We start from the raw sequence: 57,671 nt of genomic DNA, 5'->3' as shown, positions 1-57,671 counted from the left end.
TGGGCCAGAGTAAATCAACAAATTGACGATCACGATTACAATACTACTGTTAATCAGCTGAAAACCTTTTCTTCTGAAATTCCAGAATCTTCTTTTGAAAATTTCAAAACTAGTATCAGGTATGCATTGTCTGGTAAGGCAAGTGATATCCTTTCAAAAATTCCTGAAAGTTTTGCATTTCACCTTTCTCAGTCTCTGGTAGTTAAAGAAAATAACTCTGTCACTTTAAGAAGTTACTACCAATATAGAAATGTTGTTAGAGATATGGCACTCCAACATAAGAATGTATTACAAAAGTTGAATGGAAAAGTTACAACTGTTGGTTACCAATTTTCATTGTTTTACAACACTCTTTCTGATATTCTTGAAAAATTTATTCTTTCAAGAAGATATCTAGAAATTGTTAATGCTGGAAGTGATTTATCTCATTTCATAGAAGATTATTCCTTAAATCAACTTGATTTCATTGCAAAAAAACTTGAGTTGTTTAATGTCTCAACTTTTGCCTCTTCAAATCAAAATGGATTTGTTGCGAGCGCCAAAGATTTGTCTCGCCTCTCCAAGGGAATGATTAATTACGTAAAACATCTTCATTCGAAAGGGCAATTAGATTCTTTTGATAATGAATTAGTCAATCAAATTCAAAGTTCTGCAGATTCAGTAATTTCTTTTAATCATCAAAATTTTGATGTTGACTTCGATACTTATTCCAGTCTTTTTATTCAAACAAACAATGCTTTCTCGGGAACCATTAGAATTTTGCAGTCAATTAAGTTAAGAGAAAAAGATATAGAAAAAGAGGTTTCTGGGGTCAATCAAGGTCAAATTGAGGCAGCTATAAACAGTTTATTTAGCAGAATATTTGACAAAGAAAAGAAGAGAGAAGTGTTGGGAAAAATATTCTTTGAAGCTCCAGAGATGGAAAATATGATTTACAGATTGGCACAACAAATTAATAATGAATATAGGGATTCAAAAAATCCTGTTTGTTGTGTAGGTTTTACCGAAGGAGCAATTGTACTTCTTGGAAAAATTATCCCCTTATTCAATTTCCCTCTTTATTTGGTGACATATAAGATCTCCCTTTATGGTTCTGAAGTTAGCGGAGATGCAACAAAGGAAATAGATGTTAATTTCGATAACTATAAATACGATGGAAACAGAGTTTTGGTTTTTGATGACATCTTGAATATAGGATTAACAGTTACGAAGTTTATTGAGCAGGCTAGAAAGAAGACTAAGGCCATTGACTTTAAAGTTTGTGTGTTATTTAAGAAACCAAATGAAAAAAATATTTATGGAGATGCTGACTTTTCAGGAAGTTCGGTTTCAGATGAATGGTTGGTAGGTTTTGGATTAGATAGCAACTTTCAACACAGAAATATAGATGCTACGGGGACCTTAAAGGAATCACCCAAAGATAATTAATTATTTTTTAATTAGAGAGTTAAATTTTTCATTCATATTTAGGACTATCTATAAATTAACAAATACAAAATCGAACTTTATTTGTTTCTTTAGCGCCGTATTAAATAAATTAATAAGCGCAATTAAACAGTTAGATGTTTACATTTGCTAAATTAGTAAATGTCGCTTTAGGAACTTTAGCTGTTGGTAGCATAGGCGGAATTGTTGTTCCAGTAGTTTTGGGGATAAATGATTTTTTATTAGAAGGAGATACTTCTAATTGAAGTATTAATCTAGGAGAGCTTGAGAAAACTGAACAAGAAATTAGTACAAAACTATCCAAATCAAAAGTTAAATATATCGAAGCTTTAAAGTGACTAGATTATTTAAAAAAAATTAATTTTCAAAAAATTATTGAACTCTTCAATAATTTATTCAAAACTGAAACAACAATAGAAAGTAAATATAAGGAGCTGAAAGAACAATTGGAGAACTTGACTAAATTAACAAAAGAAGAGGGAGAGACTATTTCTAAATCTCTAGAAGTTCAAAAAGAATTGAAACTCTTAACTCATTACAGTAGTATCATTAGTCAATTGAATATAGGATTGCATAATTGAGATAAGGAATTCCAAAAGATTATTTGCCTTTTGGAAGATGAAAAAGGTCAAGAGATTGATAATTGTAATACTAAAGGGTGACTTCGGCCTCTATTAAATTTGATAAGTCTTAAGGGGATAGGAGGACCGCAAGTGGAAGCTGTATCTCAAGAAGCTTCATCATCAGGCTCTTCGGGGGGGGCGAAGCCGTGAAAGAACAACTTAAGCAGATTAAAGAAGAGTTAGAGAAATTGAGTGAATCTGTTGCCAGCTTTTCTAGAAATAAGTTATTGGAACAGGCAAAATTTGCTGGTCAAAAAGCTATTAATTGGGGAAAAAGAGTTGCTCTAGAATTGACTTTGGCAAGTATTTTATCTAAAAAAGAATTTGTAAATAGTTCTGTGCAAGCTATTCAAAAGGCTATACAAGAATCAACTAATCAACTTAATAAATTAGTTTCAGATATACACGCAAAAAATAAAAAATTAGAAGAATTAAAAAATAATATAGTTCTGGTAAAAAAATATGAGGGGTTATTCCTTAATAGCTTATGTAATTTACATACAGTTGAGAAATCAGAATGTGGAAAGAGCTCAATTAAATAATCTTTAATTAGAGAGAAAGGAGTCTATCTAAGTTGTCTGATTTAAGTTGATTAGCTTATACGAGTTTCGTAATAGTTTTACTAGTTATTGCTGTAGCTTGTTATTATCTTTTCTTAAGACTTAGAAAAGATATTATTCAAGACATCTTAGACTCAAAAAAGAAGTGTTTTGATCTTTTCAAAGAAGTCTATCACTTGTCTCTCGAAAAGGCTATTCATGATGAAAAAATTAGTAACTTTATAGCAGGACTAAAAAGTTTACCAGACGATAATCTTTCTTCCGTTCAGTTAAGTGACAACTTAACTTCTCAAGAAGTTAAATTCAAGAGTTTGTTGGCTAGAGAAGATTTTTTTAATCTTTGCAAGGAAAGAATTTATGAATTAGTCAATATATTATTGGCCAAACATACAAAATTAACAGAAATAATTATGAAAATGGCAAATCTAGATGGAGATCATGAGGATTCTTCTGTTAAAAAGAAGAAAAACTTAATTAATATTCTGTTCTCAAAGACTCCAACTAAGTGATCTGTGCTACTTGGAGAACTAAAAGAAAAAGTAAATGATCTGAAGGGAAATAAGAATTTGTTAATTCATAGCTTTACTTCTTGGGAACAAGAAATAAGAGAAAAGATGTTATCTCTAAAGGCTGCAGGAAATTAGATGTCTTCATTTGTTTCCAAAGTTAAAGGGACTACTAGTAGGTTATTCCCCAAGAAACCAAAGGAAGATATTTCAGAGTCAATATATAAAAACTCTTTAGATAGTCAATTATTTTTTAAATTTCAAAGATCTTCCCTTCAATTTAAGTCTCCTAATTCCAAAATAAATTCTTCCTCTCACATCACATTTAAAGAGGAACTAGAACTTAACAAATTTAGGGAATTAATAGTTGAGAATAGGAAGAATTTAGATGCCAGCTGAACTTATTTAGATCCCCTTAAAGAGCCTGATTATGAAGAGATTCTAAGAATAAGGGAAGAAAGAATAGCTAAAGCCAAAGAAAATAACCAAAATTTAGTAGAAAAACCAAGTCTTGAAATTAAGAAAAAAAAGAAAAAAGATAAAAGAAAAATACCTTTGTTAAATAACTGAGAAGTTAGCGACGATGCTTTAGAAAGATCTTTACTTCCCAAACTAAAGAAAGCGAAGATTAATAATCTGATAGTTCTATCAGATGATGCCTACACTAGACAATTAGTTGGTTACAGAAAACTAATAGTAATACTAGAAGATAACAAGATTCCGTTTCTAGAATACACCAATATTCAACCTACACTGACTAGAGAATCGGCTAACAAGCTAATTAGTTTCTGTAATCAACATAAAACCAACTCTCTTTTAGTAGTAGGTTCTAACTCACTTATAGACTTCTCTAAGTTAATCATGAGAAGACTTATCAAACCAAAGAGTCTAAGAATGCAATCTAATACTTCTAGACCTGTGGTTTCTTCTTATTACTCTATGTTTTCTCTTCCAACTTTGATTATTCCCTCTACTAAGTCACTTGAGCAACCAATACTAGAGAACAAGCCAATATTAAAGAACAAAAATTATTTTGATAACTCTATTTTTCTGTTTAATCCAATAGATAGTTCTGATTTTGTTGCTTATCTTCCTAGTTTTATTTTGGAGTACAAGAAAACTAAGCAACAAGAATTATTACATTTGTTATTTTTCAGACTCATCTTCAGTTATTTTGACAGTGAATTAACTACTGAAGATAGGATGAGATTAATTCGTGAACTTAAGTCTATAGAGTGATACCTGAACTATTTGATCGAGAGCCCCTCCTTGTCTTTAATAGATGCAAAGATTATTATGGGTATTGCCGCCAAATGTTTTGATGGAAGGTATTTTATGACTAAATCAAGTTACTGAACTTGATTTAAATTAGCGGCTAATTTAACTAAGTTAACTCAAATAGAGTTTTATAAGTCTTTGGCTTTGTTCTTTCCATCATTTTTGGAATATATTTCCATAAATGATAAGGAAGGTCACGATAGAGCCTTGGAATTAAGTTACCTTATGTTTGGTTTAGCTTCTACTGAAGGATTAGTACTTCAAATTATTAAGCATATCAAGAAATTTGGATTACCACAGAAATTCTATGATATCCCTACTCTTAAGAATCTAAATAGTAAGTTTATGAATCAACTAGTTAAACAATCTTCTCCTTTTTTAACCTCTTACAAAATGACTAAAACAATAATTCAGAATCTAGCAGTTTGGTAGTTGGGCTGTGTGTGGATGTTCTGAACCTTTATAAATTTTTAATTTATTCATTAAAGCTCTAGATAAATATCTATTTTTAGGTAACATCCCCTTAACGGCTAACATAATCATTTTGTCAGAGTAATTTTCTAGCATTTCTTTCCCATTTCTCTTTTTAAGTCCCCCAGGATAACCAGAATGTCTGTATCAAAATTTATCTGTTAATTTATGACCAGACAATCTCACTTTGTCACTGTTAATGACTACTACAAATTCTCCACAGTCATAAGATGGAGTGAAATCAACTTTACCTTTTCCCCTTAGAAGATTAGCTATTTGAACAGCTAATCTACCTAAGTAAACATTTTTTGCATCTAACAATACTCACTTTCTCTTGGATAAAGCTTCTTCTCTAGTAAGTAAAGTAGTTTTTCCTAAATTTATTTCCATAATCTATTAATTAATCTACTCTAAATTAATTTAAAGTAATTTGGCTTTTTCAAAAGTTTTAAAGTGTGTTTTGCAAATCTCCTCAGGTTTGAATCCTTTCTTTTTCTGCAATTCTTTAAATGCTTCTATAACAGCACTAGAGGCCCCTAAGGGGAGATTGTAGCGAAACTTTTTAGATAATTCAGATATTTCTTCTAAAAAGTTAAATCTACTAATTATTGAGGATATTGCACAAGATAAGTGATTAATTTCAGCTTTGGTCTCGAAATTAGTTATCTCTTCCCCCACAATTCCCAAACTCTCTAAGTGTGCATAATATTTTTTCCTGTCACAGAATTGATCAATTACTCTCTTTTGAGGAAGGGGCTCTCCCCTTTCCTCTAGTTTCTTCTTGAGTTGTTTTCACAATGCATCATGTGCATAACTAAATAGAACATTAACATTCTTTAGTTTTGCATAAATTCTGTTATATTCCTTGATTCTAAAGGAGACAGTGAATATTTCATTAGTTAATAATGCTTGTAATTTTGGAGCTAGGCAGTAAACAACAGAATCAGAAAGTAACTTAGAATCATTAATTCTAGATAGTAAATTAGAATCCTTAAGTTTTAAATAACTTTCTGTATCCAAGAAAGTTAAGCTTACATGGACTCCTCCAAAGAAATCTCCCTTACCACTTTCGTCTGAACCAGCTTCGCTTCCCTGAAAACTATATCTTTGTTTAATTATGGGTTTAACTTAACTTTCTAGGTTGAATTCTGAATATAGGTAATAATTCTGAAAAGATTCTATGAACTAATTTAACTAGAGTAAATCTAGATAATTTAGTTTCCAAATTTGAATCATTTCGAATTGAAAAGGCTTCATAAAAAGCGTGAAATTTCTGAGCTAAATTAATTAAATAAGAGGCAATTATGCTAGTCTTTAGATTATCTACAGCTTTTTTGAAATGTAACTCTATGGAAAGAATAGCATAAATTAAATCTAATTCCTTAGGACTATTCAAAATTTTGAAATTTAAGTTGCTTTTCCTTGGTTCCAGATTAATTAACTCAACTAAACTGGAAGCTCTTGAAAAGGCATAAAGAATATAAAAAATAGGATTGTTATAGTTTCTCTCTTTTAACTTACTGATATCTATATCCAACTCACTTTCTTCATCTCTAGAACTTAAAAGTCATCTAATTTCATCTAAACTGAGATGCTCTTTAAGTTCTGCTAAGTTCAGATATACATTATCTCTTTTAGATAACACTACTTTTTTTCCCTCTATCAACAATCTAGATAGCTGAGTTGTTTTATACTGTACCATTTCCTCCGGCACGCCTATAGATTTAAAAAAAGCTTTCATTCTAGTTATATGTGAACTATGATCCTGAGCTAAAACATTGACTATTTTCCCATTAGAACCTAAAAAATCTAACTTTTTTAGGTGATAGATTAAGTCTTGACCGAAATAAGTGATGGAACCATCTTTTTTAACTATTACATCATCCTTATTTAGATCATTACTGAATTTACTTGTATTGAACCACAAGGCTTTCTCATTTATGTATATGTGTTCTTTTAATTTATTTATTAAAAAAGAAAGAGCTGATTCAGTGCAAATTTGTGACTCATGATCTCAACTATCAACTTGAATACTAAGCTCTTTTAACTCTTTTTTAATAGATCCCAAGAGATATTCAATTGAGAAATTTCTTATTTCTTTAGTTAGTTCTTTGTTATCTAAGTCTCATTGACTTCCAAATTTGTTACATATTTCTCTTACGCAATTTTCAATAATTTCTGAGTAGTATTTTGGAATCTCTGTCATTATAGTTCCATTTGACATATGTTTGTGAATTAAGTGTAGCGATTCTACTAATTCTTTAATTTGTGTTCCAGAATCATTAACTAAATAGGCTCTGTATACTGAATTACCGTTGTACTCTAGTAAATTAGATAGGGAGTCAGTAATGACTCCGTTTCTAATGTGACCTATATGTAATTCACCAGTTGGGTTTGCCGAAATAATTTCAACAAAATATTTTTGTAATTCATTGACGCTGTTATTAGCGTCAAATATTATTTTTTTATTTTTTGAGGAGTTAATGTAAAAATCCCTAATTAGATCTGCAGAAGGATAGAAGTTTAAGTATCCTCTATTAAGTTCTACTCTTTCTATTTCAGATAAATCATTAACTTCTTTTCAACTAGAAATTAATCTTTCTTCAAGATCTTCTAAAGACTTTTTATAGACTGAAGATATTAGATAAGGTAGATTAGTATTTAGAAATCCAAATTTAGAATTGTTTGTCCCCTCAACAACTACCTTATCTAAAAGTAATATTCAATCATTATTTTTTAGTATTTTTGTTAAATTTTCTCCTATTTTTTCACTTAATTTAGGTATCAAAGGATTAAGTTAAGTAGATTACAGATAAAACCCTCACTAGAATAAAGGATAAAAGATTATAAGGCATAAAATCAATAGAAGAGAGTGACCTGTCAGTTCACTCTTAGAACTACTGGTTGCGTAGTTTAAGGGTAAAACTATGGTCTCCAAAACCATTGACTGAGGGTTCGAGTCCTTCCGCATCCGCCAATGTATTTTTTAACTGATCATGTGAAACAATTTATTAGATTACTGAAAGAGTTTCTCTTTCCTCGGAGCTATTAGTTTACCTTTATTAGGAGTTTTCTTTTTAGGCACTAAACTAATCAATTGGTCTAGTCCATACGGATATTACACAAGACTAAAGTTATTTATTAAAACAAGTAATTCAACTAGATCTGTAGATCTTGTAGCAGAGTATCCAACAACAAATTTAGATAAGGTAAGTCATTGAAAATATTGCTTACCTAAAAATTCTCAATTAAAGAAAGAATCCACTGTAACTACTACAAACTCTACATCTTCAGAAGAAGATTGTCAATTAGATTGAAGTAGATCATCTAATTCTGACTTAGTTAATTATCTTTTAAAGTTGGGTGTTAAGTTTTTGAAACTTAGACACCAAATTAATTTACTTCTGATCTATTCTTTTTATGACAAAGTTAGTGAGGATAATTATCTCAGAGATGAGATGATAAAAAAATGTGGATTGAAAGGCAAGAATAATCAGGAATATCTAAAAGATTTCTTTATTTCAGAAACTCCTATCTCTAAAAACTGTTTGCTTGTTCCTGAAGAAGTTACATTGAATTTAACAGTCGGCGAAGGAACGCAACAGCAAGCGAGCTCTCAACAAACAGAGATAAAGTTAGAGGAATTGCAAAAGGGAAAAGTGAGCGGAAATATTAGATATAGTCTTTCTGACTGGTGAGGTAAATTACATGAATTTTCTGAATCTGGAAATAACGGGAATGGAACTAAGAGCTCTATTCTTATAAAAGTTCTTAGCAAGCCTTTTGATTTGGAATTAGAAAATCCCCCTTCACAGGGAGCCAATGGAAAGTTGAATTTTGATGACTTGTTTAAAAAATATGAAAGAAAAGAATTAAACATGTGTGATTTTTGCAAAGATTGCCAATATTCGGGGGGGGCAGAACAGGCGTGCAAATCAGTTGCAAAATAAGTAAAGATACTCTCAAGTAATAATTTAGGCTGGTTAATTACTTTAATCAGCTCTTCTGTCTTTACCCTTCCCCTTTTAGGTTTTGTTAAAGCGAGCAATTGAACTTATCAGAATATACACGGTTTATATACCAGAGTAAGACTTTTTATAAAAGGCTTAGAGGGAACAAAACCAGTTTCAAGTACACCACAAAACCCAAAAGAATTGGCTTTAATAACTGAAGTTACACTTTCAAAGCTGGGACAAATCAATCACTATAAATACTGTATTCCCGAAAATTCTGTATTTATGGAAACAAGTTTGAAGGCAACTACAGTTTCACAGACAAAAGACTGTAAATTAAATTATTTGAGATATGGAGATAATGAGGTTGAAAAAACTAAAAAAGAGGAAATTTCCTCCTTATTTCAATTAATAACTAAATTTATTGAGACTCAACATGTTGCAAATATACTGATGTTTTATAGCCCAAGTACCTCTTATGAACCACCTACAAGAAATGGAGGAAGATCCCAAGATATGCTCAAATCAATAGCTTCTGCATGTAACTTAAAAGATAGTTCCTTTAAAGAAATAATTAAAGAACTATTTTTCTCTCCAAAAAATTGTTTTCTTTCTCCATCTTTCTCAAGTATTGAGTTGGATGTATCCAAATCCCGCAGTCTAACAACAACTGGTTCCGACTTACAGAGATTTTTAGAAGGCAAAATTAAGGGAACATTGAGATATGGAATATTTAGTTATTCCGCCAAATTAAAAAACATTACTTTTCAAGATAAAAAAGATAAACATTTTTACTTGAATGTAAGTTGACCTTTAACTTTTTATTTGGGAGAAGAGAGAAGTAATGCTTGTTCTTTGGATTATCTTTGAAAGCGAGTCAAATCTAGAGAATTAGGTTTTGACACAATTAAAAATATTTGTTTAACTTTTATTTAGAATTTCACTTGCTTGATTAATACCAATTAATCTCGATGTTTATTGTTTTGTCAGGAAATGAAGTTATTGGTTGGAGTGTAGGTTTAGTTTGTATTTTCTTTTTTGGAATTTTTTTGGGTTATAAGGTAACAGCTAAGTGATTCTCTAAGAAAGTGTCGAAGCAGAATTTAATTTCTGCTTCACAAGTTAGAGAGTTGTACAGACAAATGGGAAGAACTCCAACGGAGAAGCAAATTAAACAGATGTTATCTGCAGTAAATAACAAATAATTATTTGCTTCTAATAAATATTTATTAAAAGGAAAGTTTAAAAGTGGGTTTTCACTCACTTTTACTTCCACCTCCAAATCTCACAGGAGCTCTTCACCTAGGTCATCTTTGGAATATTATTCTTCAAGATTTCAGATTTAAGTGAGAAGAAATAAGAAAACACTACAACTATTGAGCAGTTGGGGTGGATCACGCGGGACTCTCCTTTCAATCTAAGTTTGACTCTCTTTATGGGAAAAGTCTTTCTAAAGATAACAAGGAAGAATATCTTCAAGAAATGAAGAAATATGCTGAGAAGTTAAAGCAACAAATCTTATCCCAGTTTTCTTTAATTACTTCTTCAATTCCCATTGAGTCTTCCAGATATACATTGGAAGACTCGATTCAAAAAGAGGTAGTTGATTATTTTCACACTCTCTTTTCTCAGGGACTAATTTACAAAAAAAAGAAATTAGTTAATTGAGATATAAGTCTACAGGAAGTATTGGCTGATTGTGAAGTTAGATATAAAGAAACCAAATCCAAACTATACTATCTCAAGTTTGTTTTAGAGGATGATCCTAATAATTACATAACTATTGCCACTTCTAGACCAGAGACTATTTTTGGAGATGTAGCTGTTTTTGTTCATCCAGAAGATGAAAGATATACATCTTTTTTGAACAAAAAAGTTTATATATCTGGTCTAAATAGATCGGTACCAATTTTAGCAGATATTTCAATAGATAAGGATTTTGGAACTGGGGCGGTTAAGTGCACTCCAGCTCACGATCAATTAGATTGGGAGTTGGCAGAAAAATACAACTTAGAGAAATTAGAAATTATTGACAAACAAGGTAAGTTAACTAAAGAGGCTCTTCAGTTTCACTCATTAGATAGATTGGAAGCTAGAGAAAAAGTTGTTTCTTGACTAGATTCTTTGGGTTTAATAGAGAAAGTTGAAGACTATCAAACTTCTCTTTTATTTTCTGAAAAAAGTAATAGCATAGTAGAAAAAATACTTACTGAACAATGATTTCTTTCTTGTTCAAGAATGGCGAATCAAACTTCTGAAGCAATCAGAACACAAAGATTTAAGTTAAATATTTATCCCCTTGAACAACTCGATAGACTTTTGTCTTATCTAGAAAATATGGAAGATTGATGTTTATCTAGACAAATACTTTGGGGAATAACAATTCCAATCATTTATGACTTGGAATTTAAGAAGTATAGGGTAAATGCAAAAGCTCAAAAGGAAACAGATTTGGAGGAAGAAATTGTTCTAGATACTTGGTTTTCTTCTTCTCTTTGGCCCTTATTAGTATTTGAGGGAAAACCTAGGGAAAAAAATATCTTTTTACCTTTAACTACTTTAGTTTCAGGGAAGGATATTCTCCTTCCATGAATCTCTAGAATGTTATTTTTATTCCATCATTTAACTGGAAAACTACCATTTAAAAATATTTTTCTTCATGGATTATTAAGGAATAGTAAAGGTGAAAAAATGTCTAAATCACTAGGAAATGGAATACTGCCAGAAGAGTTATATAAAAAATATAGCCCTGATGTTATTAGACTATCTTTTTTGTCTAATACTAATTACGACAGAGACTTAAAATTTTCAGATCAAATTTTTCATAAACCCAATTTATTTGTTCATAAATTAGAACATATTCTTAAATTTGTATCTCAACAATTAGAGAAACACTCTCTAATTAATCAATTAACAGATCCGATAATTTATCAATTTGAAAAGTTAAATTGGGGAGAAAGGTGGATATTAATGGAATTTAGCTCCCTCGGGGAAAATTTAGAGAAACTTTATAGTGAATTTGATTACCTAAATCTAACAAGGGAAATAATTTCCTTTTTTACAGAAAAATTCTCAAATAAGTTTTTAGAGTTTTTGAAATTATCTGTTCCACTTTCAGACAATAGTGTTAAATTTCTTGCTTATATTTGAAAACTCAGTTGCAGAATTCTTTATTCTTTTGTTCCTGAGTTTGCAAAGAAAGCCCATCTCAAGATATTTCAAAAAGAACTAAGTGGTTATTTTCCAAATAAGTTTTACCCCGCAAAAATAACTACTAACTCCTTTAAGTATGATTGATTTTTTCAATATGTGAAGGAAATTAGACAACTATATCTTGCTTTGGGGCTAGAAAATAATACAGAAGCTAAATTAAAAATTTACTCTATTGACAAACAACTTAATGAGTTTCAACTGGGAATCAAAGACTTGAATCCCTATCTTAAAAAGTTAAATCACTCATTAATTTCTTTTGAAAATGTAGAGACTAAACAATTAACTAACTTACCTACCTTAAGGTTTGGAAAACTTTATTTTGAGCTTATATTTGAAAACTTACCAGTAGACAAATATAAGCAATATTTAGACAATAAGTTACATTTTCTAGAGAAAGAAATCTCTAGATCTAAGACTATTCTCTCTAGAAAAAGTTTTTTAGAAAATGCCCCTGAAGAGTTAAAAAAATCTGAAAATAAAAAATATCGAGATTATCTTTCTCAATATAAGTTTCATTCTGAACTAAGAAATAAATTTTAGTCAATCTTTTGTCTGGTAAAGCGGGAGAAGACTTTTATTTAACTGTCAGATTATTAATGATTTCTTATTGACTAAGTTTTCCAATTTTATGTCTAATTCTCATTGGCGCTTTACATTTCTTTCCTAAAAATGGATTAAGAAACACTTGTTTCTTTAATAGATATCTAATGTATTTGACCAATTTAAAAGGATTTTGTTGAATTACATTGGGCATTGCAATTTTCTTTAATAACTTATTAGTTCTTTTTTATCTAATAGATATGGTTGCTTTAGGAAACACTAATAAGTATTCTGTATTTTGATCATCTGGAGGGAGCTCAAGACCCTTGTCAGTGTTTTGACAAATAATTATCTGAGGGAATATTTTTTACCTATTATTGGGTCTTGTTTGCTACAAAAAATACTGAATAAAGACCAAATAATTATGCAAATTCTCAGAGCACAAGGAATTAACTTAATAGACTGAATAAACTATTTAAATTTTCTGAATCTGAACTTTTCTTCAGTGCTCTCGTATTAGCCTGATCTTCTATATGTCTTCCCCTGTGACCACATAGTTTTTTATTTTTATTATTTTTCTTCACTTATAGTTTTGTATTTAATCTAGGAAAATTAAAAACCCTTACAATATTTTCTTCAGTTTTTGGGTTTTACTTTATCTGAAATTTATTGTGCTCTCACTTAGTTAAAGCATCTAATTTATCAAGGTTGATAGATAAATACACTTACTTTCTTCACGATAAACTCACTGAATTTATAGATGGTAGATATAAAGGAGAAGCAGGAAAATTTGTATCCTATCTTCTCTTTAATAAAAAGGACCCAAGTTTATATCCCATCATTAATAATTTCAGAATGCTTTCTTTATCTCACTTGTTAGTAGTTAGCGGGTTGCACTTAAACATGGTTGATAAGGTTTTAAGCAAGTTATCTAAAAAAATACCTTACAGGTGAATTAAAAACTTAATAGGCTTATCTGGCCTATTTAGTTATGCTTGAGCTACTGGGTTCGCTATACCCGCAACTAGAGTATTTAGTGAAAAAGTAATAGTGGCTATGAAAAAACAAGATTCTGGAAGTTCAATATCAAACTGAGCACAAACAGTTTGATTATCTTTTGTGTTTTTTCCTAACTCAATATACACTTATTCTTTTCTACTTTCTTATCTTTATTCCTTATCTTTCAGGATGATAGATAAGTTGGAATTAACTAAATTAAAAAAGAATCTGGCCAAGTTAAGCTTAGCCTCATTTCTTAGTTTTGCATTTTTTTCTTATTCAACTAGAAAGATATTCCCGCTGTCGGGGATAAATCAATTATTTCTTACCCCAATAGTTATTGTGGTATTTATTTACTATCTTTTAAGTTGACCTTTTGAGTGTTTTGTTCCACTCGGAAAGAAAGTTTATGTGTGATTAAAAGATTTAGTTGATAGTTTGGAATTAAATAAATCTTTTATTGAAAGAGAAGCTGGAACATATTTAGAACCTTTATACATTACTTTTGGACTCTCTTTAATCTCTCTGTTAGTGTCTAAATATTATCTAGTCAAAAGAGAGAATCTTTTGACTTAACAATGCTGTGGGTTTATTGTTCCAAGAGCTTGTTTGCATTAGAGATTGAATTAGAGAATTTTCTCTCTCAATTTAGGGGAGAGAAAATTATTCATCTTAAGCGAGTTGATTTTGAGACCATTAAAAATCAATTAACTCAAATCAATTTATTTGAGGAATATTCTCACTTTATATTCGAGGACTATATTGGAAGTTTTTCTGAACTTTCCAATTTATTTGAAAGAGTTTCAATCTCTTCAAATGTTTTGATAACTAAGTATTGTGATAACAAAACTTATTTACCTGACAAGTTAATGGATAAGTTGGAGGACAAAATTTATTGATTGTTCGAGCCCAGTTATGTGTTTAAGGAAAGATATCTAATGAAGTTATTAGAGAAATTCAAAATAAAATCTTTGCCTAACCATTTACTCGAGATAATAAAGAAAGAATCTTTAAATTCTCATATCCAATTGAAAGGAGTCTTGACTCAATTGAAGTTAGAGTTAGATCAAAATCAAGAAATCACTAAAGAACTAATAATTAACTTAATAAAGTCCAATGACGTAGTACCAAATCTAAAACATAAATATCTTTTTCTTGAGTGATATCTTTCTGGAAAAATAAAAAATTGAGTTTTATTTCTCAATTCCTTGAATACTAAGAGAGTTAATGCCGAAGATAATTTAATGGAGTTCTTAAAATACTTTTCTTACTCCTTGAACTTTCATTTTTGAAATGAAAGACATACTTTAAAAACTCAAGAATTTATAAGAGAATTAAGCTATAATTTCTTTATTTTCATTGAACAAGAAATATTTAAAATCAAGTCTAGCCTTTTTAGTGGAGTGGTTTATTTTTTTTGAAAAAATAGACCTTTAATTAATCTACAGTTGAACATTTATTAATTAAAGAATTGATGGATAATCCCAATCTAGAGAAGGAAGTAGGTTTAGAATCGCAGGCTTGCAAGAAGTTATTTGAGTTAGCTAAAGATTATCTAACAAAACTTGCTCACTACGAAAGTTTCATAAGCGATCTATCCTCCGAAGAGGAGGAAAGTTTAGATTTTCTTTCTAGCTCATTCAGTTTATTAAGAGAGTTAGGAAAAGTATCTAATACCAATGATGGAATTGATTCCCTAATTTCCCTATATAAATCAAATATTCAGCAAACTAATAAGAGTTTTGACACCAAAAAATTCAATACATTATTCACAGCTGAATATCAGGGAGATAGGGAATGAATAGATGAACTAAATTACATATACATTTGAACTCTTAACAGTTACAAATTAAACCTAAAAACATTTAGTGTTAATGAAATAGCAACTAATCTTAATAATCCTGAGTTAGAAGTTGAATTAAAAGATCTTGAGGAGCAAGATCAATCTGAAAAACAAACTAGAAAGAAGAAAAGAGCAGATTGGAGTAAGGGTAGCTTTGCTATTTATAAGAACTTATTTAGTTCTAAGTTCAATTTTGGAGAGGAAAATCTAGATGGTGAAGATGGATTTGAACAAATTGTTTCTAGAACACAGGCTATAGAAAGATTAGAAAGAGATATTAGGGGAGGAAAAATATATATCTACAATTCAAAGCCAGTTAGAAATTTAAAGCTAAAAAAGATACTTTCTTATCTTTTTTTGGCTGGATTATTCACTAGTGGTGTATTTTTCTTAAAAACCTGTATTGGTTGCATAGCAAGTGGTCAATATTCCGATCAAAATCAATCAATACTGTTTTCCATTATGAGTTTTATATTCTTCTTATTGGCAAGAAACGAGAATAACAAATATTTAGATAATGAAAATTTCAAATATGCATTTAGTAGAAAAATTTTCTACTATTTCTTCTTTTTATCTTCATTTTTTATATTCAATAGATCTAGTTACACCGAATTGTTTGGTAACGGTGGTAACGGATCAGATACGTTTCAACATGTAATATCTGGCATTTTGTTATTCCTATTAATTGTCTCTGTTTCTTTCTTTACAATTGCCTATTTCTTTTTAAATCCTAAAAAGAATAAGGCTTTAATTAAGGGTTTGCTTCAAAAATACACCAATTCTCCAAATCTGTACAACTAGTAAATAAGTTTTAGGTAATTAAGAGCTAATTAAGTTAAGTAATGTTAATTAGATTAGGAACTTATGTTTCCAAAAATTCCAAGAAAAGAAAGTATAAGCCACTACTTTTCTTTAACTTAATTCCAAATATTGTTTTTGGAATATTTATTGGAATATTTATTAACTTAATTCTTTTAGCTTGATTATTAATTGGTTTATTTACACAATCTAGGGATTATCAGTTATTTTTTTATTCCGCTTTAGGATTCATAACTTTTCTAATTTCTTTTTTGATTTATAGATACAAGTATTTTCACATTCTGAAAGTACCTTCGTATAAAAGTTTTTTAATTGCGAGGAATAAATTGTATTGATGAATATTTTGAACTTTTAATGTTTGGCTTTTAAGTTGCTGAGCAGGAATGGTTTTTATAGGTATTTTTAATGGTTTTGGTTGAGTCCACTTTAACAGCAAACACATATTAGTTCTTTCGAGCACTCCCGCATTAACTAAATTAACTGGAATTATTCTTTGAGTAATTCATTGATTCTTGATAGGATCACTATCAATAAGTTACAGAAAATTTGTAATTTTCTTTAACAGTTGTAGAGTTAAATTGAGAAGCAGAAGAGCTCAACTAAAACAATTTAGATTGAAAGCTGAAGAGGAGGTTAATTTTGAAACTATGACTATTTAAAAAAATAATTAATAGGTGGAGAGTGAAAGATGGTATAGAATACATTTCTTTGCCGCTCAAATAGCTTTAAGTATTTATGTCAGTGTGGCTATTATGTATGACTCTATTATTAAGGTTGAAAGTAATGCAGGTGTTGGAAAATTAAATGCCACTGTTACTGCAGGACTATCGGCCTTACTGCAGTATTATTTTTTAAACTACAAATATAGACTTTCTTGCAAATTATTTAGACTGGATCTGTTAAAGGATAATTATTCTTTTTGGCTAGTTAGATATTTAAATTTTCAAGATAAAACTAAAAGTCTTAAGACTTTTAAGTTCAAAATTTATTGTTTTCAACTTTTAAGTATTTTTTCTGCCATCTTTGTGTTTGTATTAGGTTGTTTGTTGACGGCTAGTTGAAGTTATGAAAGTTCAAAAGAATATTTCTTTAATCTTTGGTTTGGGTTAGCTGGAGCTTTAATACTACCTTTAGTTAGATTAGGAACTTCTCTAGTCTATATACCCAACAAGAGTTATAGATTCTTTTTTAGGATTTAGATAGAAATGCTGAATTTGGGATTGGGTCAGATTTTTTTGAATACTTTAGTCACATTTCAACAACAACAAAACGGTGACCAGTTCAACAAATTTATTTCTGGAGCCTTTATGGTCACTATCTTGATACTGTTTTTAGGACTATATTACAAGATAGTTCTTGAAAAGACTAAAAATTACCAAAAACTTCCTAAACTGGCTTTTCTTGTATTCATATTTATTAGGTGAGTAAAGAAGACTACATTGGAAATATTAGGAAGAAGGTATAGCTTTGCTATTCCCTTCTTTATATATATAGTCTTTTATTTCTGGGGAAGTAGCTTGGTAGGTATGTTTGGATTCCAAGGAATGAGTACTTTTGCAATAGTTCCAATGTCTATTGCAGGAGTAGTTTTTATTGGTACCATTATTTCTGGAATTGTCGCAAAAGGTTTTGGGTTTTTTTGTAAGGATTACTATCTTTGGTTAAAGATAAGAAATAAAAAAATATTTCCCATACCAGATTTTCCAAAGATATTAGGGGAACTTGGAAAAGTTCTTTCCTTAGGATTAAGACTTTGAGGAAACTTTTTTGCAGGCGCAATAGTTTTGTATATAGTGAAAGAATTTTTGCATTCATCAATATCAACAATTATGCCTACAGCTGCACCTTGAACAGCTGGAATAGCTCTTGTTCCACTTCACTTGTATTTTGATGTGGTGGATGGAGCACTTCACTCTATGATTTTTCTAATCCTAACTTTGTCCTATTGAAAAATGGCTAAACAAGTGGAACATAAGGAGCACAAGCACAACTTCTAGATTCTAAAATGTACATTTCTTCTGGTAATGGCTTAACAGAAATCAAAGATTTAGTTACATTATTTTTAAACGGACAAATGGGAGGAGTAATTGTAGCTCACCTTGTTTCTTCCATTTCAGTTATTGTTTTCATTATTTATTTCTTTTGAAAGCCAACAAATAAATTCATTAATACACAAAAAGAAAAATTAGATAAAGTTCATATAGATCTTTCACATGCAACTAAAGAAACTAAAAAAGCTTTAACTGATTTACAAAAAGCACAACAAGATTTTGTGTCTGAAAGAAAACAATTTTTAAAAGATAGACAAGAAAAAGAAAAGTCAATACTTGAACAAAGAATTCAAGAGGCTGAAAAGGCCAAACAAGAAATTATTGATGAGGCCAATAAAAGAGTTAAGTTAATGGAAGAGGAGGCCAGAAAAACTGTAAATCAACAAATTATTACTCTTTCAGTTGAATTGGCAGAAAAGCTAATAAAGGGAACAATCAATCAAAAAACCCAGTCAAAAATTATTGATGGTTATCTAGAAGAACTAGATACAGTATTTAAAAACTCTATGGAAAAAGACAAGATTGAGCAAACAATTAACAAAAAGAGTTAGATATGAGTTTCTCTGACGGAAATAAAGAAAGAGAAAAAATAATTAAGTTCTCTACCGCCCTTTTATCTTGTTATTCAACAAGATTGGATTTTGTGAGACTTTTAGATGAAACAAATGTTCTATTATCTTTTTTTAAGTCTTATCCAGAATTTTTAACTTATTTGGCCTCCCCTTTGTTCACAAAGGATCACAAAGAGCGATTTTTAAAAGAATTAATTAGATTATTTGCTTTTAAGCAAAGGTATCTTGCTTCTACTATCTTGCTTTTAATTCAGTTCTATCTAATTAAGTATCTATCCTTTTTCTTGGAAAACTTAATTTATAGATTAGAACTACAACTTAATCAAAAGAATGTAAAAGTTTATAGTTCACATAAATTAACTAAGACTAAGCAAGATAAGCTGGAAGCTAGCTTAAGAAAAAAATTTGGAAAAGCAGTCTCAGTAGAATATTTAATTTCTAGTGAGATGATTGCAGGAATTAAAGTGGAATACGATGATACTATACTAGAGTGCTCGCTCTCCAAAAAACTAGCTAACATTAAGGAGAAATTATCCACAATGTTCTAGTATATGTCTTCAGTTAGACTAGAAGAATTCGCAGAGTCATTAAAGAGATTAATTCAGGATAAGGAAGTAGGACTTAGAGAAGAGGGGACTGGTAAAGTTCTTTCTAATCAAGATGGAATACTTTCTATTTCTGGATTGTCAAATTGCACTTTAAATGAGGTAATTTTAATTGGACCTGATAAGATTCAGGCCCTAGTATTAACCCTTAGAGAAAGTAGTATTGGGGCTGTAGTTTTAGGTAGTTATGACAAAGTTTCTGAAGGGATGAGCGCTGTTAGAACTTATAAAACATTTTCTGCACCTAATGGAGATCAATTATTGGGGAGAATAATTGATATATTCGGGAATGCTATTGATGGATTGGGAGATATTCAAATAGATAAATGGTCTCAAGTTGAAGCCCCTGCTCCAGAAGTTATGGATAGAAGTTCTGTGGATGAACCCCTTTACACCGGAATATTGGCAATTGATGCCATGATTCCAATTGGAAAGGGACAAAGAGAATTGATTATCGGGGACAGACATACAGGAAAAACTTCTTTGGCCCTAGAAGCTATTGTTAATCAAAAAGGTAGAAATGTTAACTGTGTTTATGTTTCAGTAGGGCAAAAGAACTCAACTTTATTCCAACTATCTAAAGAGCTAGAGAAGATTGGAGCTTTAAGTTACACTTGCTTTGTTGTTGCTAGTGCCTCTGATTTTCCTGCTCTACAATTCTTAGCCCCATTTGTTGGAGTTACAATTGCAGAACATTGAATGTGAGAGGGAAAAGATGTACTAATTATTTATGATGACTTAACTCAACACGCAATTGCATATAGAACCCTTTCTCTATTATTGAACTTTCCCCCGGGTAGAGAGGCTTTCCCGGGAGATATTTTCTACTTACATAGCCGATTATTGGAAAGAGCTGGAAAACTTTCTAAGGAACACGGAGGAGGATCAATAACGGCCCTTCCAATAATTCAAACTCAATCAGATGACATTGCGGCTTATATTCCTAGTAATGTAATTTCCATTACTGACGGACAATTATTTTTGAAGACTAATCTTTTCAATTCTGGTCAAAGACCAGCTATTGACTTGACTAATTCAGTGTCTCGGGTTGGTGGAGCTGCGCAGGAAACAGCAATTAAAAGTATGACAAGCTCTCTCAAGCTTTTTGTCTCACAATATTTCGAGCTAATTGAGTTTTCTAAATTCTCTTCAGACCTGAACGAAGAATCTAAAAGAATCTTCGCAATAGGAGAAAGAATTCTCCCAATACTAAAGCAAGCTCCAATGAAGCCCTATGGACCTAAAGATGAGTTAATGTTGCTCCACTTAATCTCAACTAAATTAATACTTGAGATAGAAAAGAAGGAATGAGTTTCAGAAGTTTGTGAGTTGGTATTAACTTCCTGAAGGGCACACGGGGCTTATAACGATCTTTCTTTATCTGAGAAGGTTAATGACAGCTTAAGGGAAATTATGAGTGGTATATTTGAAACAGAATACAAACATTTCTTAGCGACACATAAATAGTAAATAGGTTTTTAAGTTTTTGTTTTTGTAACTTAAGTTAATAAGTAAATGTCTACAGCCACATTATTAGTTGCTAAAAAAATTAAGGATATGCAATTTATCCTTAAGGTGACTGAAGCATTAAAGCTTATTTCTTCAGCAAAATTAAGAAATTACAGGCAAATAGCTCAAAAAAGTCATGAATATTGTTTGGGAATCAAATTTCTATTCAAAAAGTTTTATTCTAGTTATGAACATGACTACAGATTAACTAACAAGCAATTTTGATTGGCAGAAAAAATTAATAAAAAAATTATTCTCTTAGTAGTCATTGGGACTGATCTAGCACTTTGTGGTAGATTCAATAAGCAAATAATTGACTACATAAAGAGTCATTTTTCTACTCAAATTCTCTTAGTAGTATTTGGAAAAAAGTTAACTGGTTTACTCTCAAATACTGAATTCAAAAAAAGAATAATCAAGTCTTATAGTTCGGAGCTTTCTTTTAATGAATACTCTGACAAAGTAGAGGAAATTTCTAGTGAACTACTAAGGGAATATGTAAATAGAGGTTGCGGATATCTTCAAATACTTCACAAATCTTTAAATAAACCTTTTAAGTTGAAGAAACTATTACCTTTTACTGCAGATTACTTTGGTAAAGTAGAAAAATCCATTAGATATGAAACTCACGAATATAAATTAGACACTTCCAATTGTGTAGTAGAGATGTTTCCAACTTTTTTTGAGAGAACTCTTCAAATATCTCTGGTTGAATCTAAGATTGCTGAACACAATCTCAGAAAGGATGTTATGAGTAACGCAGTTAAGGCTGCAGAAGAAAAACTACAAGAATATCAAATACTTTACAGAAAAATGAAACAATCCAGTATTACTCAAGAAATTTCTGAAATTACTGCAGCTATTAAGTGTAAGAATTAATTTATTTCTCCTATTTCAACTCCTAAATCAGAGAATTCTTCATCCTTTTTATCACTATTAACTTCTCTATAAAACTCTGATTTTGATTGACCTGTAGAGATTAATACTTTTTCTCACAAGAAGTTAATTCAACTTTCTTCTGTTAATTTTGAAAACCAATTACTTTTCAATAATTGAAAAATTTCTCTGATGATTTTTGAAATCTCTTTCTTTAATTGTGGGTTGTATTTCATCTTCTGAGAATTAGTTTGATAATCATTGTTGTATAGAAACTCAATCCCCTTCTCGCTATTTAGAGATAGAGCTAGGTCTAGCTCAATATATTTAAAAGCTTTTTCCTCTATTAGTGGAGGTGTTGAAATTCGTAGTAAGAGGTTGTGCTTGTTTTCTGGAAGTAAAGTTAACGAGATGTTAAATCAATGATCTTTTCAGAAGAATCAAAAAGTTGGATATCTATTAGTAACCATTGAAAATTTTCTTTTTCTGGTGAATTTTCCAGAATTAGATTGAGGAATATCTAATTCTTTTATTTGTTGAGCAATTAGAGGAGGTAAAAAGAATATTCAGAAATCAGAACTTTCATAGATGCAATGATGCCCCTCTACAGACTTACATAAAGAACCATCGCATCTATGAATGTGAATCATACTTGGAGTTGATTGAGTCATCTAAAGAGAGAAAAGCTTAACAGTTAATTTATATGGGGCGATTAATGGGATTCGAACCCATACATGCCTGGACCACAATCAGGTGTGTTGACCATTTCACCATAACCGCCACAGTTGATAGGAGAAATAAAATTTAAGAAAGGTTTAGCTTTCTCCTTTATTTATTAAAACCTCAATGTTGGGTCTATCTTAGAAGTTTAGATTTTTTATTTCAAGTTTTAAATTCAATTAGTTTATTCTATCCTGAAAGAGTTTTCTTTTTGTAATTAGGTAGTTACCTTTATTTCTATGATTACAGAAGAAAGAATGCAAGGTTACATCTCACAAGTATCAGGTCCAATTGTAGATATGGTTTTTCCTATTTCTGATCAGCCTGCAATCTATGAGAAGATAGAACTTTGTGAACAAAGTTCTAAAGCAGAGCTAAAGGGAGCTGTTTTTGAAGTTGCACAACTGTTAGGAGACGGTAGAGTTAGAACTATCGCTTTAACCCAAACAATAGGGTTATTCAGAGGGATGAAAGTTCTAAGAACAGGGGAACCTCTGAAGGTTCCTGTTGGTGAAAACACTCTTGGGAGAATGTTCAATGTTATTGGAAATACCATAGATCATTTGCCAGAATTACCGCTTACTGAATGTAGATCTATTCACGCCAATCCACCATCCTTGGAGGATCAAACAGAAAATTTGGAGTTATTGGAAACTGGGATAAAAGTTATAGATTTACTAGTTCCCTTCTCTAAGGGTGGAAAAATTGGATTATTTGGTGGAGCTGGAGTTGGTAAGACTGTTATTGTTCAAGAATTAATTCACAATGTTGTAACTAAGCATGGTGGTCTTTCAATTTTTGTAGGAGTTGGTGAAAGATCAAGAGAAGGTAATGACCTTTATTTTGAGATGTTGAATAGTGGAGTTCTTAAGAATACAGTCTTGCTCTTTGGACAAATGAATGAGGTTCCTGGTGCTAGATTAAGAGTTGCATTTAGTGGATTGACAATGGCTGAATATTTCAGAGATGATTTGTTCAAAGATGTTTTGTTGTTCATTGACAATGTTTTCAGATTTGCACAAGCAGGATCAGAAGTTTCTGCACTTCTCGGAAGAACTCCTTCAGCAGTTGGCTATCAACCAACTCTTGCATATGAAATGGGAAAACTACAAGAAAGAATCACTTCAACTAAAAAAGGATCTATTACATCTGTGCAAGCTGTGTATGTTCCGGCAGATGATTTGACAGACCCTGCTCCAGCAGCAATTTTCTCACATCTTGATGCAAAAATTGTTTTGGATAGAAAGATAGCTGCATTAGGACTTTATCCAGCTATTTCTCCACTCTTGTCTTCTTCCAATTTGTTAACCCCAAAGGTAGTCGGGGAAGAACACTTCAAGATTGCTAATGAAGTAGTGAGAATACTTCAAAAATATGAGGAACTTCAAGATATTATCTCTATTCTTGGGATAGATGAATTAAGCGATGAAGAGAAGAATTTGGTATATAGAGCAAGAAAAATTAGAAACTTCTTCTCTCAACCTTTCTTTGTTGCAGAGAAATTTACAAATATTCCCGGTAAATATCTTTCCAGAGAAGAGACATTAAATTCTTTCAAGTCTATATTGGACGGTGAAGTTGATGAACTTCCTGAAGAAGCCTTCTTTTATGTAGGGGGAATAGAAGAAGTTAAGGTCAAAGCGGAACAACTAAAACAAGAACAAGGAGTTTCAAAATAAAGCTTGCTCTCTAGCTCTGAACTAGCTTGTAAAGCTATTAAGGATTACTATCAAGAATTTTCAGGAAGTCTTCAAAATACCTCTCACTCTAAAGCCCTAGTATATTCAGAGAAAGTAGAAAAATTAAGAACTAATTTTCTTAGTTATTTAGGGCTAGATAATTTCTTAGTTTCTTTTCAACACAATCATCATTATTTAGAACAATTAATATCTAACTTTTTAGACTCCCAGTCTGATAAGTGAGATATTTTTACAAATACAGTTGATTTAAAAAACAAGAATTATTCTTTAGAAAAATTCTTGGAATTAGATGAAATAAAGCAACCTTTATTTCTCTTTGTTGATGGTGAAGAAATAGATTTTTCTTTAATCAATAAATTTGTTGAGAAATTGAATTATCTAAAAGAACAATTCCCTAACTCAATGATTTATAGTTGCTTAAAAAGTAAAAACTTGAATCGACTAAAAAATAGTTTTTTAAGCCATTTTTCATTTGTTAGTTATGACCCTTCAGAAGATTTTTCTGAGTTTGGTACAGTTTTCTTTGGATTTCAAAAAGATTTAGTTCTAAAACCTTTATTCTTGGGAAGTGGGGGAGCTAAATTTGATCATCAATCCAACGAAATTAAGTTAAAAAAACTTCCACAATTATTAGAAATAGGAACTCAGAATTTAATCTCTTGAATAGTTTTGGCAGAGTATTTTGAAAAACTTTGTTCAGCTAAAGGAACTATTTCTTTAGACTCTATTTAAGAATGTCAACTAAAACAAGATTACTCCTGAAGATTAGCGGAGGAGCCTTAGCTTCAGAAACAAATCCATTTTCTGAAAACAAACTTCAAAATCTAGCTATACAACTAAAAGAGTTATCACAACTATATTCTCTTGGTATAGTTGTTGGGGGAGGGAATATTTGAAGAGGAAGAGAAGGTAGACTGACTTTTCTTAAGTCAAATGAAAGAGACTACGTTGGAATGGTTTCAACAATTATTAATTGTTTTGTGTTGCAAAAAGCCCTAGAGTCTGAAGGTTTGTCTGTTAAATTATTTTCTGCCTTGGAAGTTGAAAGAATAACAGACAAATATACACTTTCAGAGATTGAATCTTCTCTTAGAACTGGAGATATAGCTTTATTTGCCGGAGGAGTGGGAGAACCTAGTTACAGCACTGACAGTGCTGCAATTATTAGAGCCATTGAGATTGGTGCTAAACAAGTATTAATTGGAAAAGAGGGAGTAAAAGGTATTTATGACAAAGATCCAAATGTTTTTGAAGATGCAGTTTTTTTGTCTAAAGTAAGTTACGATGAAATAATTTCTAAAGATTTAAAAATTCTAGATCAATCATCTATCAATCTAGCTAGAGATAACAAGTTAAGACTATTGCTCTTTAACCAAGAAGTTGATAATAGTTTTATTAAGGCCTTAAAAGGGGAGATAGAGTTTTCAGAGGTGGTTTAAAAAGTAAATGGATTTACCTAATTGAGTGGAAAGTCTGAAACAAGACTTTTCCAAAATAAGGAGCACAATGTTAGAAAAATTCGAAGAATTTAGTATTCTAAGACTTAATCCTAAGCATTTTTACAGCATCAAAGTAGATCAAGAAGGTCAAATAAGTTCTTTAGTTGAGCTAGCCTCTATTAATCCTGAATCAGCTAGGATGTTATTAATAAAACCTTACATAGTAACACAAAAAGTGTTACATGAAATAGAAAAGGCAATTAAAAAGTCAAAGCCTAATGTAACAATAAACACTAAAAATAATGAGTTAACTTGTTCTATCCCCGAACCAACTTCAGAGATCAGAGAAGAAAAAATTAAGAGTAGTAAGCAAGTAGTCGAAGAAGCTAAGATAGCTCTTCGAACTAAGAGACAAGACTTGCTTAAAAAATTTAAAAGTTGATATCCTTCTGAAAATGAATTACATTCCAATAAAAACTTATTGGAAAAAGAAATTGCCAAATATCTTTCAGAAATTGAATATGATTGGTCACAAAAAGAAAAAGAGCTAAGACAACTGAAGTAAGACAGATAGTCTTAATAGGTGCTTTCTCTCTGATTTTCCAATCAGGAGAAAAAAGAAAGAACCAAACACTGTTTTTATTTACTTGGATTTTTTGTTGTACTTTCAACTCTTTTAATTTGTTGAATTACACCTTTATTAGCTAATTCTTCAGGTTCTTTTCCACTATCCAGCGTATTTTCCTCACTTAAGAAACAAAGTAGTTTAACCCAAACTTTCAAATATTTAGGGCTAACAACTATAACTGTTTTTAGCTTCATTTTTGTCTTTGGGAGTATTAAAGAAATTTTTTCCTTAATAACTCCTCCTTCACAGTATAGAAGGGCTAAAAGATATCACTGACTTTTCACATTTTTAACTTTTATTCCGTTAATTTGTACATTATGTGTATCCAAAAATAGTAATTCATGAGAGATTTCTAGTGCGACTCACTATTTATTCTTTCAGTTTTATTTCTTTGTTGCTAACAGAATAGGTTGAAAATTCTTTATTAAGTTTTTGTTACCTGATATTACTGAGGAATCCTCAGTAATTGTTAAAAAAGTAGGAGGAAAGTTAATTAGACAACACTATTTAGGTTGAACTTCTTTTTTCCTATTATCTTTCTTCTTGCCTATATGAGCTTTATTGTTGGTTATTGCTATTTCCTTTTTCAATAATTCCTTTTCTTTTGTATTTGGTAGAAAGCTGGGATCAACTAGATTGTCTGAATTTAATCCAACTAAGACATTAGAAGGATCCATCTGTTCCTCCCTATTATCTTGCATTGTTTTTTCTGTTTTAAGTGTTTTTGTTTTCAAATCAAATTTATTTGGAAAGGGAAACTTTCACAATAATGAGATTGGATTTATCTCTTTTGTGATCTTTTTAGTTGGAGCTGTGTCCATTCTGTCTAATTGAGGAGATTGCACTTTTAGCCTTTGCAAAAGAGCATTAGGCTATAAAAATTTTGGAAGATTATTTGGAATAAAGGTAGGGGGTTTTTGAGACAGATTTGACAGCCTATCTTCTTCTTTATTTTTTACTTCAATATTGTTCTGATTTACATTGGCAATAGTAACTAAAAAGTTAGGACTTACAGGCTAGGTCAATTTTCAATTGATATAGTCTTGAATCAAAATATTAAAAACACAGGCTTTTTGGTCTTTAATTCAACTAATAAAACTCAAGATATCTCTCTGGTTAACTAAACTTCCCTCTTGATTTTTATATTCTTTTTCCAGTCACTTAACTGCCAAAACCATATTTTCAACATCTAGTTCACAATATTCTTTTAGCTGCTCTTTTAAGGGGGAGGAATTGTTTTCCTTAATTATTCAATGCTTAGAAGATAAATGATGATTAGATAATTTATCTTCTAAGAGATAAAAGTAGAAGAATAGTAGTTGGGCGGCTCTCCCCTCTTGGACTAATTCAATTTCAGAATATTTTTTTTCAGCAACTAATTTAGTTAATTTTTTAAGACTATGCGCCCCACCTAAAGGGGAGATTAAGTTAAGTGAAAGATTCTTGGAAAATTTAAATCAATCACTTAAATCCATAGTTAGAGACTTAATTAGATTAGAAAAAACATAAAGTTCTTGATTTTTTTGTTTATATTTCTCAGCAAGTCTTTTTAATCACTCACATTCAAAAGATTTGTTGAATGAGATATAAACTATCCTTTTTTTTAGATATTCCAAGTCTTCGTTTTCCGAATTAGACTCGTATTTAAGTAATGGAATAGCTAGTTTGTAGATAATTTGTTTTTCAAAATCTTCTAAAACATCTTTACTTTCTAGTATTAAGTTTTCCTTAAGATAGAGATTTTTATCACTAAAAATCTGTATGGATAATTGAGTTAAAGTTTCCTCATAGGATTCAAAGTCATAATAGACTTTTCATTTAATTTCCAATAACTCTTTACTTAATCTTTGTAATCCCTCTCTGGAAAGAAAGAAATCATTTATTTCTTTAGAAATGCCAGAATATTTAGAAAAAGAGAATGATAAAAAAGAATCTCAGAAAGAATCTTGAGCGGGTATTGAAGTTAAGTGATTTTTATTTAGCTCTTTTATTAATTCAAAAACTCCTTTGAAGCGAGATCACAGAGAAAAAGAAATAATAGAAAAACTAGGGTATAAAAGCTTCAGAGTTTTTTTATAAATAGATGTGTCAATTTCAAATTGCTTAAATTGAATTGAAACTTGATAATTAGATTCTAGTGAGTCTAATGAAATTAAGTTAACTCAATTAATTGATTTATGCCATTCTGAAAGAGTTTTTAAATTTTCAGGCAGTTGAATTAAAAGATTTTTAGATAACTCAGTTAATTTTTGAATTCTATTAGAAAAATGCTTTTTCATAATTTCTGTGGTTTTAAAGATTCTTTCCTCTTGATCTTTGGCTTGGTTTTGAGTATTGGAAGCTTTTTCAACAAAGTTCAAAGGTAGTTTTCCCTCAAAACTTTGAACCCCTAAAAGTTCAGATATTTTTAAATAATCCGGATTAGATAATTTATTGACTTTTTTAACTGAAGGCAGATAATTAGAAATTTGTACTTTACCAGATTTATCAAATCAGGTAATAAAAAATTCTTGGATTTCTAAATTCAAATATTTTTGAAAACATAGATGATAAAAAAGAAATTCTGGAAGATAAGTTGAGTTGGGATTCGCAGAATAAGAAAAAAGAAACAATATCAAGTTATCACCAGAAAAAAATAATCCACTAGGATTAAGAATTAAATCTAACCCATCTTCCGAGAAATTGTTGATTGTAATTTCCGGACAGTAAACAAAAAAACTGTCTATATTATTTTTCTTTTTGTGTTCTAGAAATTCCTCTCACTGTCCCTTTGTTCCCTTAAAAAAGTAATATTTTTGAGATAAATTAGTTTCTTTTCAATCTCAAAGCTCAAATAAGCCTGAAAGAAAGTCTTTGCTATTTGAGGCTTCTTGCGCTTTTTTCATAATTTTTTGAATAATCAATTTGTTTTTTTCATATTCACTTAAAGAAAAAATAGGTAATCTATGTCTTTTTCTATCTTCTCGATTAGTCTTTGATTCAGAGAGTATTTCAGAAATTTGACTATCAGAAAGAAATGCAAATTCATAAGGAATTTCTAATGATCTTTGAAAAACTTTGTAACTCAGACTAAATTGTTTTGCTAATGCTTTTTTGATGTTGGAATTAAATCTCTTTCTTAGTTTTCTTTAGCTTAAAGAGAGTTAATAATGGAAGAAATAACTTCATAATAATTTGTTTATTTCTTCTTTTTCTCTCTAAATTTTCTTTATCTATTCGATTTTGTTTTTCTGCAGCTTTTTTATTCTTGAAATATTTAAGTTGCATTGCATATATTCAGTGAAGTTCATCTCTGTAATTTAAAGCGGAAGTAAATAATATTTTGTATTTCTCCTTAGAGCTCTTTTTTGGATTTTTAAATAATTCAATCTCTATTGCTTCTCAAGGATTTAGAGATTGATTTTTATCAATAGTTCTAAAACAAACTAAGTATCTATTTCTACTGATGATTTTCTTTTTTTGTTTAGTAACTTTTGAAATAGCCTCTCCAAGTAATCTTGTCTTAATTAATCTTTGAAATTTTTCTGTTTTAGCCACTCTTTTGTAAATTTCGAAATATTCTCTGTAGAAAGAAAACTTTTGGGACAATATAGCTAAAGTTTTTAACTCTATTTTTTTGTGATATCTTTCCTCTTTTGGAAAAACCTTAACTGGCTTTTCAGAAAAAGGAATTCACTTACTTCACTTAGCCTTTCTTTTTAGTTTTCTAGGACTTAACTTAATTCCCTTTAGTCTAGCATTCTCAACTTTTAAGCTCTGCTTAACTTCAAATATGTATTCTCTTAAAGTTGAGATGGATTGTGCTCTAGGATACAGGGAAAGATCAGATAATTTATATCCCTGCCTCCCCGAAAGCTTTAGATATTCTTTAACTACATATCAAATGTCATCTTTTCTGTTAAGTTGTTTAGTTTGTTGCTCTCTTCTTTTTTTTGTAATGAAATAGAAAGCTCCAATGATAAAAAAGACAGGTAAAAGCGAGTAAACAGAACTAGCCAATGGATCTTACGGGGAGGAATGAACCCTCCTCCCCTTTATCTTATTTAACTTATCTGGGAATTATCTTTTTGTTGTTCAATTGAATTGCTAATCAATCGATTTAATTTTCTAGTACATCTAGACTTGAGTCTATTCGCCCTACCCTTTGTTATTAGTCCCTTACTTTGTTTACTATCTAATGTTTTGTAAAGCAAGTAAAGAGCTTCTTTTTTTTCTTGAATTATTTCTTCAGTTAAGTTATTGGATTCAAGAATAAAACTAAGTTGTTTTTTAATTTGCTTTTTAGCTCTTCTTCTTAGTTCATATCTAATCTTTTCTTTTTTTAATTCTTTGGCTCTAGATCTAGCCCTAAGATTAACCTTTTTCTTAACTGCCATTACCTATTTAAAGATTAACTTAGTTGAAGAACCATTTGTTTCACTTATTTCTTTTGCTAACTCTTAGATTTAAGAAATAAAGAAAAGAAATATATTCAGACTTAAATCCAAAGATTTCACTTATTTTGTCTTTCCAAATATTTGAGAGTTTTACTAACTCTAAAACTTTGGAACAATCCCTACAAATCTCATATCTAATAATTTCAAATAATCTAAGTGAAATATAGATAAGATTCAGGTATTTATCAAACCTAACTCCCAGTAAGTTTAGTTCATCATTTTCTGTACTTTTGTTAATAATAGTCAGAACATAAGTTTCATTAAATGAGTGAGCAGGTTGAGGTAAATAAATCCTTACTATTTTTTCATCTTGTTTTGTGAATTGAGAATTCTCTAACAAATATAAAACAGAACAATTTAAAAAGTGACTTGCATCTTTTTTAGAGAATATCTTGGTATATTCTCTTCAGTGAAAATTAAATAGTCTTTCCGATTTTCTTTGGTAAAAAAATGGTGAAGTGATGAACAAGAAGATGGCAATAGCCAAAATTTTTTCTTGATACTTTTTGAAAATCGGACTTTGAGAGAAATAATTTTCTTTTTTATTAAATGAGGACACAAGAATTTTGTAAACATTTCTCTCAGTGTTATTTAGGTTGAATATTCCTCTTCTCTTCCTAACAGTATTTCTAGGAGTTGTGTCTTTTTGAGACTTACAAAAGAATTTCAATTTGCGAGAAAATTATTCTTCAGACTTAATGTTTCAGTAAATATTTCCAATAAGCCCACTTCTTATTAGTTGAAGAAATTTTCTTTCTGCCAACTCTAAAGAGTATTCACCCCTTTTTTCTATTAATCTATATCTTTGGGCTAAAGAATTTAAGAAAAATTGGTACGTTACTTTTTCCGCCTCAAGTAACGGAATTAATCTCTTTAGACTTTGAGGATGTAGTTTCCAAAGATAGTTGTATGCTCACTCTCCAATTATTTCTTTCCCGCCTTCAGTCGCGGGCAAGAAATTTAAAAGTTGGAATAATATCTTTAGTTCTCTATGTAATCGAGAGGGAAAAAGTCCGGGACTATCATAAACCAGCAAGTCTGTTGAGGGGATCTTATGTCTAGTGATATTTCTAGTAGTTCCAGCTTCTGGGGATTTTTTAACTTTTTTACTTCCTACTAATAAATTAATTAGACTAGATTTGCCACTATTTGCCCCTCCCATAATAATTAAAGAGTTAGTAGATTCCTTTGAGCTTAAAGTTAAAGACTTTAGTTTAGAATAAATTAGCTTGAGAATATGTTTTTTAGAACTAGGCTTTCTAAGATCAAAGGAATTTTCTAATTTAGGATTTGGAATCAAATCCTGTTTAGAGAAGATAACTAATATCTCCTTATTAGTTCACTTTTTACTTATCTCTTTTAGATATATTTCTTTTAGTTGTGGTACTCTTCCATCGACAACTAAAAGAATTAGAGAGATAAAAGGCATTAAATTAGATATGTGTTTAAAAGATTTGTGTAGATAGAGAGGTAAATATTTAGTGTTTTTGTTAGTTATGTTCATAGGTTAGAGTGAAGAAGGATAACTCTTTAAGAATATTTGAAACACATGTTCACTTTAATTCCCAGAAGTTTAGTTCAAATTATGAGAGATTAGTTAGTTTAGAAAGTAACTTTCATTATTTGAATGTAGCTACTTCTTTAAGTGAGTCTAAAGAAGTAGTAAAACAATCCAAAAAGTTCAAGCAAATGTATTGCGCTATCGGAGTTCATCCTACTTATATAAAGGAAGAAAGTAGCTCTTTGGAAGAAGTAATAAGTGAACTAGAAACATTAATAATCCAAAACAAAGACAAGGTTTTAGTCATTGGAGAAATTGGATTAGATTTCTACAAGGAATCAAAAGAGGAAAGTTATGAACAACAAATTAAGTGGTTAGAGGCACAAATTCAATTATCTAGAAAGCATAATTTAAGTTCTACTTTACACATAAGAAATGCAATGGACGAGGCAATTGAATTTCTCAAAAAACAACCTAATTTCTATGGGATAATTCATTCTTTTGATGGAACAAAAGAAAACTTAAGAGAATTATTGAAATTATCAAAAGATTGTTTTATCTCATTTTCTCCACTAATTTTTAGAGATATTGAGAGATTCAAGGAATTAATCTCAGAAACTCCCTTAGATAGGTTATTAGTAGAAAGTGATTCTCCTTATTTAGCACTCGGTTCCTCCATTTGTAGAACTATTCTTAGAGTTATCTCTGAAATTAAAAATGTTGAGTTATCAGAGATTAAAAAAATAGTTTTTAATAACAGCAAAAGAGCACTAAAGATCACCTAAATGAGGGGTCTAAAATTTTAAATGTATGGCTAAATTACAAAACTTAAAGGAGGTTGTCAAGAAACAAGCTAAAAAAGGTAAAAGTAATCATCCCCCTAGACATGAAAGAGTTCAGGTTAGTAGAATGGCTCCGCCAAATCAACCTATGAAAGTGAGAATATTGGGACCTACAAATGTATTCGCTAGCGAATATGTTAAATCTCTTTTAGTAAATCTTCCTGATGGGAAGATGTCTATTCACAGAAGATATTCCTCTGTTATAGAAAAACTAAAAGAAGGAGAAATTAAACTGAAACTTGCCTACCCTGAGAATTCTGTAAAGGAGAAAAAGTATCATATTTCATCAGGTTGAATGATTACTTCATACAACTTGTGTGAAATATTAGTTAAGAAGTGTAAAGAAATTACTTCAATTTAGAGTTGGCAAAAGATTTAGCTAAGAAGTTTTTTTTAGATCACTTCCCACAATTTAGATCACAGATTAGAAGTTTTAAGAAGATATTAGTAGGGTTTTCTAATCAAATATTTAAGATAACTCTGCTAGACGGAAGAACATATAAGGTCAGAATAGCAGACAATAATCACTTAATTTCTAGGCAGAATGAACAAGAAGTTTTAAAGCTAATTCCAGATCCAAATCTAATAGTTTATGACAGCGTTACTGGCAATGCAATATATAACTGATTGCCGGGAGATCAACTTAGCACTAGATTATTAGATAGAAGGATGATAGAAAAGATAATAGAATTGGCTTCTAAATTTCACTCTGTTCCTGTATCAGAGTTAACAAATATTACTGAACATGATCACTTTGATACTATCTCCAAAGTTGATTTGGATAGACAAGAATATGCAGAATATTTTCCTGTCTATAAAAAATTAACAGAAAAATATAAAGATTTACCTAGAGTCTTGACTCACAATGATATAAGTCTTAAAAACTTAATTTATTCAGAGGAGTTTGGAAATGAAAAATTGACTCTTATAGATTATGAGTGAGCAAGACTCAATACTATCTATTGAGAATATGGGAATTTTGCAAGAGAAAGCCAACTATCTAAAGACAAGATAGTGACTCTAGCAAAAATTCTTAATTTAGAGAAGGAGATATTACTTGACTTCGTATTTATTGCCACCTTCTATTCTTGACAACTGAGTTTTAGCTGGGATAGATCAGAAAGATTAGAAAAATATAGGTGTAAATTAATTTCACAACTAGAAAAATATATTTCCTGAAAAAGTTAGTCTTTAGATTTAGTTTTTTAACACATTAGTTATTCCATAAATCTTTTTTGACTGTTACAAATAAGTCTCTTCACAGAGTCTTGATTGTTGGGGCCACTAATGTAGGTAAATCACAACTGTTTAATAGGTTAATCGGAGATAGACACTCTATTGTTCTAGATAGAGAAGGTCTTACCAGAGATTTAGTAATTAGAGAACTTACTTTAAAGTCTGGCAATTCAGTCTTGTTAATTGACAGCGGAGGTTACTCTGATAGACTAGAAGATTCCATCTTTCAGTCAGAGATTAACAGGCTACTAATAGAAGAGGTTAAAAGGGCCAATTTAATTATTTTTATGTACTCCAAGATTGATGGAATAAGGTTAATAGAACAAAAGATATCTAAATTATTGCATAAATTTTCTAATTGTCCTGTTTTGCTAGTTGCCAACAAGATTGATTCCAAAAAGAGTGTCAAAGAACAAAATGCCTTTGACTTTCGTAAATTAGGTTTTCAGGAGCCTTTGTTGATTTCTGCGGAGCACAATATCAACATTGAAAGTTTGAGGTCCAAAATAGAAGAGATTTGTATCTCAAAAGATACAGGAGAATTGAAAGAGGCAGAAGAGAAATTTCCATTATTGAAATTGGCTATTATTGGAAAGGTCAATGTTGGTAAATCCTCGCTAGTTAATGCCTTATTGAATTCCAACTCTATTATTGTCTCCCCTCAAGAAGGAACAACTGTAGATTTAGTCGAATACAAGTTGAACTACAGGGGAGAAGAATATCTGTTAATTGATAGTCCAGGTTGAAAAAAATTAAAGAAAGTTGGACTAAGAGATGAAGAATTAGATCATCTATCTTTCATTAGAGCTCAAAAAGCAATTAAATTTGCAGATATATTGCTTTTTGTAGTTGATCTTGATTCTTCTCTAAATTATCTGGATGATAAGGTAGCCAAAGAGGTCTTTGAATCTAATTTACCTGTGATAATTGTTGTCAATAAATGAGACCTGTTAGATTATGCAACAGGACCTCAAAGAGATAGATATGAGCAACAAATTAGAAAAAAGTTTTATTTTCTAAGTTGAGCTCCTATAGTATTTTTGAGTTCTAAGTATTCTAAGAGATTGGAAAAGTTATCTGAAGCTTTAGCACTAATCAAAAGAGAAAGTAGAAGAATTTTCTCAGAATTTGAGCTCAATAGTTTTCTCTCCAGAGCTAATTTATTTCTATTGAATTCAACTAAATCAATAGCTCTCAATGAGATTAAACAAGTTAATTCTTCAATTCCAACTTTTGTAATAAAGTGTTCCAATCCAGACAGAATAGATACACAGCAATTGAGATTGATTGAGACTCAGTTTAGAACGGGTCTCAAGTGTATTTTTTCTCCAATAAAGCTGTATTACAAAAAAAGTTAATGTAAAATATTTTTTGAATTTAAGATAAAAAACAAACAATAATGAATAAGTCTGAATTACTTTCAGCAATTGCAAGTAGTACTGGTTTAACTAAGGATCAAGTTAATGGTGTTTTGGACAAATACAATGAAATAGTTATCAATAAGGTTTTAGAGGACAAAGAATTTACTGTCTTAGGATTAGGAAAAGTTAAGGTAGTGAGAAGAGCGGAAAGAAAAGCTTTTAATCCTAAAACTAAGGAACCTATTGTTATTCCCTCAGTTGATGCTCCTAAGTTTTCTTTCGCAAGAGCTGTTAAAGCAAAGATTGCTGAAAAGGGAGGTAAATAGGTGAAAAAGAAGGAACTGCTAGACAGAATAGCTACCAAGGTTGGTTGTACTTATAAGACAGCACAAAACGTATTAAGTGAATTTCAATACGCTATTTTGGAAGAGTTAAAGAAAACAGGTAGTGTTGTTGTTTTAGGTATAGGTCAAATTAAAGTTGCTAAAAGAAGCGCTAGACAAGGAGTTAACCCAATTACCAAGATGAAAATGGAAATTCCTGCAAAAGAAGTTCCTAAATTAGTTGCTTCAAAGAAGTTGAAGGAATTGGTTAACGGAGAAACTTCAGATATTTACGGTTCTTTCGAGTACTAGTTTTAACTAGTTAAGTGCCAGAAGAGAAGGGGAGCTCTTCTCCCCTTTTTCTTGACGATAAGTCGATCAGGGATATTTTAGAACAAGCAACTAAATCTTTACTTATTTCTCCATCAGAGGAAATAGTTGAAGAGGCTTTTAAGTTAATTAACTCTATGAAAAAAGACCTAATTAGAATTAGCCAATTGCCTCTTGATAATGCGGAACCTTTTAAGTCTCATGACTCTTTAACTTTAGAAGAGATAGATAATTTTTATAAAAAACAAGTTTCTCAGGAAGAAAACAAGAGTTTTTCAACACCTCATACAATAAATTAAGTCTTACATATTTAACTTTTAAATAGAAGAGTAAGAATTCCCAATAGCTATCAATAAGCAACTAGTTTCTCATTCTCTCGTAGTTTTTAAAGATAATAGCCAAAAGCTATTATCTTCTATTCCCCATGAAGCTTTTATAGAATATGGGGAACGATGAAAGTTAAAAGTTGCTGAGGACTTAAAACTTCTTAAGTGAAAAAGATTAAAGTCTCTGATTTTCCCCTCTGTAAAAAAACCGATTAATAATCTTGTTTTTTCCCTAAAGAATTCAATTTACATATCCAATAAATTATCTTCTGGGGGATCTGATTCTTTATTGAATCATTATCCACCTTTTTCTGCAACTATTTATCAAAAATTAGTCGATGCAGGAGCAAAACATATATGTTCATCATCATTAGATGAATTCGGAATGGGAAGCTATGGGGTATTCTGCAATAAAGGGATATTAACTAATCCCTTTGATGAAGATAGAGTATGTGGAGGTTCTAGCTCAGGAGGTTCTTATCTAGTTAGTAAGGGATTAGTTGATTTTTCTATAGGGACTGATACAGGAGGTTCTATCAGAACCCCTGCATCTTATATCTCACTATATGGTTTTAAACCTTCTTTCGGTTTAGTCTCTAGAGAGGGAATATTGCCACTTTGCACTTTATTAGATACCCCCTCTATTGTTTCACACTCTGTTGAGATAATAGCTGGAGTTTTAAGTGCCATTGCAGGACCAGATCCTTTAGATCTAACTACACTAAAAAGTCAAAAAAAAGATTTCCATAAATTCCCCGAGATTCTCATTAAATCCTACAAGTCTCAAGATAAACCTGAAAAGTTTAGTTTTGTAATAATCGAAGAGTTACTGAAATATCCCGAAGGCAGAACTCTAACTCAGCAAGAGTTAGAGATTAAAAAGAATTACAACAATTTAATTAATAGGTTGAAGGAAGAACCAACATTTAATTTTTTTTCTACTAACTTTGATGAGATACCCTTGGATTTGGTTGACATAACATACAAGATTATTGCCTACAGTGAGGCAATAACTCACTATTTTTCTTTAAATGGTTTAGTAACCCCTTGAACAGGAAGTTCAATATCCAACAAGAATTCACTTAACAATTTTCAAGTCGATCAAGACTATAGAGAAAAAGCTAGAACAATTAGATCACAAATGGGAAAAGAAGTCCAACTAAGACATTTAGTTGGTTATTTTTTCCTGTATCAAACAAATTACCAAAACATATACCTACAAGCTAGAAAATTAATGAATTTATACGTTCAAAAGATGCAGGATATTTTTTCTAATGGAAAGATATTAGTTTCACCAACAACTTCAACAATTGCCCCGCTATTATCTAGCCTTTCTAATAGTTATCAAGTAGATTCTTGTAGTTCTATTTTGTTATTGTCTAACTTTAGCGGAGCACCAGCAATTTCTATTCCTTGACTGGAATATGAAGTTAAAGTTCACTCTAAAAAATCCAAGGTATATATTGGACTTCATTTAACTTGCAAGAGATGAGAAGATCACTATCTCTTGTCTACAGTTAAATATTTAGAGTTAAATAATTTACTTTAGATAGAGTTAACTGTCTATATTGGAAAGAATAGAAGGCGAAGAGCAAATAGATTTCAAACTAAAGATTGGATTAGAAATTCACTTAGCTTTAAACACTGAACATAAAGCTTTCTCTATGACTAGATTGGAAGATGTTTCTTATACCTCTTTAGGTCTTTTGGGAACTTTACCTCAAATAAATGCTGAAGCGATTAGATCAACATATAAGATTGCTCATATTTTGGATTCTGAAATCTCAAAGGAAATAACCTTTGAGAGAAAATCTTATTTTTACTTTGATCTTCCAAGAGGTTACCAGTTAACTCAAAGGGCAAACCCTATTGGCAAAAGGGGACATATATTTCTACCAAGATTAAAGAGAAAGATAAATATTAGATCTATTTCTTTAGAGGAGGATACAGCAGCTCATTCAGTTGGTTCAGGGGGTAATTATCAACTCTCTCTCCAAAGATTAGGAGTACCACTTATAGAAATAGTTACTGAGCCAGAAATAAGAGATGCAGAAGAAGCTATTGAGTGTGTAAAGATAATTAGGTTTATTTGCTTTCTCTTAAAACTCTCCAAAGCTGAATTGGAGAGTGGACAACTAAGAGTGGACTTAAATGTGTCTTTAGTAGATGAGAATGGAGAATCTAAGACTGGGAGGGCTGAAATAAAAAATTTAGCTTCTTATAAGGCCATTGAGCAGGCCACAAAGTCTATTAAAAAACATTTTCTGGAGAAAATGTCTCAAGAAGGCACAAATATCTTTGATAATGAAACTTTTAGTTGAGTGGAAAGAGAAGCTAGACTAGTTCTCTCAAGAGACAAAATGACTGAATCAGAATATTTATTTATTCCTGAGAGTTGTATTCCAACTATTAAGTTGTCTTTAGAAGAAAGAGAGAAATTGATATTGAAAGTTGAAAAAAGAAATCCTAATGAAATTCTTAGGGGAATACAAGAAAGTAAGTTGGCTGATAGAGAGAGGCAAGAAATCGTTTCCAGCTATGAAGTCTTTTGAGATTGCTACAGAGTTCAGAAGATACTTAAAGATTGGGCTAATTCTTTTTTTGTACTCAAGATTTTTCATTCTTCCGGAGGCAATGAAAAAACTTTTAAGAATTTATTGGATTTTTTGTCTAAATTGTCAGAAAGACTATTTAAGGAATCTGGAATAAAAGAATTCAAATTTAATAACTGAAAGATAAGGGAGTGTTGTAAAAAGTTAACTGCATCTGTAGTTGATGTAGACCAAATAGTGGATTTTTATCTCTCTCTTCCAACTATAGGAAGAGATGAGATTATTCAACTATGTGAAAAAACAATTGACTCCAAGAAGGAAGATTTGATAAAAATGGTTGAAAGAGAAGATAAGTTATCTTCTTATCTTCTAGGAGTTATTAAGTCTGAATTTAAGGAAAAAGTTGAAATGCCTGAGGCCAAATTAATAGTTGATATGAAGATGAAAACTTTTATTGCCAGAATTACCAAGGTTGAAGAGGAAGAAAAGGAAGAGGAGAAAGTAGAGGAGCCAAAAGAATCTTTTTTAAGTAAGTTGAAGCAAAAAAGACTTGAAAAAAGAAAAGCCTTAGAAGAAAAATTAAAAGCTTTGGAGGCAGAAGAGAAGGATTCTAAAGGAGAGGAAGCTGAATCCAAAGAAAATGAGGCAGTTCAAAGAGAAACCTCCAGTGAGGTGAAAGAAGATTCTCGAGAGAAAGGAGAAGTAGCAAATAGTGAACTAGATAATTCTTCACAAAGCGAAGAAGTTTCTGAAAATTCAGATAAAGAATTATCTGAACAAATATCTAAGGAAGAATTAGATATATCTTAGATTAATTGTTTTAAATTAATATAAGTGTTTTTTTAATTGGAGAAGTTCAGATGTTTCAAATCCTCAAAATTGTAACCTACTTATAATCTAGAGGTTTGTGTTAATTTTGGAATTTTTAAATTCTTAGATAGTCATATAAATAATGCCTAAGCAAATTAAGGCTTTAGGTGTTGGAGAAGGAGTAGTAGTAGGTAAGGCATATATTTTCAGTAAGGCTGAGCTTAAGTATGAAAAAACATCCAATTCTACTCCTGATAATGAATATTACTTCTATCAAAGTGTAGAAGAAAAAGCCATTAAGCAAATAGATGAATTAATTAAATTAGCGGCTCGAAATATATCAGAAGAAAAAGCAGATATATTTAGAGCTCATAAGGAAATACTTAAAGATGTAGAAATTAAATCTGCCATTAAGGAAAAATTGTTTAATGAGAATTGCTCATTAGCTTGAGCAATTGTTTCTGTATATGACAAGTATTCCAATTCTTTTAAAGAAATGCCAGATAGTTATTTTCAAGAAAGAGCGTCTGACCTTCAAGACTTAAAGGAGAGACTTTTAACAATAGCACTTAATGCTGAAAGCAATGAATTGAGTGCTATTGATAGTGAATGCATAGTTGTTGCTAAAGATTTGACTCCCAGTGAAACTTCACTATTAAACAAGAAATACATAAAAGCATTTGTAACTGAATTAGGGGGAGTTACTAGTCATTCAGCTATTATGGCAAAGACTATGGGTTTTCCAGCCATTGTTTCTGCAAAAGATGCAACTACATTGATAAAACAAGGAGAAATAATCGCCGTAGATGCTATTTCAGGATCTGTTCATCTAGATTTGGAATCTGATGAAAAGTTATTAAGGGATTTTCGAATGAGAGAACAAAAGTTTGAAGAAACTAAGTTAATTTGGGAAAGTTACAAAACTAAAAAATGTAAGACATTAGATGGAAAGAGAATACCTATCTTAGGAAATATAGGACAACCTGCTGATATGGCTAAAGTTAGGGAATTTGGGGGAGAAGGTGTAGGACTATTTAGAACAGAATTCCTGTATATGAAGAGTAAAGATTGACCTTCTGAAGAAGTTCAATATGATGCCTATAAGAGAACATTAGTAGATCTTCATGATAATGAAAGCATGACCATTAGAACTCTGGATATAGGTGGAGACAAACATTTAGATTACTACAAATTTCCAGAGGAAATGAATCCATTCTTAGGTTATAGAGCTATAAGAATGAGTCTTAATGAAAGAGAGCAATTTATATCTCAACTAAGGGCTATTTTAAGAGTAAGTCGAGAGGGAAATGTCAAGATTATGTTTCCAATGATCACTACTTTTGAAGAATTCATTGAAGCTAAAAGAATGGTAATGGAAGTCAAGCATCAATTGGAAAAAGAGGGACACAAAGTGGCTGATAAAGTTCCTGTAGGTTTAATGATTGAAGTTCCTAGTGCTGCATTAATCTCCAAGCAATTAGCAAAAGTAGCTGATTTCTTCTCCATCGGCTCCAATGATTTAATCCAATATACTAATGCGGTAGACAGAATGTCTGAACATATTAATAATCTTTATCAACCAAATTCACCTGGAGTTTTGAGACTAATCAATACAGTTATTAAAAATGCTAATGAGGCAAAAATAGAAGTTAGTGTTTGTGGAGAAATGGCAAGTTCTGCACAATCAGCAGTATTACTTGTTGGAATGGGAGTTGATAAGCTCTCAATGTCCTCTCCTTCAATTCCAATTATTAAGAGAGTTCTTAATAATATCAGTTACTCAGAAGCTAAAAAGTTAGTGGATCAAGCTTTAGAGTTATCTACAGAAAAAGAGGTAGTTGAATTAGTAAATAAATACTTAGAAAGTAGTAACATACTTCTTTAGCTTTTTAGCTAATTAGTGTCCTTTCCAAAAGGACTCAGATTAGCTTTTTCTTTTTTGGGAATTCCCGCAGGGATTGGAGTAGGGGCTCATCAAATAACTGATTACTACAGTTCACTTATGGATTTTTCAGGTACTTTCTTTTTAGTAAAGGTTACTGAAGGTTTATTTGATAAGGGGATTCCAGTTGTTCCTAAAGATGTCGAAAAGGCAGTTGATGCGATACTAAAGCAAAAGCAACAGGCTTTGGAATTAATAAAAAAGAAAAGAATAAGACCTTTGCTGGAAGATTTGGATGATGATTTAGCCGATCAGTCTGAGGAGGATGGACATACAACCAATAGGGTGAGGCGTGAAACTACAGGAAATATTATTCAACAAGTTAGTGAAATCTCTCAGGTAAGTCAAACATCAACGCAACAAATCTTTGGAGCTGGAGAAAGAAAATTTTGATGCAGATATTTTGATTACTCAGGAGGAAAGGAAAATGTGATTTTGGAATATGATCCTTACTGCACAATGTATAACATTTTTGATGTCAAGGGGGGAGCTGGGGCTAAAAAGGTTGATACGTCGACTTCAAATGCAGAAACAAACGTAGTTATCAATTTAACAGGTTTACAGGGCAAAACCAGTTCACTAGTTGGCAAAGAATTAAAAAGCAATGATGAGTTTAAGAAAAATGGGTATTATCTTCTTAAGTTAGATAAGACCAAAATACCTAATGCGAATAGTTCTTTCACTATAGAACTATCAGAACCTGGAGATGGAAAAAGACATTCTGAAAGAGTCTATCATAAAAAAATTGCAACTTTAAAGATTCAAGCGGAATTGAATGGAGATCCATGAGAAGATGTTAAATTTAACTTCCCTTCCGCATTACCATCTTCACAGTTGATATTAAAAAAAGTAGAGAATGTCATTGCAACAACAGTTGATTCAAGTTCATCTTCCAGCTCAAGTAGCTCACCTTCAGAAGGAGAAGATGTTTCATACTACTTTAAATCAAGCAATGGCAACCCAGATAAATTATTTGTAGAAGAGGCTTGATCTCTTGGCAGTAATGGCGGGTCTTCTTCAGGAGGGGGGACTGGAGGAGTTTCTGAATTAAGTAAGAAATTTGACTTATCTTCTTTAGATAAAGAGCCTTTAGAAGGTTTTAAGTCCGACCAAGGCAAAAAGGCAGAAGGGGCCCAAAATGGAGACAATAAACACTATCTTTTCAATAATTACAGTGATTTTTGAAACTATAAAGTTGGAGACATGATTACTCTATATAAATCAACGCAATCTAAAGCCAGGAGAAAAAGAAGAGAAGCGGCAGAAACAGGTAAAGAAGAAGCGCAAGCGACCTTTCAAGTTGTTTCAGGAGCCTTAACTTATTCTTATCTAAGCCCTAGATGTGTCACAAAAGAAAACAAAGCAAAAAAAGAATTTAAACCCAATTTAAGAAAAGAAAGTGGGGGATTACTGGAAATTGAAGCTGCAAAAAAGAAGGGTTACTGTAAGGTAAAAGAAGGATTGCCAAATCATTTATTAATTTTGATAGGATATCAAGGTGACTCCCCAGCTACTAAGAAATAATGAATATCTTTTTTAAGTTGTTTTCAGTTGTTGGCCTTGTAGGTACTATAGGAGGGGCGACTTATCTCGCAAAACAAGATTACACTAATCGCTCTTCTGCAACAACTAGTAGATCATCTGGTAGTAAAAATGGACAAACAGTAGACATTAAGAGACAACCAACAATGGGAGAGGAACCTGAAAAGAAGGAAGAAAAGTCACAATAGACATCAAGTTCTGGTACCGGAAGCACAACCACATCTGATGAAGGTAGTTCAACAGAATCAGGAACACCTTCTAAGAAGTAATAGTCCCCTAAGGGACTACTTACGATCTTTATTCTCTAATTTTTAGTTGTTGATTCGTTAGATTTATAGTCATAATCAGCAGCAATAGCATCTTCTCATAACTTAGAAGATTCTATATCTTCTATTAGAACAATTGACTTAGGTATCTTTTGATTTTTTCTATTATTACCAAAGAAATCTTCTACTAAAGAGTTAATAGATTTAGAAATATTTTCTTTAGTTAATTCAAAAGTCAAGTTTTTCAGAAGATATTCAACTTTTTGCCTAATTAATTTATTCAATTCTTTGAATAAATCTACAGAAGTAGAGAATGAAAAAGAACCTATAGTGGCTATAGGAGAAACAGAGTGAATTGTTTTAGTCTTTAGACATAAAGAAATGGAAACAATTAACAATCCTTGTGAAGCCAACTTAGTTCTCTCCTCTAAGATCTCTCTTCCTTTATCAGTTAGCTTGTTTTCTATGACATAAAAGTGTTGAGAAAACTTTAGGTCTTTTTCAGTAACCCTTCTAACTTCTCTATTTAATAGTTCCAATCTAGAACCATTTTGTAGTATAAAAATATTGTCCTTTTGGACAATTTTTAACTCTTCAACATTTCTCTTTAGATCATGCAACATCTTTTTTTCTCCGTGAATAGGAGCTAAGTATTTAGGAGAAATTAGTGAAATGAATAATTGTTGTTCTAGTTTGGTTGCATGACCTGAAGCATGAATTCTACATTCATTAGAGTTCAAGTGAATATTACAACCAGTTTTGTAGAGTCTATTAACGAGTTCGTTAATAGCTTGTTTATTTCCTGGAATTGCATTGGAGGAAAAGATAATATCATCTGTTGGTTTCAGCTGTATATGTGGGTGAGTTCCTTTGGAGATAATACTTAAGGCGGAAGATTCTTCCCCTTGAGATCCAGTGCAAATGATTATTAATTGATCATCCGGAACTGAATCCAATTCTTGTGCAGAAACCAAATTACTTTTAAGGTCAAAGTTATTTAGCAAGCCTGCAGCCTGAGAGCATTTAAGGCTACTTTCTATAGATCTACCAAAAATGGCTATCTTTTTTCCCTTAGAGTTAGCTAATTTAACTATTTCTTCTATTCTTCCTAAGTTTGAAGCGAAGAAAGTGATAATGATTCTTCCCCTTGCAGAAGAAATAATATTTTTCAGCTCTTGAATAATAGTTAATTCACTTTCATTGAATCCAGGTTGTGCGGCCGCAGTGGATTCGCACAGTAGTAAATCTACTTCTCTAGAACCTATATTAATTAGTCTTTGGAATGCCTTGCTGTTGATCTTGTTTTTTAAGTCAAATCTAAAGTCTCCACTAAAAACTATGTATCCGTTAGGGGTAGAAATAGAAAAACCAAAGGAATCTGGAATAGAGTGGTTAACTTCGAAGAAATCTATTCCAAAATATTTTGTAAAGAATAAAGAAGAAGCATTGTAGGTTACTATTTTAGGCTCATAAATTGGCTTATGCTCTTCTATCTTTTTTTTATAAGTTCTGTCGCCAGTGAAGGAGCATATATTGTCGGAATATCTATTTTGTTTAATAGATGAACTATTCCACCAATATGATCCTCATGTCCGTGAGTTATAAATAAACCAACTATTTTTGATTTCTCTTGAATTAAGTACTCTAAGTTAGCAATCAAACCAGTAACACCTGGTTGAGTTTGCTTATTTCCGAACTTGATTCCAAAGTCAAGTATCAAGATTTCATCTTGATGTTCTACACAATAACAGTTTTTTCCTATCTCTTCTATTCCCCCTAATCCGAAAAAATAAGTGCTTTGAGAAGATTTTTCTTTTCTTGATTCAAAAATATGCTGCTCAATGGTGTGATAAACCATCCCTATCTAATTGTCAAGTTTTTTATCTCCAATCCTTTAATGGATTGAATTTTGAAAACTAAAGAATCTAAAGATTATGTCTAATAATCAGAGTTAGAGTAGAAAGATAATAAAGAATTATCCAAATCTTCACTTCTAGCTTTATTTTTTAGTTTTTTAAGTGCGGAGCTTTCTGTATTCTTTATTCACTCTATCACTTTTTTGGTGACAGAGCTAGTAGCGCCTCTAGTACTAGAAGAAGTTTTAACTTTTTTAATGGCAGAACTTTTTTGTCCCTCAGGGTTTACTATCTCCTTAAAGTTTTTGCTTTTAATGGATGTGTGATATTCAGGGTTTTTCATGAATAATTGTGCCAATTGTTCATGTGTATTAGATTGCTGATTATTCAAACCATAAAGCATAGAAATAATTAGATATTCATCACTATTTAGTGCATTTTGAATAAAACCATCTAACTTTTCACCGGCAAGATTTTTTGAAGCTATCCACTCAGGACTAGATTCTTCTTCATCACTAACAAAATCTGAAAAGTTGGAGTTTTCATTGCTAGAAATAGGTTTATCTAGTGAAACTAGATCAACGTTAATCTTTTTAATTTCGCTAATTTTTCTAGGAGTGTATTGCGTACCATATTTCTGCATTTCTGTAGACAATTCTTCCAACGTAGGAACATCTCCATGTTTATGTATAAGGTCTTTTTCCGCTTTAACTAACTTATTAATAACTTCCATCATATGAACAGGAATTCTAATAATCTTTGATTGATCTGCTATGGATCTGGTAATAGCCTGTCTTATTCATCAAGTTGCATAAGTAGAGAATTTATTACCAAATTTGTAGTCAAATTTGGTAATAGCTTTTCTTAATCCAAAAACTCCTTCTTGGATTAAGTCTCCCAAACTAAATCCACAATTTAGATATTTCTTTGCAACAGAAATAACCAATCTTAAGTTGGAAGTCATTAATTGTTTTTCTGCAAATCCCCTTTTTTCCGGAATATCCATTAATTGAGCTATTTGTTTTTCTTCATCTGCAGTAAGCATTTTTGAAAAACAAAGAGTAGATAGGAAAGACTTAGAGGAGTCACTTATCTTATCTTTGGTTGTTGTGGAATGGTAGAACTTAAAACTAGAAATATTTTCATCTTGTATATCCATATGATCTTCTAATTCCTCAGGAGTTAATTCAGTTATTTCTATCCAGTTCTTAGTTAATCTAAGAGCCAAGGTTTCTCATACTTCATCAGGAATTACTTCATGATCTTCCAAAACCAGTAATAGTTCTTCTTCAGATATCTTGTTTTTCCCCTTTTTTGGTTTTGTTGCTTGGTTGTAAATAATGGCTCAAATAGCAGTAAATAATCCCTTGTTGCTTTTTGATTTAGATTTTTTATTCCCAGCCTCTAAAACAAAGACTTTTTCAAAGTTATTCTTTTCAGCTTTTTTTAAAGCTTGAAGAGCCAATAATTGTTCTTTAATGCTTTCAAGCTTTGCTTGATTATTGCTGAAAAGTTTTTGTTCTGCAGTATTTGATATTGTGTTTGTATTTTTAGGAGCTTTTTTCGCTACAGTGCTTTTAGTTGCAGTAGTTTTTGTTGTTTTTTTAGATGTAGTTTTGGTTTTTTTTGTAGAGAGCTTTTCTGCTTCTATTTCAGTAACTTTTACTTCCTCTTCCTTAGTTACCATCACCAATTAGATTTAAAAATAATTTGCCTAGACTTGTTTACAAAATAAACCAATTCGGCAATAAAACAGTTTTAAAAACTCAATGAATGAACTAAATAAACGTATCTACCAATGAATTTTCAATGAAATAATTATTAACTTGTGAATCTATCGATTTGAATTTTAAGTTCTCTTTAAGCCTTGACCCATATATTCCAACAATTTGGAAGCAATTTTATGTTCTATATGTGAGGCTGTAGAGGCCTTTTGTTGTTGTATTCTTCTCATGTTAGCCTGAAATTGATCTAGAAATTGCCCTCTATAGCCCGCCTGCATTCTCAATTGCATTTGCTCGGCATACTCAGCTTTTTGAGCTAATTGTTGTTGTTGAGAAATTGCACTATTGAATTCACTTTCTGTGAAAAAATGTCTAAAAGGATTGTTACTCCACTCCCCTCAACTCCTTGGATCAAAAAAACTAGTACTCTTACTATCTCTACCTTTCTGTGTTTTAATGGCTTCGCCAACTCAACTAATATCTTTCAAGGATTCTTGAATCTCTTTAGACGAAGGAGTTAAAGATTTAATTTTAGCCGGAGCTTGTGGTTTCAATAACTCTTCCAGTCCATTGAAAAATTCTTTTTCTAATTGTTTAGAGAACTTTTGTGAATCTGTTTTCAACTTTTCATAAAGATAAAACATTCTATAAATCGCATCTCTTTGCAGTTGCGTTAATGGTTCTTTTTGTGGCTGAGCCGCTCTTCTCCCCCTCGCTCTTGGCGCCACTGCTTCTGTTGGTTTTGAAGAACTATTAATTATCTCTTTAACTTCTTGAAATCTCTTCAAATGCTGATCTTGTTTTTCTTTAGTGTCTTCTAACTGTTGTTTTAGTTGAGATAAATATTGACTTTCAAGTTGCTTTTCTACTTCTTGAACTCTACCCTCTCTATCTACTTCACTTTTAATGCGTTCAATTGATGAAGAGATAGTAGCATCACCTTTTTCCGGAGAGAGTTTAGAGACTAATTTTAGGGAGTTTTCTTCTTGGTTTTCTAGATTTAATTTAGGAGTTTGTAAGTTTGACTTTGAAGAGTCTAAATTAAGACTTGGTGTTGTTGACTTATTATTACTTAATTCAACTTTTGGAGTTTCATAATTTTTTTGAGCTGGACTATCTTTTTTATGTAATATGCCCCCCCCAAAATCTGAAAGTGAGAAGTTAGTAAATCCAAAATTGTTATTTACAACCGGAATCAAAGCACCATTAGATAACAAGAAACCAACACCAGCTAAAGCTAGTTTTGATCTTCTATTCATCTAAGTCTTTTTAGAATAATCCCCCTAATACTTAAAGATTAATAAGTCTTTCTAAGTTTGTCCCATATACTGTAAAAGAAATTGTGCCACTTGATTAACAATATGTGAATCCTGAGCATCTTCTAATTCACTTATTTTTTTATTAATTGCTTTATATTGTTTTTCTATTACCTTCCACATTTGTGGAACGTGATATCATCTATTTCTACCTGCCTGTTGCATTCTCGCTTGTGATTGTTTAGTGTTATATACATTCATAGCATTTTTTTGTAAGGATTTAATAGCCTCTTCAAAGTCTTTCTCTTGCGAATAAAAATGCCTAAAAGGATTCTCTGTTCATTTTCCTCAACTTTTTGCGTTATAAAATTCCGTACTTCTTCGAGCTCGACTCTTTTGTGTTTCGATATATTGACCTGTTCAATTAATTCTTTGCAATGACTTCTTAATTTCCTCAGCTGTTACAGGGCTTGTTTGACTTTGTGCTTCGGGAGAAGTGATTTGCAAAGCTTCCCTTAAACCATTAAAAAATTCATCTTCCAATTGTTTAGACAATTCTTTTGATTTGTCTTTTAGGTCACTTTGAAGTTGGAACATTCTGCTAATAGCCTCTCTGTGAGCTTGAGTTAAAGATACCGGTTGAGCTTCTCTTTTCCCTTTTCTAGATCCAGTTTGTCCTTGAATTTGCCTTTTTGCATCTTGAAAATTTTGGATATGTACTTCTTGTTTATCTTGTGTACTTTCTAATCTCTTTCCCAAAATAGTTGTGTATTGACTTTCAAGTTGTTGATTTATTCCCTCAACCCTCTCTTCTCTCCCGATTTCTGTATGAATCCTACCGATAGATGAAGAAATAGAAGAACTCGCGGAAAGGTCTGAATTTAGATTTAATGAACTATCTCCTTGTTCTTCTAGATTTAACTTTGGAGCGGGTAAATCAGATTTTGAAGAATCTAAATTAATCGAAGTTTCTGTGGATTTTTCTCCACCCAAATTAAGTTTTGAAGATTCATAACCTCTATTAGATGAATCTGATTGGTAGGAAATGCCCCCCCCAAGCTCTGAAAAAGAAAGATTGGGCAGGCTGAAATTACCATTCACAACAGGCACTAAAGCACCATTTGCTCCCAAAAATCCGAATCCAGCCAGACCTAACTTAACGTTCCTATTCATACTTAATTAACTAAATAGTTGTACCTTTAGAACTTATTTCCACTATTTTTTTAAATTCCTCAGGATTATTTATTGCCATTTCAGACAAAACCTTTCTATTCAATACAAAACCAGCTTTTTGTATTAAGTTAATTGCCTTAGAGTAAGTCAAACCCAACTCCCTAAAAGCACCATTTAATCTAGTAATCCACAATCTTCTAAAGTCTCTTTTTCTATTCTTTCTGTCTCTGTAAGCGTATTGATCTGCCTTAAAAACTGCTTGTCTAGCTACCTTATAACCTATATGTCTATGACCCCAGTATCCTGAGGCTCTCTTTAATACTTTTTTTCTTCTTTTTCTAGTACTAACTCCATTTATTGCCCGCATTTTAGAACTATCTTCTTCCTTGCAACAAATGTGCTGTTATCTTGTATTGCGCATCATTAAACAATGCACTTTTCCTTAGTTGTCTTTTTCTTTTAGTAGTTTTGGCTGAAGCGCAATGAGATCTGTGAGATCTCTTTCGCTTAATAAGCCCCGATCCTAAAACTATTACTCTTTTGGAAAGTGACTTTTTAGTCTTATGTTTAATTTTCTTAACTTTAGGCATATCATTTATTGGGAAATCTAACTCTATTTTATTTTCTAAAAGAACTTACCATTTTAATTAACTAGGGCTTTTAATACTTAAACAACTAATTTTTTATAGTTGTTTATTCAAAATCTTTTAGGAACGCAACTTCTCCCAACAAGTTACAGAGAGGGAAATTATAGATTTAATCAACCACAAACCAATTATTTAAAAGAAGAGGGAGGAAACGGAAATAGACCTTCTAGGGCTATTTCAAGACTCTATCAATTTAATAAGAAATATTTCCTAAATGTTTGAGTAGTTCTATTCTTAATAGCTGTATTTCTTAATCTCTATTTTTTTCAACCCATAGAATGAACCAAGTTCAATACAGCATTTGATACAAAAGATAACACTTTTTTTACTTCAGTAATAGCTTTTGGAGTTGTTTTTTTTCTAATTAATGACCTTGTCTTATACAAGTGAGCTTTTTCCCTGCATATTTCTAAAGCAAGTTGATTAAAGAGAAAAATTCCAAAGATAGAATGACTCAAACTCCTTTCTATTACTTTCTTTATTAGATCTGTTACTCCTTTTTCTATAGGCTCAGAGCCTTATGTAATATTTTGACTAAAGAAAAGGGGTATTCCCCTTCGAAGAGCTTCAGCGATAGTATCCAGTTTAACTGTAAGTTGGTTAATCGCTCAGGCAATAATTACTTGACCTTCTTTCATTACTTTACAAGTAAAGCACAATTTAGTAGCCCCAAACGACAACTCCAAATATTCTTGAATAGTTATTGCAGGATTAATAGTTGATATTGTGTCAACAATATTTGTATTCACTATCAGTTACTGCAAATGAGTTCACTACTCTTTTGGATTAATTAGATTGAGGTTCAATCGAATATTTAAGATAAAGAGCTCTACAGCTCTTTCTAAGTCTGAATTGAAGCACAAACACCTAGATAATAAAAGCTTTACTAAAGAATTTAAGAGAGCTTTCTTTAATAACACAACTATTAAAGTCTTGTTCTTATTTACAGTGCAAAATATTCTGAATTATTCTTTGTATGCATTACTCGCCATTTCAACAAAAGGCGGTGAGTTAAGTCTTCAAAATTTTTTAAATAGCTTTCACATTATCAATATTTCTACAACTTCCAATAATTTTGTTCCAACTCCAGGATCAGAAGGTTCAATTCAATTCACTATCAAAAAGATGAATGAATTGGTAAATCCTCAACCTCAACCTCCGCCCGAACCATCAGGCAAACCATTAGAAGAAGTAATTTTTCTTTGAAGATGATTTCAAAAATACAAGCCTTTTTTGTTGAGTTCCTCTTTCTTAGTTATTTATTTCTTAGTAAATAAATTACTTCTGCTAAAGAGAAAGATTAAAGAGCAACACCCATATAAGCAAATTTCTCAAGAACTAGTCTCTTGATATAATGTCAGCGACTCCTTAGTTCCGTCATAGTAATATTTAGCTTTTCGCAAATTTCTTCGTTCTTAATGTCTTCCACTTTCATCTGTCAGATAGAAGGATAGAGACTATTCTTAGACTCTAAGAATTTACTGATTTCTTGCGATCCGTCTTGCAGATCTAAATCAATACAAAAGTCAAAAGAATTTTTGACTTTCTTTCTACTAGTGTCTGCATATCACTGCAGATCTACTTTTGATATACATTGTCCCTTAAAGTTCTTCTTTAATTCTTTTAAAGTATCAAATCTTATGAGTTGATACAAGTAGTTTTTAAAAGTTGGAAAACTTGATTCTTCCAAGTTATAATTTTGAACTGCCCTTCAGAAAGCTCAAAATACATAACTTTTTATTTCTTCAACACATAGATGCATCATGCTTGAATAAGCATTTCTACTTAGAAATCTAATAGCATAGCTACAAGATTTCTTGTAGTACTTCTCTAATAGTAAGTTGAATGCTACCCTATCTCGATTAAGTTGAAATTTTTTAATGGAATCTCTAACTAGAGATTCTTCAGTAAGAGTTATGTTGTTCATATGTAGACATAATATGTCTAAAAATAGACATTTTGAGTCTTAAAAAAGTCCACATTTTGTCTATATTTTTTCTCTAATTTTTCTAAGATTTTCTATTTTCTCTTTAAGTTCTTGTTTGCAACTTTGAGAATTTAATAGAAAAACCTCCCTTATGATTCCACATCTACAGTTTTTCTGAAAGTCAATGAAAATATTTTCCATCTTCTCAATAAATATATTGAGAGGAGATTTTTGTTCCATTGATTGCAGATTTATAGTAGTTCTTATTTTTTCTGAGTCTTCTAAGTGTCTTTCTCAAAACAAATCAATTTGTTCAATAATTATTTCCTTTAATAAGCTATTCAGGTCTATATTTACTAACTTTGTTTTTTTTAGTTCTCAAAAATAAAAGAAAATACTTCTTAAGAATTCTTCTTGCTCTTTAGGTTTTTTATTTTTAAAGTCGGACTCTAAAAATAAATTTTCTATCTCAAAGAAATAAACGTTGAGAATATAAGCTAAATCTGCAGGTCTATTGTTACTTTCTTTTAACTGACTTAGAAAGTCATTCATTCAACTATTGATTTGTCTGTCAATCATATTTAGAAAAACTTTTTCATTTTCAGAACAAAATAAGATGAATTTTCTTTGGTTGTAAATAATGTCTTGCTGGATTGAGAGTACTTCGCTGTACTCTATTAAGTTTTTTCTATTGTCAAAAGAGGCATATTGAATTCTCTTTTGCAGAGAATTAATAGTTCTAGATAAAAAAGGACTTTCAAAATGTTCTTCTTTTATTTTTTTGGAAAGTTTTTCAAACTTGTCTGCACCAAATCTTTTGAATATAGTGTCCTCTAAAGAAATAAAGAAGACAGTTTTACCAGGGTCTCCTTGTCTACCTGATCTACCTCTTAGTTGATCATCTACTCTTTTAGATTCATTTTTTTCACATGCAATAACATAAAGCCCGCCCAATTCAGCAACTTCAGGAGAAATTTTTATATCTACTCCTCTACCAGCAATATTGGTAGCAATAGTAACTGCATATTTCTGTCCGGCTCTCGCAATAATCTCTGCCTCTTTATAGTGATTCCTTGCATTCAATATTTCGCAAGGAATCTTTTCTTTAAGTAATAAAGAGTAAATATATTCAGATTCATCTACTGAGCTTGTACCTACAAGCAAAGGCTGACCTTTTAAGTAATGGTGTTTGATTTCAGAGATAATTGCCTTAGTCTTAGCCTCCTTATCCCTGAAAATCATATCTGGCAAATCAACTCTCCTCTTTTTTCTATATGTTGGTAGTTGAACTACAACCATGTTATAGGTCTCTGAGAATTCTTTAGCTTCAGAGAAGCCAGTACCAGATAATGCAGCAATTTTCTTATATTTCCGAAAGAATGTTTGATAAGTTATTTTTGCTGAAACTTTACTTTCATGCTCAATATCCAAATATTCTTTGGCTTGTAAAGCTTGCTGTAGCCCATAGCTATAGCTTCTATCAGCCAATATTCTCCCAGTTCATTGGTCAATTAATTTAATTCTTGAATCATGAACAATATATTCTCTCCCATTTTGTAAGACAAAATTGGCACACAGAGAGTTATGTATCTTATTGATAATGATTGAGTTTTCTAGGGAATAGAGCTTTTCTAATTGCAGGTAATATTCCAGCTTTCTTATTCCCCTGCTATTTAATATGATTGTTTTACTTTCTCAGTCAATCTTGTAATCTAATTGATCTAGCTTTTTAACAGCTAGATCTATTTCAACATACTCTTGATGGTCACTCCTAACTGGTTTAGAAATGATTAGTGGTGTTCCAGCCTCATCTATCAAAACGGAATCACCCTCATCTATGATGGCAAAGTTAAGCTCTGGAAGAACTATTTCATTAGGATTCTTAGCCATGTTATCTCTCAAATAATCAAAGACTAATTCAGAATTAGTCGTGTAGGTGACGTCACACTTAAACATCTCTCTTTTCAGATATTTACTTAAGCTAGTACTGTTAAAGCCTACAGTAAGTCCTAAAAAGTTAAGAGTTTTTCTGCAGAATTCTGCATCTCTCTTAACTAGGTACTCATTAACAGTTACTATGTGAAGCCCTTTTCTGGTAAGGGCGAATAAATAAGCTGCTAATAAAATAACCAGAGTCTTTCCCTCTCCAGTTTTCATTTCTGCAAAATTACCCTCATAAATTATTAGTGCCCCCAACAATTGCGTTCTAAAGGCAAATAATTTATGAGTTCTAAATGCAGCTTCTCTAACTACAGCTAAAGCTTCAGGAACTAGATCTGAGAGTGATTCTCCCAGCTCTAGTCTTCTGAGAAAATATCTAGTTTTAAGCTTTAGTTGATCATCTTCTAGTCCTCTCAATTCATCAGTAAATTCTTCTATCTGTAGTACTATGGAATTTAATCTCGAAAGAATAGCTTCAGAGGGACTTAATAATGTCTTCAGTCCCACTATAGTTACTAATTTTTATATTTTTTAAGACTTGTTAAGTTCTGAGAAATACTATAAATCTCTTAAAAACTAGCTATTTTTATTTAAATTGTTGAACAAATAAGAGAAAAAAATAATCTATTAATTATTAACAAATAAATTGTTAATTATTTATTATTTTTTTTTACACCTACTTTTACATTCCTCTCCTTTTACTTCTACTTGACAATTACATGTTTGTTGGCCTGCAGATCCCTCCCTAACGACATAATGATATATTGCCAAGCCTGCAGGAGCTCCAATTAACACAAACCCTAAAAAATAAGAAAATATTCCCGCCATAAATTTGCAATTTAATTTATTCACTTAAAAGTGAATAAAAATTTTATTTTACTTTACTGTTTCCAAAAAGACTAGAACAATCAATTCCTTGAGATCAGGAATTAGCATTATTAGAGTTTCTCTGAGTCTGCTTTAATCACTCTAAGTCTGAACCATTAGTCTTAGATCTATACAACATATGATTTTCTCAAGTATTTTCAAAAATATCTTCTCCGCAACCTCCCTCTTTTACGCCTAAGTATAGACTCATTTTGGCTATATCCAGAGAATAAGGATTTTTGCCCTCCAAATTTAAAGAGGGCAATTCTTCTTGCGCTTTCTTAAGTATTCTACTTAGCATACCAGAAAACCTTTTAAATTTATTAGTAATTTTTGAAGGTTCCTTCAAAAATCTAAGTAATACATATGTAAATAGATTAGATGATATTTTGAAGTATTTACTTAACTCTTGTGAAGTATCTCCAAATAATAACTTAGTAGCCCTTACTGTTTTTTCTAGTTGTTCTCCTTTGAATAAATCAGCAAAAGATTCTCTTTTGCTTTTGTTATTTAAAAAATCAAAAAGATTTGAAATTGACTCTCCGAATTTGTTAATTAAGTTGATTACTCTTTTTTCGTGCCTCAAGTCATAAATTAATCCGGATATTGAAGCTCCAGATATCAATCCAACACAACTTAAATTAACTAACTTGTGAGACAATATCCCCCCCCTCAATAAAGCCATGACCTTTTAATTTTTAATAATTAATAACTTCCCTTTTAAAAAATATCAATTAATTCAAAAATTAATTAGCTTTTTAAAGAGTCTTTAGTTAATAAGTAGTTTGATACTTTCGGGGGGGGCATTAACAAGGGGGAAAGTTTCTTGAGGTTGTTTATTGTTTCTTGGATTTACTACTTTTACAGGATTAGCCTGCACAGAAATTAAGGGAAATGTGGTGTCTAAAGCTCTTGAAAAAATTGGAGGATTAATTTCTAGCACTTTTAGTACCGAAGGTTCAGGATCTCAAGCTTCATCACAACCTTTAGATCCCATTACTCCATTGATTGGAGTTTGGGAATCAGTTTCCGGAGTATCCACAACAGTTTTTGATTCCATTTCATCAGGTTATGAGTGAATAAAAACAAGTGAAAACTTTCAGTCAGTAACTACTTTCTTTAAGAATTTTTGAAAATTTGACTTTGTAAAAGATATCGTTTTTAATTTCCATTTAACTGCTAGAGCTTGATTGGGAATACTTTTTGACTCAAATACTTTGTCTAAATTTCCCGATGCCTTTAAAACATTTAAGATACTTTCTGCTTTTCTATCAAAAAACGGAAAAGGGGACAAAGATATGATCAATTGACTTTATTTGAGATTATTGGTTAATCCTAGGAGAATGATTACTATTTTGAGTAGAAGTCAAAAACACCAAGATATAAAGGATGAAAATAGTCTTAAATGTAATGGGCCAAAAAAGAAGAAACCCAAAAAGGCAACAGGAACAAATTTACCCTTAGGAATTTGTTTTATTTGTCAAAGCTCAAACAAATTAATAGATCACGTGGTTAATTTCTTAAAAGAAGGAAAGATGCCTGAAGAAACACAAAAGAAAGAAAAATAATTAATTCATTAGATTTTTATAGTTCAAAAATAGGTTTAAAAACCTATTTAAGTGAAACTTTAAAAGAATTCTGGCCATAAGTACTGTTTTTATCTAAATCTAATAAAGGTTAATGAGGCGAAAATTCAAATGAATTTTGGCTGCATTTCTATCTTCTTTTTCTCCTGCTGTGTATGTCTCAGGAGATCTTATTGATTCAGAAGGAATACTCAGTATTACTACTGAAGATATTGAAGATTGAATTCAAGTATACAATGACAACTTAACTTGGCCCAATGATTATAAAAATGACAATTCTGGAGCTTTTCTAGTAAAAACAATTGGATTAACAAACAACCCAAAAGGGATTGTTGTCAATAAGGGAACGCAATATTTAAAAAATCGTCAACTGGGAATTCAGGTAATTGGTAAAATACATCGTAATCGATGGCTAGGCAGGAGAGACATAGGGTCTCATGTCTCGCCATATGAAGTTGTTTTAACTTCAGTCTCCGAGGATGGCAAAACTATAAAACACGAGCGTTTAGATAAATGAGCCCAAAATATTCATGTAATTGAATGGGAGGGAGTTGGAAATGGCTCAGAACCCGCTGGTTCTGACGGGAACGAAAATTACAAAGGAGTTATGGCTGTAAGTTTTCTGCCTGATAATGAATTAAAGCATTTTGTGGATCAATTTGATGAATGAGACTCTATAAATGTTCAGGATATTGATGTTAGAGACATTCTTAAGAAGACTGTTAAGTTGGATCATGATTTCGGGAATATGAAAGTTTCCGATACAGATGGAAACGGAAGTACATTTTTAACCTCAATTGTTGGTTATCAATTATCTAATTCTTTCGGACAAGTAAGTAGTTCGGGACAAGAAAAAACATTTGCACAAGAGATATT

At 31.1% G+C, this 57,671-nt stretch carries 61 protein-coding genes and 2 tRNA genes (2 of these 63 only partly in view); 42 read left to right on the top strand and 21 right to left on the bottom strand.

From position 1 onward, the window contains the following. The 5 genes from MR07_RS02870 to MR07_RS02850 all read left to right on the top strand — a co-directional run. Positions 1-1,428, top strand: partial view of a phosphoribosyltransferase family protein gene (locus MR07_RS02870; protein ID WP_024071397.1) — the 3' portion only. Its footprint begins 75 nt before the window's first position; the window shows 1,428 of its 1,503 coding nt (coding positions 76-1,503); the start codon falls outside the window, past its left edge; its stop codon occupies positions 1,426-1,428. 134 nt (positions 1,429-1,562) lie between these two features. Continuing rightward, entirely contained in the window at positions 1,563-2,252 is a 690-nt protein-coding gene (locus MR07_RS02865) for a hypothetical protein (RefSeq protein ID WP_024071396.1), read from the top strand. After that, entirely contained in the window at positions 2,216-2,611 is a 396-nt protein-coding gene (locus MR07_RS02860) for a hypothetical protein (protein WP_024071395.1), read from the top strand. Before MR07_RS02865 ends, MR07_RS02860 begins: the two co-directional genes overlap by 37 nt. Positions 2,612-2,643: 32 nt before the next feature. Then, positions 2,644-3,273: a hypothetical protein gene (locus MR07_RS02855; protein ID WP_024071394.1), complete on the top strand. Its 630-nt coding sequence runs from the start codon at positions 2,644-2,646 to the stop codon at positions 3,271-3,273. Then, entirely contained in the window at positions 3,274-4,845 is a 1,572-nt protein-coding gene (locus MR07_RS02850) for an alcohol dehydrogenase (protein WP_024071393.1), read from the top strand. On the opposite strand, the gene rplM is transcribed toward MR07_RS02850, so the two are convergent. The 3 genes from rplM to argS are packed head-to-tail and all read right to left on the bottom strand — an operon-like array spanning position 4,831 to position 7,672. Next, positions 4,831-5,274 carry a 50S ribosomal protein L13 gene (rplM, locus tag MR07_RS02845; RefSeq protein ID WP_075047544.1) on the bottom strand — a complete coding sequence of 148 codons (444 nt, stop codon included), beginning with the start codon at positions 5,272-5,274 and terminating at the stop codon, positions 4,831-4,833. The two genes, MR07_RS02850 and rplM, sit on opposite strands and share 15 nt — an antisense overlap. Positions 5,275-5,304: 30 nt before the next feature. Further along, positions 5,305-6,000 carry a ribonuclease HIII gene (locus MR07_RS02840; protein WP_075047543.1) on the bottom strand — a complete coding sequence of 232 codons (696 nt, stop codon included), beginning with the start codon at positions 5,998-6,000 and terminating at the stop codon, positions 5,305-5,307. 7 nt (positions 6,001-6,007) lie between these two features. Continuing rightward, positions 6,008-7,672 (bottom strand): arginine--tRNA ligase domain-containing protein, encoded by a 1,665-nt coding sequence (gene argS / locus MR07_RS02835; protein ID WP_024071390.1) that lies wholly within the window; start codon positions 7,670-7,672, stop codon positions 6,008-6,010. A gap of 114 nt (positions 7,673-7,786) precedes the next feature. Here argS and MR07_RS02830 point away from each other — a divergent pair. The 16 genes from MR07_RS02830 to MR07_RS02755 all read left to right on the top strand — a co-directional run bounded on the left by MR07_RS02830 (position 7,787) and on the right by MR07_RS02755 (position 21,867). Next, positions 7,787-7,861 (top strand) — tRNA-Trp (locus MR07_RS02830). 19 nt (positions 7,862-7,880) lie between these two features. Next, positions 7,881-8,834 carry a hypothetical protein gene (locus MR07_RS02825; RefSeq protein WP_024071389.1) on the top strand — a complete coding sequence of 318 codons (954 nt, stop codon included), beginning with the start codon at positions 7,881-7,883 and terminating at the stop codon, positions 8,832-8,834. A 204-nt stretch (positions 8,835-9,038) separates the two neighbouring features. After that, positions 9,039-9,773 (top strand): hypothetical protein, encoded by a 735-nt coding sequence (locus tag MR07_RS02820; RefSeq protein ID WP_024071388.1) that lies wholly within the window; start codon positions 9,039-9,041, stop codon positions 9,771-9,773. A 35-nt stretch (positions 9,774-9,808) separates the two neighbouring features. After that, positions 9,809-10,042, top strand: coding sequence for a YneF family protein (locus MR07_RS02815; protein WP_200863560.1), 234 nt, complete (start codon positions 9,809-9,811; stop codon positions 10,040-10,042). Positions 10,043-10,085: 43 nt separating this feature from the next. Further along, the gene (locus tag MR07_RS02810; protein WP_024071386.1) at positions 10,086-12,590 is read left to right on the top strand and encodes a class I tRNA ligase family protein; all 2,505 of its coding nucleotides are present in this window, start codon (positions 10,086-10,088) and stop codon (positions 12,588-12,590) included. Positions 12,591-12,598: 8 nt separating this feature from the next. Then, positions 12,599-13,012 (top strand): hypothetical protein, encoded by a 414-nt coding sequence (locus MR07_RS04415; protein ID WP_024071385.1) that lies wholly within the window; start codon positions 12,599-12,601, stop codon positions 13,010-13,012. A 247-nt stretch (positions 13,013-13,259) separates the two neighbouring features. Next, on the top strand, positions 13,260-14,165 hold the full coding sequence (locus MR07_RS02800) for a ComEC/Rec2 family competence protein (RefSeq protein WP_024071383.1): 906 nt from the start codon (positions 13,260-13,262) through the stop codon (positions 14,163-14,165). A gap of 2 nt (positions 14,166-14,167) precedes the next feature. Beyond that, the gene (locus tag MR07_RS02795; RefSeq protein ID WP_024071382.1) at positions 14,168-15,052 is read left to right on the top strand and encodes a hypothetical protein; all 885 of its coding nucleotides are present in this window, start codon (positions 14,168-14,170) and stop codon (positions 15,050-15,052) included. A gap of 11 nt (positions 15,053-15,063) precedes the next feature. Further along, complete coding sequence (locus MR07_RS02790) at positions 15,064-16,233, top strand: hypothetical protein (RefSeq protein WP_024071381.1); 1,170 nt, start codon at positions 15,064-15,066, stop codon at positions 16,231-16,233. A gap of 41 nt (positions 16,234-16,274) precedes the next feature. Continuing rightward, positions 16,275-16,910 carry a hypothetical protein gene (locus tag MR07_RS02785; RefSeq protein WP_024071380.1) on the top strand — a complete coding sequence of 212 codons (636 nt, stop codon included), beginning with the start codon at positions 16,275-16,277 and terminating at the stop codon, positions 16,908-16,910. A 15-nt stretch (positions 16,911-16,925) separates the two neighbouring features. Continuing rightward, positions 16,926-17,450, top strand: coding sequence for a hypothetical protein (locus MR07_RS02780; protein WP_024071379.1), 525 nt, complete (start codon positions 16,926-16,928; stop codon positions 17,448-17,450). Positions 17,451-17,456: 6 nt separating this feature from the next. Further along, the gene (locus tag MR07_RS02775; RefSeq protein ID WP_144079564.1) at positions 17,457-18,248 is read left to right on the top strand and encodes a F0F1 ATP synthase subunit A; all 792 of its coding nucleotides are present in this window, start codon (positions 17,457-17,459) and stop codon (positions 18,246-18,248) included. An 8-nt stretch (positions 18,249-18,256) separates the two neighbouring features. After that, positions 18,257-18,853: a F0F1 ATP synthase subunit B gene (gene atpF, locus MR07_RS02770; protein ID WP_024071377.1), complete on the top strand. Its 597-nt coding sequence runs from the start codon at positions 18,257-18,259 to the stop codon at positions 18,851-18,853. A gap of 2 nt (positions 18,854-18,855) precedes the next feature. Continuing rightward, on the top strand, positions 18,856-19,422 hold the full coding sequence (gene atpH, locus MR07_RS02765) for an ATP synthase F1 subunit delta (RefSeq protein ID WP_024071376.1): 567 nt from the start codon (positions 18,856-18,858) through the stop codon (positions 19,420-19,422). 3 nt (positions 19,423-19,425) lie between these two features. Further along, on the top strand, positions 19,426-20,946 hold the full coding sequence (gene atpA, locus MR07_RS02760) for a F0F1 ATP synthase subunit alpha (protein WP_024071375.1): 1,521 nt from the start codon (positions 19,426-19,428) through the stop codon (positions 20,944-20,946). Positions 20,947-20,994: 48 nt separating this feature from the next. Then, positions 20,995-21,867: a F0F1 ATP synthase subunit gamma gene (locus MR07_RS02755; protein WP_024071374.1), complete on the top strand. Its 873-nt coding sequence runs from the start codon at positions 20,995-20,997 to the stop codon at positions 21,865-21,867. Here MR07_RS02755 and MR07_RS02750 read toward each other — a convergent pair. Together MR07_RS02750 and MR07_RS02745 are read right to left on the bottom strand one after the other, a co-directional pair. Further along, positions 21,864-22,535, bottom strand: coding sequence for a DUF402 domain-containing protein (locus MR07_RS02750; RefSeq protein WP_043901201.1), 672 nt, complete (start codon positions 22,533-22,535; stop codon positions 21,864-21,866). The two genes, MR07_RS02755 and MR07_RS02750, sit on opposite strands and share 4 nt — an antisense overlap. 33 nt (positions 22,536-22,568) lie before the next feature. Further along, positions 22,569-22,644: transfer RNA gene (locus MR07_RS02745), tRNA-His, on the bottom strand. Between the two features lie 179 nt (positions 22,645-22,823). Here MR07_RS02745 and atpD point away from each other — a divergent pair. From atpD to MR07_RS04635, 5 genes are read left to right on the top strand one after another with little or no spacing between them, the layout of a single operon-like run. After that, positions 22,824-24,263, top strand: coding sequence for a F0F1 ATP synthase subunit beta (atpD, locus tag MR07_RS02740; RefSeq protein WP_024071372.1), 1,440 nt, complete (start codon positions 22,824-22,826; stop codon positions 24,261-24,263). A 3-nt stretch (positions 24,264-24,266) separates the two neighbouring features. Next, positions 24,267-25,016, top strand: coding sequence for a hypothetical protein (locus MR07_RS02735; protein ID WP_024071371.1), 750 nt, complete (start codon positions 24,267-24,269; stop codon positions 25,014-25,016). A 2-nt stretch (positions 25,017-25,018) separates the two neighbouring features. Further along, the gene (locus tag MR07_RS02730; RefSeq protein ID WP_024071370.1) at positions 25,019-25,723 is read left to right on the top strand and encodes an amino acid kinase family protein; all 705 of its coding nucleotides are present in this window, start codon (positions 25,019-25,021) and stop codon (positions 25,721-25,723) included. 25 nt (positions 25,724-25,748) lie between these two features. Continuing rightward, positions 25,749-26,288, top strand: coding sequence for a ribosome-recycling factor (locus MR07_RS02725; protein WP_235062719.1), 540 nt, complete (start codon positions 25,749-25,751; stop codon positions 26,286-26,288). Positions 26,289-26,306: 18 nt separating this feature from the next. After that, complete coding sequence (locus MR07_RS04635) at positions 26,307-27,371, top strand: phosphatidate cytidylyltransferase (RefSeq protein ID WP_043901200.1); 1,065 nt, start codon at positions 26,307-26,309, stop codon at positions 27,369-27,371. On the opposite strand, the gene MR07_RS02715 is transcribed toward MR07_RS04635, so the two are convergent. From MR07_RS02715 to MR07_RS02695, 5 genes are all read right to left on the bottom strand, one after another. Continuing rightward, positions 27,368-29,236, bottom strand: coding sequence for a DUF2779 domain-containing protein (locus MR07_RS02715; protein ID WP_144079563.1), 1,869 nt, complete (start codon positions 29,234-29,236; stop codon positions 27,368-27,370). The genes MR07_RS04635 and MR07_RS02715 overlap by 4 nt on opposite strands. Before the next feature lie 220 nt (positions 29,237-29,456). Further along, positions 29,457-30,350: a DUF5385 family protein gene (locus tag MR07_RS02710; protein ID WP_024071365.1), complete on the bottom strand. Its 894-nt coding sequence runs from the start codon at positions 30,348-30,350 to the stop codon at positions 29,457-29,459. A 44-nt stretch (positions 30,351-30,394) separates the two neighbouring features. Beyond that, positions 30,395-30,727 carry a 30S ribosomal protein S20 gene (gene rpsT, locus MR07_RS02705; RefSeq protein ID WP_024071364.1) on the bottom strand — a complete coding sequence of 111 codons (333 nt, stop codon included), beginning with the start codon at positions 30,725-30,727 and terminating at the stop codon, positions 30,395-30,397. Between the two features lie 19 nt (positions 30,728-30,746). Next, positions 30,747-31,457, bottom strand: a complete 711-nt coding sequence (locus MR07_RS02700) for a hypothetical protein (RefSeq protein ID WP_024071363.1) — start codon at positions 31,455-31,457, stop codon at positions 30,747-30,749. A 12-nt stretch (positions 31,458-31,469) separates the two neighbouring features. Further along, a complete protein-coding gene (locus MR07_RS02695; RefSeq protein WP_084289626.1) occupies positions 31,470-32,291 on the bottom strand; it encodes a GTPase in 822 nt (273 codons plus the stop codon). Between the two features lie 8 nt (positions 32,292-32,299). Here MR07_RS02695 and MR07_RS02690 point away from each other — a divergent pair, with 8 nt between their 5' ends. The 12 genes from MR07_RS02690 to MR07_RS02635 all read left to right on the top strand — a co-directional run bounded on the left by MR07_RS02690 (position 32,300) and on the right by MR07_RS02635 (position 43,740). Further along, positions 32,300-33,073, top strand: a complete 774-nt coding sequence (locus tag MR07_RS02690) for a TatD family hydrolase (RefSeq protein ID WP_043901199.1) — start codon at positions 32,300-32,302, stop codon at positions 33,071-33,073. A 25-nt stretch (positions 33,074-33,098) separates the two neighbouring features. Next, positions 33,099-33,491, top strand: a complete 393-nt coding sequence (locus tag MR07_RS02685; RefSeq protein WP_024071360.1) for an ATP synthase F1 subunit epsilon — start codon at positions 33,099-33,101, stop codon at positions 33,489-33,491. Between the two features lie 2 nt (positions 33,492-33,493). Then, the gene (locus tag MR07_RS02680; protein ID WP_024071359.1) at positions 33,494-34,318 is read left to right on the top strand and encodes a phosphotransferase; all 825 of its coding nucleotides are present in this window, start codon (positions 33,494-33,496) and stop codon (positions 34,316-34,318) included. Between the two features lie 47 nt (positions 34,319-34,365). Then, a complete protein-coding gene (gene der / locus MR07_RS02675; RefSeq protein ID WP_024071358.1) occupies positions 34,366-35,724 on the top strand; it encodes a ribosome biogenesis GTPase Der in 1,359 nt (452 codons plus the stop codon). A 41-nt stretch (positions 35,725-35,765) separates the two neighbouring features. Continuing rightward, the gene (locus tag MR07_RS02670) at positions 35,766-36,053 is read left to right on the top strand and encodes an HU family DNA-binding protein (RefSeq protein ID WP_024071357.1); all 288 of its coding nucleotides are present in this window, start codon (positions 35,766-35,768) and stop codon (positions 36,051-36,053) included. Continuing rightward, positions 36,054-36,362, top strand: a complete 309-nt coding sequence (locus tag MR07_RS02665) for an HU family DNA-binding protein (protein ID WP_024071356.1) — start codon at positions 36,054-36,056, stop codon at positions 36,360-36,362. It begins immediately after the preceding gene. Between the two features lie 14 nt (positions 36,363-36,376). Further along, complete coding sequence (locus MR07_RS02660) at positions 36,377-36,679, top strand: hypothetical protein (RefSeq protein ID WP_024071355.1); 303 nt, start codon at positions 36,377-36,379, stop codon at positions 36,677-36,679. Between the two features lie 43 nt (positions 36,680-36,722). After that, entirely contained in the window at positions 36,723-38,255 is a 1,533-nt protein-coding gene (locus MR07_RS02655) for an amidase family protein (protein ID WP_407635620.1), read from the top strand. A gap of 19 nt (positions 38,256-38,274) precedes the next feature. Then, on the top strand, positions 38,275-40,068 hold the full coding sequence (locus tag MR07_RS04190; RefSeq protein ID WP_075047542.1) for a glutamyl-tRNA amidotransferase: 1,794 nt from the start codon (positions 38,275-38,277) through the stop codon (positions 40,066-40,068). A 142-nt stretch (positions 40,069-40,210) separates the two neighbouring features. Continuing rightward, positions 40,211-41,953: a phosphoenolpyruvate--protein phosphotransferase gene (ptsP, locus tag MR07_RS02645; protein WP_024071352.1), complete on the top strand. Its 1,743-nt coding sequence runs from the start codon at positions 40,211-40,213 to the stop codon at positions 41,951-41,953. 15 nt (positions 41,954-41,968) lie between these two features. Beyond that, entirely contained in the window at positions 41,969-43,534 is a 1,566-nt protein-coding gene (locus MR07_RS02640; RefSeq protein WP_024071351.1) for a hypothetical protein, read from the top strand. Beyond that, on the top strand, positions 43,534-43,740 hold the full coding sequence (locus MR07_RS02635) for a hypothetical protein (protein ID WP_024071350.1): 207 nt from the start codon (positions 43,534-43,536) through the stop codon (positions 43,738-43,740). The genes MR07_RS02640 and MR07_RS02635 overlap by 1 nt, the downstream gene beginning before the upstream one ends. A 116-nt stretch (positions 43,741-43,856) precedes the next feature. Here the strand turns inward: MR07_RS02635 and MR07_RS04630 are convergent, their stop codons facing one another. Continuing rightward, complete coding sequence (locus tag MR07_RS04630) at positions 43,857-44,903, bottom strand: MBL fold metallo-hydrolase RNA specificity domain-containing protein (RefSeq protein ID WP_407635619.1); 1,047 nt, start codon at positions 44,901-44,903, stop codon at positions 43,857-43,859. Here MR07_RS04630 and MR07_RS04625 point away from each other — a divergent pair. Then, entirely contained in the window at positions 44,872-45,270 is a 399-nt protein-coding gene (locus tag MR07_RS04625) for a hypothetical protein (protein WP_235062717.1), read from the top strand. The genes MR07_RS04630 and MR07_RS04625 overlap by 32 nt on opposite strands. Positions 45,271-45,307: 37 nt before the next feature. Here the strand turns inward: MR07_RS04625 and MR07_RS04620 are convergent, their stop codons facing one another. From MR07_RS04620 to rpmI, 6 genes are all read right to left on the bottom strand, one after another. Then, the gene (locus tag MR07_RS04620) at positions 45,308-45,676 is read right to left on the bottom strand and encodes an MBL fold metallo-hydrolase (RefSeq protein ID WP_235062716.1); all 369 of its coding nucleotides are present in this window, start codon (positions 45,674-45,676) and stop codon (positions 45,308-45,310) included. 80 nt (positions 45,677-45,756) lie between these two features. Further along, a complete protein-coding gene (locus MR07_RS02625) occupies positions 45,757-47,361 on the bottom strand; it encodes a sigma-70 family RNA polymerase sigma factor (protein WP_024071349.1) in 1,605 nt (534 codons plus the stop codon). Positions 47,362-47,523: 162 nt separating this feature from the next. Continuing rightward, on the bottom strand, positions 47,524-48,657 hold the full coding sequence (locus MR07_RS02620) for a hypothetical protein (protein WP_024071348.1): 1,134 nt from the start codon (positions 48,655-48,657) through the stop codon (positions 47,524-47,526). Positions 48,658-48,708: 51 nt separating this feature from the next. After that, the gene (locus tag MR07_RS02615; protein WP_024071347.1) at positions 48,709-49,827 is read right to left on the bottom strand and encodes a hypothetical protein; all 1,119 of its coding nucleotides are present in this window, start codon (positions 49,825-49,827) and stop codon (positions 48,709-48,711) included. A gap of 10 nt (positions 49,828-49,837) precedes the next feature. Continuing rightward, positions 49,838-50,194 carry a 50S ribosomal protein L20 gene (gene rplT, locus MR07_RS02610; protein ID WP_024071346.1) on the bottom strand — a complete coding sequence of 119 codons (357 nt, stop codon included), beginning with the start codon at positions 50,192-50,194 and terminating at the stop codon, positions 49,838-49,840. A 7-nt stretch (positions 50,195-50,201) separates the two neighbouring features. Further along, the gene (rpmI, locus tag MR07_RS02605) at positions 50,202-50,417 is read right to left on the bottom strand and encodes a 50S ribosomal protein L35 (protein WP_024071345.1); all 216 of its coding nucleotides are present in this window, start codon (positions 50,415-50,417) and stop codon (positions 50,202-50,204) included. A gap of 99 nt (positions 50,418-50,516) precedes the next feature. Here rpmI and MR07_RS02600 point away from each other — a divergent pair, with 99 nt between their 5' ends. After that, positions 50,517-51,857, top strand: coding sequence for a lysylphosphatidylglycerol synthase domain-containing protein (locus MR07_RS02600; RefSeq protein WP_024071344.1), 1,341 nt, complete (start codon positions 50,517-50,519; stop codon positions 51,855-51,857). On the opposite strand, the gene MR07_RS02595 is transcribed toward MR07_RS02600, so the two are convergent. From MR07_RS02595 to MR07_RS02580, 4 genes are all read right to left on the bottom strand, one after another. Then, a complete protein-coding gene (locus MR07_RS02595; protein WP_024071343.1) occupies positions 51,775-52,401 on the bottom strand; it encodes a sigma-70 RNA polymerase sigma factor region 4 domain-containing protein in 627 nt (208 codons plus the stop codon). The two genes, MR07_RS02600 and MR07_RS02595, sit on opposite strands and share 83 nt — an antisense overlap. Before the next feature lie 60 nt (positions 52,402-52,461). Continuing rightward, positions 52,462-54,849: a preprotein translocase subunit SecA gene (locus tag MR07_RS02590; RefSeq protein ID WP_024071342.1), complete on the bottom strand. Its 2,388-nt coding sequence runs from the start codon at positions 54,847-54,849 to the stop codon at positions 52,462-52,464. Positions 54,850-55,002: 153 nt separating this feature from the next. Next, positions 55,003-55,170 (bottom strand): hypothetical protein, encoded by a 168-nt coding sequence (locus MR07_RS02585; protein ID WP_158432927.1) that lies wholly within the window; start codon positions 55,168-55,170, stop codon positions 55,003-55,005. A 43-nt stretch (positions 55,171-55,213) separates the two neighbouring features. Further along, a complete protein-coding gene (locus tag MR07_RS02580; RefSeq protein WP_024071340.1) occupies positions 55,214-55,894 on the bottom strand; it encodes a hypothetical protein in 681 nt (226 codons plus the stop codon). Between the two features lie 100 nt (positions 55,895-55,994). On the opposite strand from MR07_RS02580, the gene MR07_RS02575 reads away from it, so the two are divergent. Together MR07_RS02575 and MR07_RS02570 are read left to right on the top strand one after the other, a co-directional pair. After that, positions 55,995-56,777, top strand: coding sequence for a hypothetical protein (locus tag MR07_RS02575; protein ID WP_024071339.1), 783 nt, complete (start codon positions 55,995-55,997; stop codon positions 56,775-56,777). Positions 56,778-56,889: 112 nt separating this feature from the next. Then, positions 56,890-57,671, top strand: the 5' end (the start) of a protein-coding gene (locus tag MR07_RS02570) for a hypothetical protein (RefSeq protein ID WP_024071338.1). Its footprint extends 1,162 nt past the window's final position; the window shows 782 of its 1,944 coding nt (coding positions 1-782); its start codon is at positions 56,890-56,892; the stop codon falls past the right edge of the window.

Source organism: Mycoplasma ovis str. Michigan, assembly GCF_000508245.1.
Lineage (GTDB): Bacteria > Bacillota_I > Bacilli_A > Mycoplasmatales > Mycoplasmoidaceae > Eperythrozoon_A > Eperythrozoon_A ovis.
Note: the sequence above shows the minus strand (reverse complement) of the source record. Positions and strands in the feature narration are given on the sequence as shown.